The following is a 55635-nucleotide window of genomic DNA, read 5'->3' on the forward strand; positions in this document are numbered from 1 at the left end:
AACGGCCGTGAGCACCGAGAAGGCCGCACAGGCCAGGTATCCGGCGGTGATCCCGCCCGCGGCCGTGGCCAGCGCCGTGCCGACCAGGATGCCGCCGACCTGCGAGACCCCCAGCCAGCCGCCGACCAGGCCGCGCTGCCGGCGCGGGACCTGGTCGGGGACGGCCGCGGTGAGGGCGGCGAACGCCGCGTTGAGGGCGAGCTGCACCAGGCACCAGCCCGCGATCACGGCCGTGACGCTCGCCGCCCGGGACAGCAGGAGGAGCCCGGCCGCGCCGCCCGCCACCCCGGCCACCACCCACGGGACGCGGCGGCCGACGCGTGCCGTCGTACGGTCGGACAGGGCCCCGAAGACCGGGTTCGCCACCATCGAGACGGCCGCCCCCACCCCGGTCACCAGGGCGAGCGTGGACGTCTTGTGCTCCGGGGCGAGGTACTCGGCCTGGCGCGCCAGGAGCAGCTGGAGCGGGCCGAACCAGCCGACCCAGACCCCGAGGTTCGCCAGGGACAGGGCGCTCACCCAGCCCCCGCCCACCCCGGTTGCGGCGGGGGCGGCCGCCTCCCGGGCGCCCGTCACCGGTTGCTCTCGACCACGTCGCGGTACCAGGCGTACGAGTCCTTGGGGGTGCGCGCCAGCGTGTCGTAGTCGACGTGGACGAGCCCGAAGCGCTGCCGGTAGCCCTCCGCCCACTCGAAGTTGTCGAGGATCGACCAGATGAAGTAGCCCCGGACGTCGACCCCTTCGGCCATCGCCCGGTGCAGGGCGCGCAGATGGCCGTCGTGGTAGGCGATCCGGCGGGCGTCGGCGATCCGGCCGTCGGCGGGGTCGGGCGCGTCGCCGTACGAGCAGCCGTTCTCGGTGATGTACACGGGCGGCAGCCGGTCGCCGTAGCGCTCGCGCATGGTGACGAGCAGCTCGCGCAGCCCGTCGGGCACCACCGGCCAGCCGAAGTCGGTGTGTTCGTACCCCTCGATCGGGCGGATGGAGAACGGCAGGTCGGAGGGTATCTCGATGCCGCCGAAGCCGGAGGGGGCGGCGGTCTCCTCCGGTCGCGGGGCGCCGACGAGCATGGGGTTGTAGTAGTTGATCCCGTACCAGTCCAGCGGCGCGGAGATCGTCTTGAGGTCCTCCGCGACCGGCCCGGGAAGCAGCGCGGCCAGGTTCTCGTCCGGGTAGGCGCCGGTCAGGAGGGGATCGGCGAAGAGGCGGTTGGTGAGCGTGTCGTACAGCTCGGCGGCGGCCCGGTCCTCCTCGCCGTCCCCGGCGGCCCACACGGGGCTGTGCGAGGCGGCGATGCCGATCTCGCGGGCACCGGCGGCGCGCAGCGCCTGCACGGCCAGGCCGTGGGCGAGGAGCTGGTGGTGCGCCACCGGCAGCGCGTCGAAGACCAGGCGCTCGCCGGGGGCGTGCTCACCGAGCCCGTACCCGAGGAGGGTGACCTCGGCGGGCTCGTTGATGGTGATCCACATCGGGACGCGGTCGGCGAGCCGCTCCGCGACCACCGAGGCGTACGAGGCGAACCGCTCGGCGGTGTCGCGGCTGAGCCAGCCGCCCCGCTCCTCCAGGGCGAGCGGGGTGTCCCAGTGGAAGAGGGTGGGCGCCGGGGCGATGCCGGCGGCGCACAGCTCGTCGACGAGCCGGTCGTAGAAGTCCAGCCCCTTGCGGTTGACCCGGCCCGCGCCCTCCGGGAGCACGCGCGACCAGGAGACGGAGAACCGGTAGGCGCCGACGCCGAGGCTGGCCATCAGCGCCACGTCCTCGCGGTAGCGGCGGTAGTGGTCGGTGGCCACGTCCGCGTGCGAGCCGTCCTTGACGGCTCCCCGCCGCTTGGTGAAGGCGTCCCAGGAGGACGGGCCCCGGCCGTCGGCGGTGACCGAGCCCTCGATCTGGAAGGCGGAGGCGGAGACGCCCCACAGGAAGCCGGCGGGGAACGGGGGCAGGGGGGCTGTCATGCGGACTCGCTTCGTTCGGGGGATCCGGGCACGTCGGCATGGCCAACAGGGCTCCGCTGGCGCGGTGTTGGCGATGTCTTTGACGGCACTGTTGGGCCCCGCGGCCCGCCCTGTCAATGGAAAGTGAACAATTCTCAACTTTCATCGGGGCGTGGTGGGCCCGCACGGCGACCCGGCACGGGTGTCCCGGCTCAGCCGCAGTCGGCGGACCAGGTCCGGCCCCCGGGTGCCGGCGAGGCGTCCCCGGCGCGGTCCGCGGTCAGTTCGCTCTGGGGGTGGGCGGCGGGGCCCGCGTCGTGCCGGATGTACCACTCGGTGGACAGCAGCGACTGCCTGGCGGCCGCCGGGAGTCCGGCGAGATGGCCCGGCATGGCCCCGCGCGCCACCTCGGTGCGGTGGGCCAGCACGGCGGCCCACTTCCGCCCCAGCCAGGGCCCGACATTGACGGTCGCGGTCACCAGCTCGTCCGCGACGGTGTTCATCCCCTTCCCCGTCGGGGCCAGGTACCCACCCAGCGTCCGGACCGCCGAGTGCGGGTGCGTGGCGAAGTACAGGGCGCCCGGCTGCCAGGGCGCGCCGGCGTCCGGGTAGAGCCGCTCCAGCCCGGCCGCCTGCACGGCGAGCAGCGTCACCCGGTGCGTGTGCACGTGGTCGGGGTGGCCGGGCAGCCCGCCGTACGCGTCGTGCGTGACCACGACGTCCGGGCGGAACTCCCGGATGTGCGCGACCAGTCGCCGCACCGCCTCGTCCAGCGGGGCGTCGCAGAACCGGGCCGCGCCCGGCGCCGAATGCGGTGCGCGCGCGTCGGCGTACCCGAGCAGCCGCGGCTCACCGGCGCCGAGGATGCGCAGCGCCTCGGTCAGCTCGGCGGCGCGCGGGGTGCCGGGCGCCCACGTCGTGGTGACCACCGCCGTTCTCGCGCCCGCGGCGGCGTGCATGGCGAGCACCCCGCCCGACGACAGGGACTCGTCGTCCGGGTGTGCGTAGACCGCGAGCAGGCTCGGTGCGGGCATCGATGCGTGACCTTTCGCTGCGGGAAGCCGGATCACGAGCCGGCGCGCGCGCCGGTCCGTGTACCGGTTGTAGCGGGGGCCACAGAAAGAAGCCGATGACTCGTCTCGATCGAGGGCGGCGCACACCTGAATCCGGCCACCGGCCGGCGCTGGTCCTGTCCGGGCGGCAGCGCGCTGAACGGCAGGAACGATATTCAGCCTCGCCCCGTCCGCCGCGCTCCCGGCAGCCGGCACGACCGGCCCCTACGGCCTCTGACCCGCACCGTCGCGGCCGGGCCCGCACCCCGCGCCGCCGCCCCGCCGAATGGCGCGAAGCGGCGGTCGGGCGGCGCCTCAACGGCCCACGGTGACCACGGTCTTGCCCACCTGCGTGTGGGACTCCAGGTGCTGGTGCGCCCGTACGATCTCCTCCAGCGGGAACAGCCGGTCCACCACCGGCCGGAACGCCCCGCCGCGCAGACCCGAGGCGACGAGGGCGGCGGCGCGCCGCATCCGCTCCGGGTCCCGCTTCCGGTCGGCGGCGCGCCCGGTCAGGGGATGACGGGGGAGGCCGGGGACGGGGCCGGGACCGGGGCGCTGCGGCAGGGGTGCGCCTCCACGCGGTGGACCAGCGCGGCGATCCGCTCCGCGAGCGGGGGCCACAGGGCCTGCGGCAGGCTGTGGCCCATCCCGTCGATCACCATCAGTTCCGCGCCGTCGATGGCCGCCGCGGTCGCCTGGCCGCCGCTGACGTCGCACATCGAGTCGTTGGCGCCGTGGATCACCAGCGCGGGCACCCGCAGGGTCCGCAGCCGCTCCGTCCGGTCGCCCGAGGCGAGGGCGGCGACCGCCTGGCGGGTGATCCCGACGGGATCGTGGGCCCGGTCGTAGGAGCGGCCGGCGCGCTCGACGGCCGCGGCCTCGTCGAAGCCGAACCCGGGCGAGCCGAGCGCCCGCGCGATGCGGACCATCCGCTCGACGGCCTCCTCCCGGTTCGTGGGCGACGGCCCCGCGAACGCGCTGAGCACCTCGGGGCTGGCCCGGCCCACGGACGGGTCACCGGTCGTGGACATCACGGAGGTCAGCGAACGGACCCGGCCGGGGTGCTCGATCGCGACCGTCTGGGCGATCGCCCCGCCCAGCGAGGCGCCGACCAGGTGCGCGCTGTCCAGCCCGAGCGCGTCGAGCAGCCCGACCGAGTCGGCCGCCATGTCGGAGAGGGTGTACGAAGCCGAGGACGTGTCGCCGGCCAGGGCGGCCATGAAGTCCGGCTTCGGGGCGTCGGAGAAGTGCGACGACAAGCCGCTGTCGCGGTTGTCGAAGCGGATCGGCTGCACGCCGCGCGCCACGAGCTCGGCGCAGAAACCGTCCGGCCAGCCGATCAGCTGTGCCCCGATCCCCATCACCAGCAGGACGGGCGGCGCCTGCGGATCCCCGAGGCGCTCGTACACCACCTCGATCCCGGCCGGTCCGACGTTCACGGCCCGTTCCTCGCCCATGGCCACACCACACCCTCTCCTCGGGACACGCTGCGCCCGACAGCCTGCCGCAGGCCGGGGCCGATCCGGGCCAGGCGCGACGGCCGGCCCCGGGGCGGTGCGCGATCCGTTTACGGGCGTGGCTCCCCGACCCAGGCGGTCAGGGCCGACGAGCGCTCGGCGCGGCGGGCGGCGGCGTCGGTGGTCCGGCTCGCCCAGGCGACGTGGCCGTCGGGGCGTACGAGGACCTCCGCCACCCCGTCGAGGCCCGGGTGCCCGGCGCCGTCGGGGGTGGCGGCGACGGCGGTGACCCGGTCGGCCCACGCGCGGGCGCCGTCCGCGGCGCCGGCGTCCCCGCTGAGGTCGAGCAGTACGAAGCGGCCGTCGTGCAGCAGCTCGTAGACCCGGGAGGCTGCCGAACCGGCGACGCCCAGCGCGATGTCCGGCATCCGCCCGCCGACCAGCGGATCGGCCCCGGTGCCGGCGGGGGCCGGATAGGCGGTGTCGAGGGCGGAGACCAGCCCGGCCAGGTGCCGGTTGACCTCCGGCATCCCGAGCAGCCCGTCGACCAGGCTCCGCAGGGCCGCGGCCGGGCGCGCGTACCGCGGCACCAGCGTCAGCTCCAGCAGCAGCGTCTGGACCTCGGTGTTCTCCGTGACCGCCCGCCCGACCGGGTGGCGCTCGCCGTGGTAGCTGTCGAGCAGTCCCTCCGGCGCCCAGCCGTGGATCTCGGCCGCCAGCTTCCACCCCAGGTTCATCGCGTCCTGGAGCCCGGTGTTGAGGCCCTGTCCGGCCGCTGGGAAGTGGATGTGCGCCGCGTCCCCCGCCAGCAGTACCCGCCCGGAGCGGTACCGCTCGGCGAGCCGGGTGGCGTTCCCGAACCGGGACAGCCAGCGGGGCTCGGAGACCCCGCAGTCGCTCCCGCAGGCCCGTATCAGCGCGGCGCGGAACTCCTCTGCCGTGACCGGCTCGGCGCTCGGGATCCGCATCCGCTCCGGATCCACGACCACGAAGCGGGTCAGGCCGCCCTCCAGGGGAACGGCGAGCACCCCCTGGGCGCGGGCCCGCCCGAGGGCCTCGGGGTCGGCCTTCGCGAAGTCGCCGAGCATCCCGGTCAGGGTCTCGTCGGTGCCGGGGAACCCGATGCCGGCCGCCTGCCGTACGAAGCCGCGCCCGCCGTCGCAGCCGACGACGTACCGGGCGCGCAGGGTTTCGGTGCCGTCGGGGCCGCGTACGTCCACCTCCGCTCCCTCCGGGTCCTGGCGCAGGCCGACGCTCTCGCGCCCCCGGCTGATCTCCACGCCGAGCTCGTGCGCCCGCGCCTCCAGGAGCGCCTCGGTGTGCGCCTGGGCCAGGAACAGCGTGTACGGGTGCCGGGTGTCGAGCGCGCCGAAGTCCAGCGGGGTGTCCAGCGCGGCGAAGTGCCAGCCGGGCAGGGTCCGGCCGAGCGCGAGGAAGCGGCCGGCCAGCCCCCGCTGGTCCATCAGCTCGACGCTGCGCGGGTGCAGGGTGAGCGCCCTGGAATGCGGCTGGGGCTCCGCGCGCCGCTCCACCACCCGGGTCCGTACGCCGGCCAGCGCGAGCTCGCAGGCGAGCATCAGCCCGGTCGGACCCGCGCCCACGACGATCACATCGGTGTCCATCGCAACCTCTCCCTATTTAGTGAACGCTGTTCACGTGAACGATGTTCACTATAGTGGGGTTCATGAGCTCACCGTCCACCCCGCACTCCGCCGAAGGCCCCCGCGCGGCCCGCGGCCGGCCCCCGAGGCTCGACCAGGGCCGCACCGCCCGGGCCGCGCTCGACCTCCTGGACGAAGCCGGCCTGGACGCGCTCACCATGCGGCGGCTGGCCGACGCGGTCGGCGTCCAGGCCGGGGCCCTGTACCGGCACTTCGCCACCAAACAGGACCTGCTCACCGTCATGGCCGAACGGATGCTGGAGGGCTGCTCCGCCCCGCCGCCGGAAGGCGACTGGAGCGAGCGGCTGACCGTCCTCGCCCACCGGATGCGGACGGCGCTCCTCGCCCATCGCGACGGTGCGCGCGTCTACGCGGGCACCCACTCGACCGGCGCGAACACGCTCGGCTTCGCGGAAACCCTCGTCGGCGTCCTGCGCGAGGCGGGCTTCCGCGACGAGGACGCCGCCCGCGCCGTCCTGGCCGTCGTCAACTTCACCGTCGGGCACACCCTGGAAGAACAGGCCGCCCTCCAGCCGAGGGACTCGGCCGCGGCCGGAGCGGGCCCGGCGGAAGCGGGCCCGGCCGACCCCGACCGGCTGCGCCGGGCGGTGGCGGCGCAGGATTTCCCCCACCTCACCGCCGCGCTGCCCGTCCTCACGAGCACCGACTTCGCCGCGCACTTCGCCTTCGGCCTGAACCTGCTCGTCCAGGGCCTGCGCGCGACGGAGCGGAACGGGCCGGCCGGCGCCGCCGAGGCCCGGCCGTGACCCCGGGCGCCCCCTCGCGGGGGCGCCCGCACCCCTTCCCGCGGGCTCAGCGCCCGGCGGTCGGCCCGAACTCGGACCGCAGCCGCGCGGCCTCCTCCGCCGCCGCGCCGGCCTCCGTCGTACGGCCCATCAGGGCCAGCTGCTCCTCGTAGTGGACCAGCGAGGTGACGAGCAGCCAGGCCCAGCCGGGTTCGACCGCGTGCATTCGGCGCGCGGCGGCGACGGACTCGGCCCGCAGGGCCAGCTTTATCTCCGGCCGGTGGGCGAACTCGTGGGGGTCGTACTCCCACAACGCCTCGGCCAGCAGGGGCAGATAGGCCGGCGGGCTCACCTGGGCGAGCAGACGGTAGGCCGCGACCCGTTGCCGCAGCGGCAGCACCTCCGAACCGAGCAGGGCCACCCTCGCCCGCAGGACCGCTTCGTGACTGATGTTCGCCGAGTGATTCATGCCGGTGATTCTCAAAGCCGCACAGTCGCCCAAACAAGGGCAATCAGCTGTGCCCTTGGTCCTACGAAAACGCCCTCTGACCTGTCATGATGGATACGTCATCACCCCTGCGCCCCCCAAGTCCCCCCGGGAATCGGCGCAATAGGGCGGATACCCCATCGAAGGTCCCGGCCCCGGCGTCGTCCCCATGCCCCGCCCGGCGCCCTTTCTCTAACGGTCCGTCAGAACTCCGAGCGCCGCCAGCGCCGAGCGGGCCGCCTTCTCGCCCTCCTCGTACGCGTGCGCCCGCGCCTCCCGCAGGGCGTCACCGAGTTGGCGGACGGCCTCGCCCGTACGGCCCGTGGCCGCCAGCGCCCGCCCGTACAGCGTGCGCAGCGCCACCCGCCGCGGCGCGGCCAGCCGGGGCGCCAGGGCCAGGCCGCGGGCCGCGTGTGCGGCGGCCTCGGCGGGGGAGCCGTCGGCGAGCAGATGGTGCGCCAGGTGCTGGTGGGCGAGGGTCACGGTCTCGGTGTGCCCGGCCCGCTCGGCCAGGGCGAGCGCCCGCACCAGCAGGTCCCGGGCGCGCTCCCGGGCGCCGCCCTGCTCCGCGGCGCCGTCCCGGTCGTGCGCGCCGTCCCGCTCCCGGGATCCGTCCCGCTCCGCTGCGCCGGACCGCGTCAGCGCGACGGCCAGGTTGATCCGGGCGATGGCCTCCCCGGCCGTGTCCCCGGCCAGGGCGGCCAGTTCGGGCGCCCGCTCCAGCTGTACGAGGGCCTCCGCGGGCCGGCCCTCCTCGGACAGCACCCAGCCGAGCAGCGCCCGCGCCCGGGACTGGCCGCCGGGATCCCCGTCCAGCTCGGCCGAGGCCAGGCCCCGCTCCAGCAGCGGCACCCAGCCGTCACGCACCTGCCACACGATCAGCGGCCACTGGAGCAGCACCAGGCGCCAGGCGCGGTCGTGCAGTCCCGCCGCGGCGGCGGCCTCGACCGCGCCGCGCAGCGCGTCCCGCTCGGCGGAGTACCAGGCGAGCGCGCCCGCACGGTCGTCGAACGTCCTGATCCCGACGGCCGGCCGGGCCCCGGGCGGCAGGGCGCAGCACGGCTCGCCGCCGGGCTCGGCGGCGGCGCTCGCCGCGAGGAGCGTGTGCAGCCGGTGATCCAGCAGCCGCAGCAGCCCGTCCCGGTCGCACCCCGGGGTCAGGCTGCGCGCGTAGAGCCGTACGAGGTCGTGCAGTACGTACGCGTGCGGGCCCGCCTCCACGACCAGCTGGGCGGCGGCCAGCTGGTCCAGTGCGGCGGCCGCCTGGGCGGGCGCGCAGTCGGCGAGCGCCGCGGCGGTGCAGGTGTCGAGCGTGGCACCCGTGTGCGGACCGAGCCGGTGGAACATCAGCCGCGCGGGCTCGGGCAGTTGCCGGACGGTGAGGCCGAGGGCGGCGGCGACCCCGGTGTCCTCGACCCGCAGCAGGTCCAGCCGAGTGTGCTCGTCGGAGAGTTCGCCGGCGAAGGCGGCGAGCCCCCGGTGCGGGCCGGTGGCGAGCCGGGCGGCGGCGACCCGCAGGGCGAGCGGCAGGCCGTCGCACAGATCGGCCAGCCGCACCGCCGCCTCGGGCTCCGCCGCGACCAGGGCCGGGCCGAGGACGGCGGCGAGCAGCGCGGTGGACTGCGCGGCCGGGAGCGCGGCGAGCGGGACGGGCCGGGCGGCGTCCGAGGCCACCAGCCCCCCGAGCCGGTCGCGGCTCGTGATGAGGGTGACGCAGTCCTCCCCGCCGGGCAGCAGCGGCCGGACCTGCGCCGAGTCACGGGCGTTGTCGAGGACCACCAGCATCCGGCGGCGGCCGGTCAGCTCGCGATAGCGGGCGCCCAGGGACTCCGGTGTACCGGGCATTCCCTCGGCCGGGACCCCGAGCGCGAGCAGGAACTCGCGGAGCACGGCGGCGGTGTCGCGGGCCGGGGCGGGGCTGTAGCCGCGCAGGTCGACGAAGAGCCGGCCGTCGGGGAAGTCCGCGTGGCGCAGGTGCGCCCAGTGCAGGGACAACGCCGTCTTCCCGACCCCGGCGCTGCCCGTGATCATGGCGATCGGGCCGGGGGCGCCCGCCGTGGCCCGGTCGAGCGCCGCGAGTTCCCGCTCGCGCCCCGTGAAACCGCGCGGGCGGCGGGGCAGCAGCTGCGCCGCCGCGAGGGCCGGGGCCGGGCCGGCCGGCGGATCCGGGGGCACCGCCGCGCCGGGTGCGGCCACCGGCGCCGCACCGGTGCCCGCCACCACGGGCGCCGATGGAACGGACGCCTCCGCCGCGTCGGCCCGTAACAGAGCGGTGTACGCATCGGTGAGCACCGCTCCGGGACCGACTCCGAGCTGATCGGCGAGCAGCCGCCGCGTGCGGTGGAACCAGTCGAGCGCGTCCGACTGCCGCCCCGCCCTGCCCAGCGCCAGCATCAGCCCCGCGATCAACGGCTCCCGCAGCGGGTTCGCGGCGACCTCGGCCCGCAGGACGGCCGCCGCCGTGCCGTGCTCGCCGAGCCGCTCGTGCGCCGCCGCGAGCTCTTCCACGGCGGCCAGCCGCAGCTCCTCCAGCGCGTGCGCGGCGTTCTCCAGCAGCGGGCTGCGCACGGTCCCGGCCAGCGCGGGCCCCCGCCACAGCGCGAGCGCGTCCCGCAGCACCGACACGGCCTCGCCCGGCTCGCGCAGCGACCGGGCGGCGCCGAGCAACTCCTCGAAGCGGTGCGCGTCCACCACGGCACCGGGCAGCCGCAGGACGTACGCGGGGCCCTGCGTGACGAGTTCGATGCCCTGGGCGGCGGCTCCGTACTCGGTGAACAGCGCGCGCAGCCGTGAGACATGACCCTGGAGCACGGTCCGGGAGTGCCGGGGCGGCTCCTCCTCCCACAGCGCGCCGGTCAACCGGTCGACGGTGACGGCCGTGTCGGGGTGCAGCAGCAGTACGGCGAGCAGGCTGTGCCGCTTGGCGGGGCCGAGCGGCAGCGGATCCCCGTGGTCCGTCACCGCGGCGACCGTTCCCAACACGCGGAACTGCATGCAAGCCCACCCCTGTTCACTCGTCCGTCCACGGCCCCGGCTGAGGATACGTCGGGTGATTTCGGGAAATGAGTGCGTTCCCGGCCAATCGGAACCGGCTGCGTTAGCGGGGTGTTAGCGGGCCGTTGCCGGGGGCTGGCAGTCTCGGCGGTGTCGGTCGGCCGGCGGGGAACGGGCGGCTCCGTCGGCCGGCGCGCGTCAGTCGGCCTTCCGGTGTCCGAGGGCCGCTGCGGCGCAACCGAGGGCGACCATGACGGCGTAGCCGGGGACCTCGTGACCCTCGGGGACGAGGAAGCGCACGAAGCCCATGAACCGGATGAAGCCGAACCACTCGTGGAGCAGCCCACTGGCGCCGCCCACGACGAGGACGAAGGCGAGCAGGCCCAGGAGGCCCTTCAGCGAATCGGGTAAGCGGGAAGAGGAGGACATGCCCCCGACCGTACGGGCCGGGGCGCGGCCCCCACGTCCTCCTTTCGGTGTGACCGGCGACGACGAAAGAGAACGGCCGCCGACCCCTTCGGCTCAGCCGCCCACCACGGGGACGCCTTCGGGGCGGCCACCGAGCAGCGCCGCGATGTGGTCCGCGCACGCCAGGGCCGCCGTTGCCATGGCGCCCCGTGTCATCCCGGCGACGTGTGGGGTGAGCAGCGCGTTCGGCAGCCCGAACAGGGGCGAGGCGAAGGCGGCGTGCTCGTGGGCGAAGGTATCGACGGCGGCCGCAGCGAGCGGCTGCGCCGGATCGCGCAGGGCCTCGGCCAGCGCCTGTTCGTCCACGATCCCGCCCCGGGCGGTGTTCAGCAGGACAGACCCCGGCCGCATCAGGGCCAGTTCCGCCCGGCCGATCAACCCCCTGGTCCGCGGGGTGAGCGGGAGGTGCAGGGAGACCACGTCGCTCGTGGCCAGCAGCGCGGCGAGGGACGCGGCCCGGGGCACCGGGGCCGCGGCCGGACGGGGGCGCGGGTCCCGTGAGCAGGCCTGGACGGCGATGCCCAGCGCGGTGGCCCGCTCGGCCAGCGCCACACCGATCCGGCCCAGCCCGACGATGCCGAGGGTCAGCTCCGCCAGCCCCACGGCGGGAGCGGCCGGTGTGCTCCAACGGCCTTGGTGCGCGGCCTCGTTGTACGCGGGCAGGTCGCGGGTCAGGGCGAGCAGCTGGGCCAGGGCGAACTCGGCGACCGCGGTCGCGTTGGAGCCCGGGGTGTGGGTGACGGCCACGCCGTGGCGGGCGGCCGCGGCCCGGTCGACGTGGTCGGTGCCCGCCCCGGCCCGGCCGATCACGCGGAGCGGGTGGGCCAGCGCCGGATCGGCCGCCGCCGCGAGGAAGGCCTCGCGCATCGGGACGCCGCCGCGGGACTTCACCGCGTGGTGGCCGATGCCGTCCCGGACGGTCTCGGCGATGAGCGCCGCCTCGTCGAAGGCGTCGAAGTCGGTGAAGTCCACCCGGCCCGCCCACGCGGCCCGGGCCGCCGCCTGGTCGGCCACCCGCCGGAGGTTCAGCGTGACGGCCAGCCCGTGGCCGAGCAGCCGCTCCAGCTCCCGGTCCAGCAGCGCGCCGGGCGCCGCGTCCAACAACAGAACCCGCGCTGGTGCCACGGGATCCCCCTCCCCGGCCGAACGGCCCACGACGGGCTCCGACCGTGGTGGAGCCCTGGTGCGAACGGGAAGGGTATTCCAGAAAACGGCTTCCGGGGGCTCCGCGCGGTGGCCGCGGGCGGCCCGGCGCGAGGCCTTCGCCGCCGGGACCCGGGCCGCGCCGTGAAGATCACGGCGGACTGGGCCGGAGCGGGCCGGAGCGGGCCGGAGCGGGCCACGGCGGGCCCGCGGCGGGCTCGCCGGGCGGCCGGTCCCGACGGGAGGGCGGGCGGCGGGGGACCATGGTGGGGTGGACAACCTTCCGGGGCGCGATCAGAACGCCGGCCGGCGCGAGCTGGGTGAGGCGCTGGTCGAGTCCTGCGGTACCGCCGGCGCGTCCATCGGCATGCTCTACCTGCCCGACCCCGACCCCGCCCGGCGCGTACTGCACCTGACGCTGACCACCGGGCTCTCCCGAGAGTTCGCGGCCCCCTGGTCCCGGGTGGGGCTCGACGACCCCATTCCGGTGGCCGACGCGGTCCGCGAGGGCCGGCTCGTCTGGCTCGGGGGCCAGGAGGACACGGCCCGGCGCTACCCGCGCCTCGGGCTCGTCCTCCCGTACGACTTCGCCCTCGCGGCGGCCCCGCTGACCGCGGCGGGCGACTCGGCCGACCCGACGGGGGCCGGCCTGGTGTTCCTGTGGCCGGGCTCGCACGAACCCCACCTCAGCGAGCGCGAGCACCAGACCCTCCAATCGGCCCGCGACCACCTGACCGGCATCCTGCTCCGGGCCGCCGGGGAAGGCCGGCCCGCCCGCCCGGCCGCGTATCCGGTCGTACTGAAACCCCTGCCGCCGCCCACCCCCGGACCGGCCGAGGCGGCCGCCGCCATGGCCTTCATCCGGCGCCTCCCCGGCGGGAACTGCGCCCTCGACCTGAACGGCACCATCACCTTCCTCACCCGGGAGGCGGCCGACCTGCTCGGCGCACCCGTCTCCGGCCTGCTCGGAAACCTGCCCTGGGAAGCCCTTCCCTGGATGGACACCCCCGTCATCGAGGACCACTACCGGGCCGCCGCGATCAGCCGGCTGCCCCGCACCTTCACCACCCCGCACCCCACCGGCCGCCAGCTGCGCTTCGACCTCTACCCGGACGACACCGGCATCAGCGTCCGCATCACCCCCGGAAGCGACGAGCCCGAGGAGCCCACCGCCTCCGCCGTCCCTCGGCCGGGCCTGCCCAAGGAGCCCGCGCCCAGCCGGGCCACCGCCCTCTACCCGCTGATGCTGCTGGCCGCCACCCTCACCGAGGCCGCCCACGCGCAGGACGTCGTGGAGAAGGCCGCCGACCAGCTCGTACCCTCATTGGGCGCGCAGGCCATGGCCCTGCTGGTCGAGGAGGACGGCCGGCTGCGCGTCGTCGGACACCGCGGCTACCCCGCCGCGCTCATGGCCCGCTACGACGGCACGCCCGTCCGCGCCGCCACCACCCACGTCCTCAGCACCACGACCCCGCTGTTCTTCGGCGACGCGGACGAGCTCCTGGCCGCCCACCCGAAGGTGCTGATCGAGGACGGGATGGCCGCCTGGGCCTTCCTGCCCCTGATCGCCTCCAACCGCCCCGTCGGCTGCCTCGTCCTCGCCTACTCCCACCCCCACACCTTCGCGCCCGGCGAACGCGCCGTCCTGACCTCCATCGCCGGGCTCATCGCCCAGGCCCTGGACCGGGCCCGCCTCTACGACACCACCCACCAGCTCGCCCACAGCCTGCAGACCGGGCTGCTGCCCCGCGTCCTGCCCCGGATCCCGCGCTTCGAGGTCACCGCCCGCTACCTCCCCGCCGCGCGCGGCCTCGACATCGGCGGAGACTTCTACGACCTCATCCGGATCGACGACACCACCGTCGCGGCCGCCATCGGAGACGTCCAGGGCCACAACGTGAGCGCCGCCGCACTCATGGGCCAGGTCCGCACCGCCGTCCACGCCAGCGCCGGAGCGCCCCCGGCGGAGGTGCTCGCCCGCACGAACCGGCTGCTGACCGACCTCGAACCGGGACTCTTCACCAGCTGCCTGTACGTCCACATCGACCTCGCCGCCCGGCGCGCCCAGCTGGCCTCCGCCGGTCACCCGCCGCCCCTGCTGCGCCACGCCCGCGGGACGGCCGAGATCCTCGGCCTGCCGCCCGGACTCCTCCTGGGCATCGACCCCGAGGCCACCTACACGGCGGTCGACGTACCGTTCGCCCCCGGTACCCTCCTCGCCCTCTACACCGACGGCCTCGTCGAAGTCCCCGGCGGGGACATCGAGGAGGCCATCGGCGAGGTCGGCGCCCTGATCACCGCGGCTCCCGAGCGCCAGCCGCTCGACGACCTGGCGGACGAGCTCATCACCCACTCCTGCCGCGGTGCGCCCCGCACCGACGACATCGCGCTCCTGCTGCTGCGCTCCGAGGACCCCGAGTACTCGTAGGACCCCGAGCCCTCCGGGCCGTCTAGCGGTAGTCGTCCTCGTCGAGCATGACCACGCGCGCCTGCTCGGCCGCGTCGCCGTCCGCCACCTCGGGGGCGTCCGCGTCGCGGACCTCCCGGAAGTGGTCCTCGAAGGTGTCCGGGTCGGTCGGGTCAACAGGCATGGGGGCACTCCCTCGGGCTCAAGGCGTTCCGGCGGTGGCGCAGCGCGTCCGCCGGTCCAACGAGCACCGGCCGGGACCGGGCACGCGGCCGTTCGGGTCACGGGGGGTCACCGCCCGGCGGGCCGGCCTACGGACACCGGCCCGGCTCCGCTCGTCGCGGGGCCGGGCCGGGCCGGAGGGCCGGGGATCCTAGCGGCCGCCGTCCGAGAGCAGCGACGGCGGCGCGTCGCGCTGGTGGGGGACCGGCGCGGACGGCGCCGTCTGGAACTCGTCCCGGTGAACGGCGACCGTCCGGGTCGGGGCGGGGATGGAGATGCCCTCCGCCCGGAAGCGCTGGTGCAGCCGCTTGATGAACTCGTGCTTGATCCGGTACTGGTCGCTGAACTCGCCGACGCCCAGGATCACCGTGAAGTTGATCCGGGAATCCGCGAACGTGTGGAAGCGGACCGCGCCTTCGTGATCGGGGACCGCGCCGTTGATGTCGGCCATCACGCTGTCGACCACGTCGAGGGTGACCCGCTCCACGTGCTCCAGGTCGCTCTCGTAGCCCACCCCGACCTGCACCGAGATCGACAACTGCTGCTCGGGCTGGGTGAAGTTGGTCATGTTCGTCCGCGCGAGACGCCCGTTGGGGATGATCACGAGGTTGTTCGACAGGTTGCGCACCACGGTGTTGCGCCAGTTGATGTCGACGACATAGCCCTCCTCGCCGCTGCTGAGCCGGATGTAGTCGCCGGGCTGCACGGTCTTCGAGGCGAGGATGTGCACGCCCGCGAAGAGGTTGGCGAGGGTGTCCTGCAGGGCGAGGGCGACCGCGAGACCGCCGACCCCGAGCGCGGTCACCAGCGGCGCGATGGACACGCCCACCGTCTCCAGCGCGACGAGCACGCCCATCACCAGGACCACGACACGGGTGATGTTGACGAAGATGGACGCCGACCCGGCCACCCCGGTCCGCGCCCCCGCCACGGACTGGACGAGGCCCGCGATGACGCGCGCCGCGCTGAGCGTGGCGATGAGGATGAGCACCGCGGTCAGCGACTGGTTGACGAACCCCTCGACCCGCGCGGTGAGCGGCAGGGTCGTCGCCGCGACCGCGGCGCCGGCGATGAGGGCGGCGCCGGGCGCGATGGTGCGCAGCGCGTCGACGATGATGTCGTCGCCCCGCCACCGGGTGCGCTCGGCGTGCCGCCCCAGCCACCGCATCAGGGCGCGCAGCAACAGCCCGGCGGCGGCTCCCGCGGCCAGCGCGATGCCGGCCACCAGCCAGTCGTGCAGGAGGAGCTCCCGGTTCAACGGACGCCCTCCGCTCCGCGCCGGCCCGGGGGAGTGGCGGCGGGCGGTGCCGGCCGTCGTATGAGGTGTGTCGTCACCTTGTCACCTGTCAGTTCGTCGTGCCTGGAGCTCCGTTCGGGCGTACGCACACATCCGGAACGGGCTGCCATCCTGCCCCATGGCATCCGACGGCACCGCAGGTGGGCCGGTGTGACACCCCGCCACCCCCGCGCCGGCCCGGCCGCTACGGACGGGCGGCGGCGTGTTCCAGGATCGCGCGGACCTCGGCGGTGATCGCGCTTTCGTTGCGCTCGAACTCGGGTCCGGTCAGCAGCTGCTGGTCGGCGGGCAGGCCGGTGAGCACCGGGGTGTGCAGATGGCCGCCCGGCAGTCGCGGGGTGAGCTCGGCGCGCAGCCGGTTGGAGCGGTACGCCACCTCGTTGGACAGGTAGCCGCCCCCACCGCCCTCCACGGCCCGCGAGCCGGGGGTGGGACCGTCGGCCCGGTCGACGGGCGCCGTGCCACCAGCCGGTATCTCGGTGACCTCGGTGTTGAGGAGGACCGGGTACGGGCCCCGCACCGCGGCGGTGACCGCGGCGGCGGGCAGCGTGGTCCGGATGAACTCCGGTCCGGGGCCCAGGCCGGGCGCGGTGACGGGGTGCTCGCGGGTGCCGCCGGAGAGGGCGCGGTTGTTGTCGGGGTACGGGTCCGCCGAGCGGGCCCGCCCGGCCCAGTCCTCCAGGGTGAAGATGCCGGGGTAGCCCTGGCTGACGCTGGTGATGACGTCCGCCGCGCCGGGGCCGCCCGCCAGCCGGGGGGTGAACGCCCGCTCCACGATGCCGGCGTCGAAGTCGGCGTACCGCACGGGCAGGACCACGGCGCGGATCTCGGCGCTGCTGCCGTCGGCGAGGGTGACGCGGCGGCCGCTCAGCTGGAGCGCGGCCGAGCCGGAGGGGTTGGCCCGGCGGATCTCGGCGTCGAGCCCGAAGGGGTCGAACCCGCTGATGAACACGCGCCGGACGCCGGGCGCGGCCCGGAAGGCGTTGTTCGTCAGACCGCGGGAGGCGTCCTCGAAGCGGGTGCGCAGCGCGGCCCGGTCCAGGGCGAACCCCGGTTCCCAGCGGGCGAGTCCGGCGGTCATGGCCACGCGCGCCCAGTAGAGCGGCCGGTCGTCCCCGGCCGTGAGGTCGCCGCCGGGTCGCTGCCCCTGGGCCCGGCGCACGGCGGCCTGCCAGAGGGCCTCGCCCCAGGAGTCGACCAGGCGGCCCGCCTCGTCCTCGCTCCGTACGCTGCACAGCGCGGCGGGGAAGCGCCGTACGAAGTCCGTGAAGCCGGCGCGCTCGACGAGAGCGGTGGTCCGCGCGTCCGCGAGCCGCGCCTGTTCGGCGTCGAGCGGGACGGAGACCGGGGTGCGGCAGGGGGAGGAGCCGCCGTCCGCGTGCGCGGGGGAGGTGACGGCCAGGGGGAGGACCGTGGCGAGAAGGGCCGCGGCGGACGCGGCGCGGCGTAAGGGCATGATGCGAGAGGTCATGCGATGTGACATTACATAGCCCTCGCCGCCCCCACCAGACGTCCGGGCGCGGTGACGCGCGGGGGCGGCCGGCGGCGCCCGGGTGAACTCCGCCCACCACCCCCGCCGGACGCGCACCACCCCCGCCGGACGGCCGCCGGTCCGTCGCCGGTCCGTCGCCGGACCGCCGCCGGTCCGCTCAGGAACGGATCCCGTCGCAGGTCACGTACAGGTGGCGCGGTCCGCGCAGGACCGCGTTCTGCCGGTAGGGCGGCGGGTCCTCGATCAGCTGCGGGTTCTCCAGGCGCCGGGCCAGCTCGCTCAGCGCGAGCTGCGCCTCCAGCCGGGCCAGCGGGGCGCCGAAGCAGCTGTGGATGCCGCTGCCGAGCCCCAGGTGCTGGATGTCCTTGCGGTACGGGTCGAAGCGGTCCGGGTCCTCGAACCGGTGCGGGTCCCGGTTGCCGGAGGCGAGGATCAGCCACATCGAGGAGCCCTTGGGGATCGTGACCCCCCGGACCTCGATGTCGACGAGCGGCGTGCGCTGCGGCAGCAGCTGCACGGGCGGCTCGAACCGCAGCAGCTCCTCCACCAGGGGCACCGCCAGCCCCGGGGTCTCGCGTAGCTGCCGCAGCACGTCCGGATGGCGCAGCAGCGTCAGCATCCCGTTGGTGATCAGGTTGACGGTGGTCTCGTGGCCCGCGATGAGCAGCAGGGCGGCGGTGCTGAGCAGCTCCATGGTGCTCATCGAGCCGTCCTCGCCGTGCGCGACGGCCAGTTGGGACAGCATGTCGTCCTTGGGGTCCTTGCGCCGCTCCTCGATCAGCCCGGCCAGGTACATGCCGAGCTCCATGCGGGCGTCGTGCGTGGTCTTGTCACGCTCCGTCGGATCGGAGTCCGGGTCGGGGTCCAGGCTCGCGGCGAGGGTGTCGGCCCAGACGTGGAAGCGGGCCTCGTCCTCGCGCGGCACACCGAGCAGCCGACAGATCATGGTGACCGGGAACGGGTACGAGAACTGGTCCACCAGGTCGATCCGCCCCGGATCGCCGAGGTTGTCGATCAGACCGGTGACGATGCCGCGGAGGTCGTCGCGCATCCCGTCGATCCGGTGCGGGGAATGCGGGGGGCCGAACGGCCGGTTGGTCATCCGGCGCAGCCGGTCGTGCTCCGGCGGGTCCAGCTTCAGGAAGCTCGGCGGCAGCGCCGCCGCGCCCTCCTCCCCGCTCTCGGCCAGCGGATCCCCGGCCGTCGCCGCCAGGTTGCGGGCGTCCGAGCTGAGCCGCGGGTCGTGCAGCAGGCTCTGGATGTCGAAGTAGGTGCTGATGACGTACGGGCCGTCCCCGTCGTGGAACACCGGGGTCTTGCGCAGCTCCTCGTACAGCGGGTACGGGTTCGCGCGGTTGGAGTAGTCCAGGATGTCGGTCAGGATGCCGTGCTTCATGCCGGGTCCTCCGGAGGGCGGTCGGGTCAGTGCCCGGCGGGGGTGAAGGTCATCCGCCGGTCGGCCGGCGAATATCCGCTGAGGGTGATGGTCGGCCCGTGCGTGGGCAGGGACGGGTCGGGGAAGTCCGCGGGCAGCGCCTTCTGCCCCTCCGGGCGCCGGTCCACGGTGGGGAACGGCGGCGGGAAGGGGGCGGTGGCCTCGATCTGCTGCTGGTAGAACTGCAGCCAGCGGCAGTTGTCGAAGGTGACCGCCCCGATGACCCGGCCCTGGTAGCCGTAGACACCGGTGAAGCGGCGCTCGGCCCGTGAGCCCTGGGTGATCATGATCTCCGTGCCCATCGGGGGCACGCCGACGGATTTGATGTTCACCCCGAACTGGGTGGACCAGAACGCCGGCACCCAGATGTGGGGGCGCCGGTCGGTGCTCTCGCTGAGCATGTTGTGGGCCGCGGTCTCCGCCTGGGAGACGGCGTTGCCCCAGTGCTCCAGGGACAGGAACTGGTACCCGAACAGCGGGTGCGGGGAGCGCGCGACGTCGCCCGCGACGAAGATGTCGTCGGTGACGATGCCGCGGATGTCGAAGGCCCGGCAGCCCGCGTCGCAGGCGATGCCGCGCGGACCGGCGCCGAGCCCGGATCCGGACAGCCACTCGGTGTTGCGCTGGGCGCCGAGCGAGACGACGACGACGTCGCACTCCAGGGTGGTGCCGTCGGAGAAGTGCGCGGCGCGGACCCGCCCGGTGGCATCGCCCTCCAGGGCCGTGACCATGATGCCGGTGCGCAGATCGACCCCGTTCTCCCGCTGGAGTTCGGCGGCGACGGCCCCGACGACCCCGCCCAGCGCGCCGACCAGGGGAGCATCCCCGCGTTCGGCGACGGTCACCTCCAGCCCGCGCTCGCGGCAGGCGGAGGCGATCTCGGAGCCGGTGAACCCGGCGCCCACGACCAGCACCCGGCGCGGTCCGGCGTCGAGGCGCCGGGCCAGCGCCGCGCCGTCGTCCCGGGTGCGCAGCACGAAGACGCCTTCGAGCTCCGCCTCGGCCTCGTTCGGCCAGGGCCGGGCCCGTACGCCCGTGGCGATGAGCAGCCGGTCGTACGGGACCTCGTCGCCGTCGGCCAGCTTGACCCGCCGGGCCGCCATGTCGAGGCCGGCGGCCGGTACGCCGAGGCGCCACTCGGCGTCGATCTCGCGGCGCCGCGGCAGCGCGGTCCGCTCGGCTCCGGCCCGGCCGAGCAGCACCTGCTTGGACAGCGGCGGGCGGTCGTACGGCTCGTACGGCTCGTCGCCGATCATGGTGAGCGAACCGGCGAAGCCCTTGTCGCGCAGGGTCTCGGCGGCCCGCAGGCCGGCGAGGGACGCCCCGACGACGACGATCCGGCCCTCGCGCTTGAGGTGTTCCAGGGCCCCGTCAGGCATGGGAGGCCTCCCCGGCGCCCTGCGCGGCCGCCATGTCCAGCTCGTCCACGAGGATCGCCTGGACGGGGCAGGCCGCGACGGCCTGGGCCACCCGCGCCCGCTGGGCGTCCTCGGCCTCCGGGTCGTAGAGCAGCCCCTCGTCCCCGTGCATCGCGAAGACATCGGGCGCCAGGAAGGCGCACTGCGCGTATCCCTGGCATCGGTTGAGATCGACGACAAGCCTCAGCAAGGTGCGGTCCTTTCGACGGCCCCCGGGTCCTTGGCCCCGTGGTTCCCCGGCCCAGCGTGCGCCGCGCGGCCGCCTCCGGCCCGTCCGGCCGGTCCGTTGGAGTGACCGCCGCGCGCGTGAATCACCCTGAGGCCCCTGAGGCCCCTGAGGCCCCGGAGCGCCCGGAGCGCCCGGAGAGGATGCACAGGCTGACGATCAGCGCCCAGGCGGGGAAGACCATCTCGCTCCACGGGAAGGAGGAGCCGGCCACCAGCAGGACCAGGCCGACCGCGTACCCGAACAGGGCGACCGGGAGGGGGAGGACGCCGAGTTTGCGTCCGATGGTGGAGGTGGCGAACACGAAGACGGCAGCCATCCGCATCGCGTACGTGGTCAGCAGCGTGTACGCGAAATGGCGGCCGAACTGCGAGCCCTGATCGCTGTCCAGCACGGTGCCGGCGGCCGCCACGGAGGCGAACAGGGCGCCGACGAAGATCAGGCCGCTGCCCAGGAAGACGGTGGTGATGAACCGGTCCTCGGCGTCCCCGGCGTTCTCGCGCAGCGCGCCCATGAACCACAGGAAGGCGATGCCGGCGAACGGTACGAGTTCCAGTGCCGTGGCCAGCGCGCCCCGCCGTCCGGGGGCGATCGTCACGTCCGCGCCGCTGGCCCCGTCGGGCAGCGCGATTCTTACGAGCGCGATCGCCGCCGCCAGCAGGACGGCGAAGACGATCCCGGCGAGAGCGGCGGCCCGGGGGGTACTCAGGCTCCCGGCGGCGGACGCGGGCGGTGCGGGGTGTCTCATTCGTCCAGCAAGCCGGGTGCCCGCCGCCCGTGCCAGCGGAGCCGGGCGCACGGGTGAAGCGGCGGGAGTCCTCGGAGGGGACCGGGCGTGTCACGCGGACGAAGAACCGGTTCGCCCGCCGCGCCCCTCCTAGGGTGCTCTGTGGCCCGTCACGGCCATCTGTCCCCCGGGAAGGACGTCCCCGCATGCACACCGACAACCCCGGCCTGCTCGCGCCCAGCGAGGCGACGCTGGTCATGTTCGCGACCGACATGGACCCCGAGACGCGCAAACTCGTCCACGTGACGTACGGGGCCCAGGGCAACGGCAAACGCAGGATCATCTCCATCGGCACCGACGCGGCCCACACCGACGCCGTCGTGGCCGCGGACGAGCCCTGGGCGGACTCGCCGGGGCTCAAGGGGGTCACCTCGCCCCTCATGACGATCCCGGTGCCGGGCCGCGACCTGGTGGACGGCGGCAGCGAGCACTACCTGTTCTGGCACGACGAGGGCACCAAGCAGCTCAAGTACCGGACGGTCCGGACCGTCCACGGCGCCCCCTACACGATCACACCGGTGACCGACGACCGCGCCGTCTCCGCACACTGGGAGGCGCTGAAGGACGTGGTCTGGCCGGTCACGAGCATGCCCGTGCCCGGCCGGCAGGGGGTCGACGGCCGTAACGAGAGCTACCTCTTCCACTACGACACCGAGGGCCGGCTCTGGTACTCGACGATCTCGATCGGCCACCACGCTGACCACACTGACCGCGCCGACCACGCCGACCACACGGGCGTCCTCGTGACCGAGGCCCGGCCGGTCGCGGACTGGTGGCAGGCGTCGCTGAAGGGCATCGGGCAGCTGATGGAGATCCATCCGGTCCCGGGCCGGCAGAACGCGGGCGGCGCGAGCGAGTTCTACGTCTTCCACCAGGACGGCCGGCCCGGCACCGCGCGGAAGCTGACGTACCGGAGGATCGCCGTCGGCACCGACGCGGAGCACGCCGACACCCTGGTGACGGAGGACCGCCCCGTCGCCGACTGGTGGTCCACGTCGCTGAAGGGCGTCGCGTAGCGGGCACCCGGCCAGGCGGGGACCCGGGCTCCCCCTCGGCGGCGGCAGCGCCGAAACCCGGACGGCGCGTGTCGGGTCGGCCCGGCGAAAGCGGGCGGGGAGGCGTATCTTCACTGCGGGGTCTGATGTCCGCCGGAGACGGAAACGGAAACGGAAGCGGGGCACCGGGTGGCAGTGGATGGGTACGGGACGGTCGGCGGCGACGGTCCGCGATTCACCGTGGACGTGCGCTGGAGCGGTCGTACGGCCGTGGTGGCCGTCGCCGGGGAGCTGGACCACGACCACGCGGAACCGCTGCGCGAGGCGATCTCCGGGGCGCTGGAGCAGGGGGCCGAGCGGATCGTGGTCGACTGCGAGCGCCTGGCGTTCTGCGACTCGACCGGGCTCAACATCCTGCTCAGAGGGCGTCTGGAAGCCCGCGAGACGGGCAGCTCCGTGGAACTCGCCGCGCTGGGGCCCACCGTGGCCCGCATGTTCGACATCACCGGCGCGAAGGCCGTGTTCACCGTGTACCCGGAGCTGCCCGAGGACCTGGCCGACCGGAACCGTCCCTGAAGCCGGTTTGCTGACGTCGGTTTCTTGGCCGGCCCGGCGTCAGGCGGGGTGGCCCGGTGTGAGCCCCTCCACGTCGCGCAGGGCCAGCAGTCGGGGCGCGGGCCCGGCATCCCGGTCGGGCGACTGCTCGACGGGGGCCAGCAGGAAGCCCACGTGGTCGCCGGTGTCCTCCATGCGCTGCTCGATCCGGCCGACGAACCAGGCACGGGCCTCGCTGAGCACCGGAGCCCCGTCCGCGCTCGGCCGCCACGGGACCCGGGCGAACTTGTCGACGCGGGCGCCGCACTCGGTGCCGAAGAGTTCCGCGAGCTCCCGCTGGTCGCCGCCGAGCACGTGTACGGCGAGGAAGGATGCCTCGCGGGCGACCCGGAGCGTGTGGTTCGCCGTGGACAGCCACACGACGAAGCGCGGCGGATGGATCGAGCACTGCGAGGCGAAGCCCACCAGGCACCCCGCCCGCGCGCCGTCGGCCGCCGCCGCCGTGACCACGTACATCGTGCCGTCCGGTGGCTCCGCGAACGCGACCAGCTCGGGATCACTGCCGGTCATGGCCGGCTCCCTCCGGATCGGCGCAGTCGGGGAAGTACGGCCGGGTGCCGGTCAGATCGAGCAGTCGGGCCACTTGCCCGCTCATGCCGTGGATCCGGAACCGCCGGACGCCGTCGGCCCCCGACTCCATCGCCTCCAGGCGGGCCCGCAGCAGGGCGTTCAGCCCCGCGCAGTCGCAGAACGTGACGGCCGCCAGATCGACCGTCACCCGGGGGCTGGAGCGCAGCGCCGAGAACAGGACGTCGCGCACGTCCGTCGCGCGGTCGAGATCCACTTCTCCGGCGAGGACGACGACCGCGCCCCCCGTGCCGTCCGGCTCCACGCGGACGGTCAGCTGCGAGTCGCCGGGCGGTGTCGTCGCCGTACCTTCCCGAGCGAGGGACATCTCCGACTCCCTTGGCCCCAGTGGATCGCTGACAAGGCGATCGTGCGCCGAGGCTCTGTCTTACGTCAAGAATTACGGGAAATGTATTTCGCGTGTTGTCTCACGCGAATGAGACGACGCATGATGGAGGCATGGAGAACCATGAGACGCGGCGTCCGGCGTGGACGTTCCTGACCAACCACGCCCGGGTGCTCGTGGCGATCTCAAGGGACCCGGGCGTCCGGCTCCGCGATGTGGCGGCCGCTTGCGAGCTCACCGAGCGGACGGTCCAGTCGATCGTCGCCGACCTCGAAGCCGACGGCTACCTCACCCGCTCGCGCGACGGCAGGCGCAATCGGTACGAGATCGCGGAAGGCGCTATGTTCCGGCACCCGGCGGAGGCGGGGCACGAGATCGCGGGCCTCCTCGACCTGCTGGCGGACGACACCCGCTCCGTACGGATGCCGTGACGCCGCTCGGGGTGTGGTTCCCCGGTGAGGGGGCACACGAAGGGGAGAGAGCACCAGCAGCAACACCAGCCACAACGGGACGTGAATGGCGTGACTCCTGGGGAGCATGCGTCACACCGGACGGGAATCAGGACTCCCTCCGGCGCCGGTGAGGCCCGCGCACTCATGGCCGAACTCCTCGGGGACGCCCCGGGGGCGGCCGGGCCGCCGCTCAGCGAGGAGGCCCGCGCGGACGCCTTCCTGGTCACCTCGGAACTGGTGACCAACGCCGTCCGGCACGGCGGCGGCCTCACCGGATTCGCCGCCGAGATCAACGGGGAACTGCTGAAGATCACCGTCACGGACGCCAGCGACAAGTCCCCGCGAACCGCCGAGAGCCACAGCGCGATGTCGGAGGGCGGCTTCGGCTGGCCCCTGATCTGCCTCCTCGCCGAGCAGGTCTCCATCGCCCCGCTCCCCGGCGGCGGCAAGACCATCCAAGTGACCATGCCGCTGCGCTGACCAGGCGTTCCGGTGCACCGGCGCGCGCGGCCGGCGGGCGCCGGTGCGTTCAGGGACCATCAGGGACCACCCCCGCGAGCTGCGGGGCGCGCGGCGCCCCGCAGCGCCTCCGGTTAAGCTCGGAATGGCCGGAAGGGGATGATCGCGATGTGCCGCTGGCTCGCGTACTACGGTTCGCCGATGATGCTCGACGCGGTTCTCTACCGCCCCGAGCACTCGCTGATCAACCAGAGCCTGCACGCGCGCATGGGCGTGGAATCCACCAACGGCGACGGGTTCGGCGTGGGCTGGTACAGCGAGTACGGCGACGGCACTCCGGCGGTGTTCCGCGACATCGGCCCGGCCTGGAGCGATCGCAACCTGCTGGAACTGTCCGGCCACGTCCGTTCGAGCCTGTTCTTCGCCCATGTCCGCGCGTCCACCGGATCGGCCATCCAGCAGACCAACTGCCACCCCTTCCGGCACGGCCGCTGGCTGTGGATGCACAACGGCGCGATCACCGACTTCCACCGGCTTCGGCGGGACCTGTGCATGGCCGTGGACCCGGCCCTGTTCTCGTCCATCGAGGGCTCGACCGACTCCGAGGTCATGTTCTACCTGGCGGTCACCTTCGGTCTCGACCAGGACGTCCCGGGCGCCGTGGCCCGTATGGCGGGCCTGGTGGAACAGGTCGGCAAGGAGCACGGGGTCGAGGACCCCATGCAGATGACGGTCGCGGTCAGCGACGGCGTCCGCCTGTGGGCGTTCCGCTATTCCAGCCAGGGCAAGACCCGGTCGCTCTTCTACAGCAGCAAGGCCGAGACGGTACGACACCTCCACCCCGAGATCGACTTCCTGCGGGAGGTCTCCGACGACACCCGGCTGGTCGTGTCCGAGCCGCTGGGCGATCTGCACGGGGTGTGGAACGAACTCCCCGAGGGCAGCTACACGGTCGTCCCGTCCGGAGCGTCGGGCGACTACTTCCCGTTCGTACCCGAATTCCCGCTGGACCGGCCCCTCGTGCCCCCGGGCGAATGGAGCTGAACCACGGCGGCGCCGTTTGACGGGCCCCGGCCTGCGGAAGACAACCCTGTCGGCCGACGGATCCGAACGGCCGGCGTCGAGGGGGAACGCGGGTGTGGGAACGTGTCGTACAGGATGGACGCTGGGCGCTGTGGCTGGTCTGCGCCTGCTACCTCGTGGTGGTGTACATCACCAGCCGCGGGCTGATCGGCGCACCCCGCTACCGCCTGTTCCAGGCGCGCGTACACGACTGCCGGGCGCGCGCCGCGATCCTCGCCGCGACGATATCCACCGCATCCGTTGATTCCGCCGATACCACCGATTCCGTCGCGAAGTCCGCCGTCCTCAAGGCGATCAACGAGCGGCTCGACGGGTTCGGGGTCGGCGGACAGGTCGTCTGGCGCCTGCTGCCGCAACGCGCGGTCATCGCCATCCCCCTGTCCAAACTGGCGGCCGCCTGGCGGGCCTTGCACCACGCCGAGACCCAACTCCTGCGCCTGGAGGGCCCGGAGGAGATCGCGCTGCGCGGCCTCACCCTCCGGCTGCGCCTCGCCTGCGACCCCGACCCGGTCAACAACTCCCTCGGGACGCAACTCGCCGCGCACGCCGGTGACGCCCCGGCCGAACGCGCCCTGCTCATCGCCGCCACGGAAGAACTCCACCGGCAGGAGGACGACGACTTCGAGCGCGAGTACGAGCACCAGCGCATCGCGCTCTGGCTGGCGCTCACCGGTGTCGCCGCCGTGCTGCTCCTCGGGCTCGCGCTCGACCACCGGCTCTCCATGCTCCTCGGCGGCCTGGGCGGGTTCCTGTCGCCGCTCATCGGTGTGATGCGCTCGCAGCGGCCCACGTCCTGGGGCGTCCTCGTGCTCGCGCCGGTCGGCGGCGCGCTGGCCGCCCCCGGCGGGCTGCTCCTCGTACGGATGCTCGCCGATCCGGAGCTGAACCTCCTCGGCCAGGTGTTCCTGCACAACTCGTGGGGCGCGCCCGCGCAGCCGATCTCCCTCGCCGTCGCCCTGCTCTTCGGGTTCTCCGGCACCCTCTTCTCCCGGCTCGCGCTCGCCGCCACCGGCCAGCTCGTCCCCACCTCCGGGCGGACGGCGCGACCGGGGCCACCGAGCCGTCCCTGACCGGCCTCCGGGTGGAAGCGGGCGGGGCCCACCGCCGTACGGGTGGTGGTGCTGATCCCCTCGAAACCAGCCGGCGGCGGACGCGCCGGCGGCCGTGACCAGCCAGGCCGCGGCCCCGATGGCGCCGTCATCCCTGGAATGGCGCATGCCGCTCGGAACGCTGCGATTTCAAACCGCCCTGAAGCGCTGCGCGTTGAGTTTGAGCGGAAGTGGAGTCCATTGAAAATGCGGCCAATTGGCCCCGGCTTCGCGCGGTCGCGGAACTTGTCGCTTCTCGCGTACGGGAGTTGGCGGGCCGGGCGGCAGGGAGCATCCGAATGAGGGCCGCCGCCGCGCGGGGTCTCGACGGGCTGTGGGGCGTGACCGTCGGGAATGACCCAAACGGCGGTCTCCGGGCTGAATTCAGGAATGGCGGTCCTAACTATTAGTTAGCACTTGGTGTAAAAACGGGACAAAGTTCCTCGTGTCCGATGGCGTTGGGTGCAGTAGATCGGAGAAGACTGGACGGCCATTGGGAGCCACGACACAAGCCGACACGAAACCGGATCTCCTCAGCGATCTGACTGTTGCCTGTAAGCGATTACGGAGGTAGCACGATGCCCAGCTCCAGGACGGAATTCCGCAAGGCCCGGAGGGACGCGTTTCCCCTCGGCGTTCCCCCCAGGACTCTCGCTTCCCTTTCCCTTGTCACGCTCATGGCGGCCGGTACGCTGACCGGCCCGGCCGCCCCGGCCCAAGCGGCCGGCCGCTATGGGGCCAAAGCCGTCATGGTGGCCGCTTCCAAACAGGGCTCCCCGTACGCGTACGGGGCGACGGGACCCAACCGGTTCGACTGCTCGGGCCTGATCCTCTACGCCTTCCGCAAGGCGGGCAGACCGCTTCCACGGACCGCCAACCAGCAGTACCAGCACACCAGACACATTCGGCAGGCCGACCGCGTACCCGGTGACCTGGTCTTCTTTCCGCGTGGCGCCACCATGACCCACGTGGGCATCTACGCGGGCCACGACAGGATCTGGCACGCCCCCCGGCCCGGCACCCGCGTCCGGCTGGAGCGGATCTGGAGCGAGCGGGTCCGATACGGCCGCGCCACCTGATGACCCAAGCGGAGCCATTCGGGAGCGTGTTACCGTCGCGCCATGTCCAAGGGCGAGATCGACGCGGTGACCGCCGAATTCTTCGGTGCCTTCGACAACCGGGGCGGCAGGGCCGCCGACCTGGACCGGATCCGGAGGCTGCTCCTACCGGGTGGTGTGATCGTCAAGACCGGCCCGGAGTTCGCGGCGTACACCGTGGACGAGTTCATCGAGCCGCGCCGGCGGTTGCTGTGCGGGGGCCGGATGGTCGAATTCTCCGAGTGGGAGACCTCCGAACGGACCGATATCGCGGGAGACATCGCGTCGCGCTTCGGCGAATACCGTAAGTCGGGGATTCTGGACGGTGAGGCCTTCGAGGGCGGTGGAACCAAGACCATCCAGTTCGTCCGTACCCCCGAGGGCTGGCGGATCGCGGCATTCGCCTGGTACGACCAGCCCTGATTCCGGCGACGAATGCCGCCCGAAGCCACCGGCTCCGCCCGCGGTGGCGACGGCCGTCGCGTCACCCGTACGGCCCGATTCGGTCCCTACGGCCCGGTCAGGGGATGGCCCGTCCTTCCCCCCCACCAATCCGGAGGCATCCGTGCCCGACATGAACGGCCCCTACAAGCCCGGCACCCCCTGCTGGATCGATCTGATGGTTCCCGACCAGCAGGCGGCGCTCGACTTCTACAGCGACCTGTTCGGCTGGCAGGGCGAGGTCGGCCCGCCGGAGACCGGCGGGTACTCGGTCTGTCAGCTCAAGGGCAAGCCGGTCGCCGGGATCATGAAGGCGATGAACCCCGACGGGACCGTGCCGGACCCGATGCCGCCGACCGTGTGGACGACGTACCTGTCCACCGACGGGATCGAAGCCACCCTCAAGGCGGTCACCGATGCGGGCGGCAGCGTCATGGTGGGCCCGATGGACGTCATGGAACTCGGGCGGATGGCCGTCATCACCGACCCGACCGGCGCCGTCGTCGGCCTCTGGCAGGCCGGCTCCTTCGACGGCGCCGGCATCGTCAACGAGCACGGCGCGCTGATCTGGAACGAGCTGAGCACCTCGGACACCGACGCCGCCGCCGCGTTCTACTCGGCCGTACTCCCCATCAGCCCGGCCCCGTCCCAGATGCCGGGCGCCCAGGGGTACACCGAATTCAAGGTGGGGGGACGCGCGATCGGCGGAATGATGGACCTCTCCTCGATGCCGCCCGGCGTCCCGCCGCACTGGCTTCCCTACTTCCACGTCGATGACGTCGACAGCATCCAGGCCGCAGCGGTGCGGTCCGGCGGCAGCGTCAAGGCCCCGGCCTTCGACATGGCCGCCGGCCGGATGGCCGTCCTCTCCGACCCGCAGGGCGGAACCTTCGCGGTGATCACCGCATCGGAGCCGGATCAGTCGGCTTAAGCCGTCCGCCGCCCGGTCTGAGCGGTGAGGCCGCCGTACGCGTCGTCGAAGGCGGTCACTCTCTCGGGCCGGGCGCCGCGGTCCCGCTCGCCGACCACCCGCAGGGTGCGGGGCAGGCCGTCGCGGCCAGCAGGGCCGTCTTCCGCCGTAGCTCTCCAGAGCTACCCGAGGCGGGCCGCGCGCAGTTGGAGGTAGCGCCGCTCCGGGACGCTGAGCGTCCGCGCCGCCGCCTCGGCGTACGCGGCGCGGGCCGCGACCGGGTCGCCCGCCCTCTCCAACAGGTGGGCGCGCACCGCGTACAGGCGGTGGTGCCCGGCCAGCCGGTCGTCCTCGCCCAGTACGGCCAGGAGCGCGAGGGCCCGCTCCGGCCCGTGCACCATGGCCACCGCGACGGCGTGGTTGAGGAGCTCCACCGGCCCCGGGACCAGCCGGATCAGCAGCTCGTACAGGGCGAGGATCTCCGCCCAGTCGGTCTCCCGCGCGCTCGGCGCCTCGTCGTGCACGGCGGCGATCGCGGCCCGCAGCTGGTACGGGCCCAGCCGGGTGTGGGTGAGAGCCTCGCTGATCAGCGCGACCCCCTCGGCGATGGCGGCGCGGTCCCAGAGGGCGCGGTCCTGGTCGGCGAGCGGGACCAGGCTGCCGTCGGCCCCGGTGCGGGCACCGCGCCGGGCGTCGGTGAGCAGCAGCAGTGCGAGCAGCCCGGCCACCTCACCGTCCTGCGGCAGCAGGGCGTGCACCGCGCGGGTGAGGCGGATCGCCTCGGCGGACAGTTCCACCCGCGTCAGGTCCGGCCCGGACGTCGCCGTGTACCCCTCGTTGAAGATCAGGTACAGCACCTGGAGCACATCCGCCAGGCGCCGGGCGCGTTCGCTGTCGGGCGGCAGCGCGAACGGCGCCCCGGAGGCCCTGATGTGCCGTTTCGCCCGGCTGATGCGCTGGGCGACGGTCGCCTCCGGCACCAGGAGCGCGCGGGCGATCTCCGCCGTGGTCAGGCCGCCGACCGCGCGGAGGGTCAGCGCGATCCGCGCGGGCGGCGAGAGCTCGGCCCGGCAGCAGAGGAACAGCAGCTTGAGCGTGTCGTCCTCGGCGGGGCCGCGGTCCTCGCCGGGCGGCGGCACCGTGAACGCGTCGCGGGGCGTCAGGCTGTGCTCGCGCGACTCCCGCCGCCTGCGCGCCTCGTCGGCCCGCAGCTGGTCCACGAGCCGCCGGGATGCGACCCGGATCAGCCATCCGCGCGGGTTCCGCGGCCGGCCCTGCCCGGGCCACTGCCCGGCGGCGGCGAGCAGCGCTTCCTGTACGGCGTCCTCGGCCGCGTCGAAGTGCCCGTAGCGGCGTACGACCGCGCCGAGGACCTGCGGCGTCAGCGCGCGCAGCAGGTCCTCGACGGGTACGGCCGGATCTCCGGCCCCGTCCGTCACGCCTCGACCGTCGGGCCCTCGTCGATCGGCTGGACGACGACGGGATACGCCGGGGAGCCTTCCGGGACGGGGCACAGATAGGCCCGCGCGGCGATCTCGGCCGCTCGGGCGAAGTCCGCGACATCGACGATCCAGTAACCGGCGAGCACCTCCTTGGCCTCGCCGTAGGGGCCGTCGGACACCACCGGGGTCCCGTCGGCGTCCGCCGTCACCAGCCGTGCCAGCCGGGGCGAGGCCAGGCCCGCGGCGTCGACCAGCTCGCCCGCCTCGGCGAGGTCGTTGTTGATCGCCTCCATGTGCGCGTACATCGCCTTGAGGTCCGCCTCGGACCACGCGGTCCCGCCCTCGACGGCGGCCCCGCCCATGGCGGCGTAGTCCTCCTGCTTGCCGAGCACCATCAGCATGTACTTCATGGTGTGCCACTCCTTCTGCCCGTGGCCCTTCGGGGCCGTTCACACGAGACGTCGGAGGCCTCCCCCCATTCTCGACACGCCCCGGAGGGAAATCCCGCCGGGCGCGCCCGGCGCGCCCGGCGGCGGGGGTCAGGCGGTGGCGTCCGGGATCCAGGAGCCGTGGATCATGGCGGGGACGCGGCGCGGCAGGTGGATGGTGGCGACCGGCGGCACGGCCAGGTCGGTGGCGTCCAGGACCAGCAGCTTCGAGGCGTTCGCGTTCAGGTCGCTGACGACGGTCAGCAGGTACCCGGCGTCCTCGTCCGAGGCTCCCGCTCCCTCGGCGGGGACGAAGACGGCCTCGCTGGGCAGCTGTCCCGTACCGAAGGGGCGCAGCTGCCGGCCGCCGGTGGTGCGGTCGTACTTGACGAGCGCGTGGTTGCCGATGCCCAGGTCGTCGGGGAAGGAGAGCGCGTACTGGTAGCGGTGTTCGCGCCCGAGGAACTCCTCGTTGATGGTCGGGAACTCCACGGTGAGGTCGTCGGTCTGCTCCTCCTTGACGGACCCTGCCGCCAGGTCCACCGTCCAGCGGCGGCCGCGCGAACCGGAGTTGGGCTCGGCGCCGCGGTCCGGGGCCCCGACCCACCAGTTCCAGGAGCGCTGCCAGCCCTCGCGGCCCACGGAGGGGCCTTCGATGACGATCCGCCCGTACCGGTCCTCGTAGGCGTTGGCGAAGTGCATCCCGTAGCCCTGTCCGATCTCGAACCAGCGGATCTCGCGCGCCGCGCCGGCGCCGCGCGACATCACCCCGATCCGCGCCACCTGGTCCTCGCTCCAGCCGTACGGGATGCCCGAGTGCTCGGCGGGGTCGAAGGTCACCGAGCCCTCCAGGAACACGACGCAGTGCTCGGTGAGGGCGAAGTCGTGCTTGAGGGCGGCGCTCGCCCCGGGGACCTCCTGGCTCTCCAGTACCCGTCCGTCCGCGGAGGCCACGTGGTGGATCAGGAACGGCGGGAAGGGGGAGGAGGAGAAGAAGTGCAGTTCGCCGGTGACCGGGTCCTCCTTGGGGTGGGCGGTCATCGCCGAGGTCAGCTTCCCGTCGAAGTCGTACGCCCCCACGGTCTCCAGATCGGCCGTCAGCTCGAACGGCAGGGCGGCCTCGCTGAGGGCGAGCAGCCGGCCGCCGTGCTCGATGACGTGGGTGCCGGCGGTGCTGGCGGTCAGATCGGGCCCCTTCTCCGTCATGTACGGGGCGCCGTCGAGGGCGGGGGTGTGGACCCAGCGGTTGCGGTACCACTCGGCACGGCCCTCCCGGAGCCGGATCCCGTGGACCATGCCGCTGCCCTTGAACCAGTGGGTGGGGGTGATGCCGGGCTTCGGGTTGTGGCTGTTGCGCAGGAGCCGGCCGGTCAGCTCGGGCGGCAGGGTGCCCTCGACGGTGAGGCCGGTGGCGGTGATCTCGTCGGCGACGGGGGCGTAGTGACCGGTCAGGTAGGGCTCGTTCATGATGGGACGCTCCTTCTGCGGTGTGATCAAAGGGACTTGGTGGGGGAGGTGGGGGAGTGCGGCAGGGGGTCCGAGCCGGCGGTGTCCCGCTCGGGCCGCGGCGCGCCGCGGACCAGGAGGCGGCTGAGGGCCGCCGCGGCCGCCAGGACGGCGGCGGAGGCGAGGAAGACGGTGCGGTATCCCTCGGTGAGGGCCGCGGTGTGCGGCAGTGCGGTGGCTCCGGCGGTACGGGCGGCGGCGAGCGTCCCCAGGACGGCGAGGCCGACCGAGCCGCCGATCTGGCGGGTGGTGTTGACCAGGCCGCTGGCCAGCCCCGCGTCCGCCGTCCGAACCCCGCTGACGGCGGCGCCCGTGAGCTGGACGAACGCCATGCCGAGGCCGAGGCCGATCAGGAGGATGGGGCCGAGCGCATCGGTGAGGAAGGTGCCGTCGGCGGAGATCCGGGCGAGCCAGAGGAGTCCGGCGGCCTGGATCAGCAGGCCGGCGACGAGGGTGCGGTACGCACCGATGCGGCGGGTGAGGGCGGGCGCCAGCGACGATCCGATCATGTTGGCCGCCGCCAGCGGGAGTTGGGCGAGCCCGGCCTCCAGGGGGCTCGCCCCGAGCACCTGTTGCTGGTAGAGCGGCAGGAAGAAGAACAGGCCGACCCAGACCGAACCGAGCAGCGTCATGACGAGGTTGGCGGGGCCGACCGTGCCCTGCGAGAAGATCCCGAGCGGCAGCAGCGGGTCGGGGTGGCGCCGCTCGACGAACACGAACAGGGTGAGCAGGACGGCGGCGGCGCCGAAGGCGCCGAGGATCAGCGGGTCCGTCCAGCCGGAGCGGCCGGCGGCCGTGAGCCCGTACACGAGGGCCACGAGTGCGGTGGTGACGGTCAGCGCGCCGGCCAGGTCGAGCCGTGCCGGAGCCCGCTCGGCTTCCTCCAGACTGCCCGGGACGAGGCGCAGCGTAGCGAGGAGCACCACGGCCGCGCCGATGGCGGAGGCGTGGAACACCCAGGGCCAGCCCAGGGTTTGGGTCAGGATCCCGCCGAGCAGGACCCCCGCCGCGCCGCCCGCACCGGACACGGCGCCCCAGACGCCGAGGGCCCTGCCGCGGCCGGGCCCCGGCGGATGGAGCCGCATGACCAGGGAGAGGGCGGCGGGGGCGATGGCGGCGGCGCCGACCCCTTGGGCGGTACGGGCGGCGATGAGAGCCCAGGGGGTGCTCGCCAGCCCGGCGGCGAGCGCCGACACGGCGAAGAGGAGGAGACCGGCCAGCAGGACGCGCCGGCGGCCGAGGAGGTCGGCCGCCCGGCCGCCGAGCAGCAGGAGGGCTCCGAAGGCGAGCCCGTAGGAGTTGACGACCCAGGACATGCCCGCGTCGGACAGTCCGACCCCGTCGCGTACGGAGGGAAGGGCGACGTTCACGATCGAGGTGCTGAGCGCGACGGCGAACTGCGCGGAGGCGAGCACCGCGAGGACCGCCGCGGGCCGGGCGACCGCTCGGGGGCGGGTGGCCTGCTCGTGGGCGGGCTGCTCGTGAGCGGCCTGCTCGTGGGCGGGCGGTGTGCTGGACATCGGTGCTCCTCTGTGTGTGGTTGACCACTCACTCTTTTGCCCAAAAGGAAGGCGGTCCGCGGTCCGGGGTGCCCGGCCGACGTCCGCCGTCCCCGTCAGTCGTCAGTAGTGCCGGACCCCTGCCGAGAGGGTCCGTGACCAGGGTGCGTCCACGTCCTGCACGTCGAGCGAGACCAGCAGGTGGCAGAGCATGCCGGTCGCGAAGAACCGCTGGATCTCGCTCTCCGCGGCGCCCGACGCGCCGCGCACGTACTCCACCATGCGGGCGTATCCGGTCCGTACGGCCTCGCGCACGGCGGCCTCGGACACGGCCGCCGCCTGGGCGTGGGTCAGGACGAGGAGCAGGTCCTTGTCCGCGATCAGGCGGGCGTACGTGTCGCCCATGGCGTACAGCACGGCCTCCGGGGCGCTGCCCCGCGACTGGGCGGCGCCCTCTTCGAGGCTGGCCCGGACCCGGGAGAAGCAGTGCTCCACCACCGCGGTGAAGAGCGCCTCCTTGTTCGGGAACAGCCGGTAGACGTACGACTGGGAGATGCCGGCGGCCTTGGCCACCTCCGTGGTCGTCGTGCCGAAGTAGCCGCGAGCCGCGAAGGCGCCGATGGCCGTCCGCAGGACGGTCTCGCGGCGCTCCTCGGCCGAGGAGAGTTGTCGTCGTCGTTCCGTGTTCATGTGAGTAATAAACCACTCACACTTCTCGGTGTCAACGCACGCCGCTGCCCGTCAAGGGCTCGCTCAGGGGAAGAGCTTGAACGTCACGTCCTTGGGCACGGGGGCCGGCGCCGCGTCGGTGTAGAGGAGCCGGATCGTCGTGAACCGCTGGACGTCGGGGTGGTCGGGCCAGGGCTTCGGGTTGCTGAGGGTCACGGTGACCGGGTACGGGTGGAAGCGGCCGGCCGCGCAGTACGGGCGGCAGTCGTTCACCAGGTTGGTCCCGGTGGCCGTCGCGTTCTTCGATCCCCACTTCTCCCACTGGAGCCGGACGAGACGGCTGTTGCCGTCACCGCAGGCCAGCAGGTACTCCTCGGGCTGTATGTGGGCCTTGGAGAAGCAGTCGAGTACCACGACCGGATCCGGCTCCGGGGCGACCCGGGTCTGCGCGGAGGCGGGTATGGTGCCCGCCGCCAAGGCCGCGGCCGCGCAGAGCAGGAACGCAGTGCGGGCCCTGGGCCGGGATCGGAGTGGGGGAGCGAATGCGCCGTCTCCTGCAGCGTCCATGAGACCTCCTCGTGCGGTCCGTCCCGCCGTCGGGGCGGCGATCATGCCCAGCTTCCCCCATCCGGCCGTACCCCGCACCCGCTGAGCCGACGGAGCCCGTGTGGCACGGGCCGCGGCCGGTCTTCGCCCTGCCCTCGTCCGGCCCTTGCCCGAGGGCGGATCGGCCGCTTTAATAAATGAACAGGCAGTTATTAATTGATGAGGGAGTGATGGCCGTGGTCGGACGTCCGCGAGGGGTCGAGGACGCGGTGATCCTGCGGGCGGCGACCGAGGTGCTCGGGCGGGTCGGCCCCTCGGGTCTGACCCTCGCTGCGGTCGCCCGGGAGGTCGGCCTGGTACCCGGCACCCTCGTACAGCGCTTCGGTTCCAAGCGGGGCCTGATCCTGGCCCTCGCCGACCAGTCCGTGAAGGACGCGGACGCGCTGCCCGATCGGGTGCGCGGGGAAGACGAAGCCGCGCTCGGGGCGCTCGCGGCCCTGTTGACCGAGTGGACGGCCCCGCTCGACGCACCGGAGACCTTCGCCAACCACCTGGCCGCCCTGTGCGCGGACCTCACGGACCCGGAGCTCCACGCGCGGGCCCTCGACGTCCACCGGGCCCAGCGCCGGGCGATCGAGCGGCTGCTCGCGGAGGCCGCCGCCGGGGGTGAACTGCGCGCCGGGGCGGACGTCGCCTCGCTCGCCGCGACGGTGCAGGCCGTCGCCGCCGGGGCGGGCCTGAACTGGGCCCTGGACCGCCGGGGCACCCTCGCCGAGCGGGTCCGGCAGGAGCTCGACGCCGTACTGGGCCCCCACACCGCGGCCGGTGACCGAAACGCGTGACCGCCCGAAGGCGGCCGCGAACGAGAACGCGAACCAGAACGAGGACGAGGGCACGCACATGACGATCGGCACACCCCCACTCGCCGGCAAGGTCGCGCTGGTCGCCGGCGGTACCCGGGGCGGCGGCCGCGGCATCGCCGTCCAGCTCGGCGCCGCCGGCGCGACCGTGTACGTCACCGGCCGCAGCAGCGCGGCCGGGCGCTCCGACCTGGACCGCCCGGAGACCATCGAGGAGACCGCCGCGCGGGTGACCGAGGCCGGCGGGCTCGGCATCCCCGTCCGCACCGACCACGGCGACCCGGCGGACGTCCGGGCCCTGACCGAGCGGATCGCGGCCGAGCAGGACGGGCGGCTCGACGTCCTCGTCAACTCCGTGTGGGGCGGCGACCCGCTCACCGACTGGGAACACCCGCTGTGGGAACAGGACCTGGAACAGGGCCTGCGCCTGCTGCGGCAGGCCGTGGAGACCCACGTCATCACCAGCCGGTACGCGCTCCCGCTGATGGTCGCCCGGGGGAGCGGTCTGGTGGTCGAGGTCACCGACGGGAACACGGCCCGCTACCGGGGCTCGTTCTTCTACGACCTGGCGAAGTCCGCGGTGATCCGGCTCGCCGTCGCCCAGGCCGCCGAGCTGAAGCCGCACGGCGTCACCGCCGTGGCCCTCACCCCGGGGTTCCTGCGCTCCGAGGCCGTGCTGGAGCACTTCGGCGTCACCGAGGCCACCTGGCGTGACGGCGCGGCCAAGGACCCCGACTTCGCCCACTCCGAAAGCCCCGCCTACCTGGGCCGCGCCGTCGCCGCGCTGGCCGCTGACCCGGACGTCATCGCCAAAACCGGCCGCGCGCTGGCGACGTGGGACCTCTACGAGGAGTACGGATTCACCGACACCGACGGGAGCCGGCCCGATTTCGCCGCCCACTGGGCCGAGCACCTCGTGGAGCGGTACGGGCCGCTGGGCGATCCGCTGTAAGCGCTCCATCGAGCGGGAGTGGGAGAATGGCGCCATGTGCGGCCGATATGCCTCTTCCCGAGCCCCGGGCGACCTCGCGGACCTGTTCCGGGCCCAGTGGGACAGCAGCGAGACCCTGGCCGCGAGCTGGAACGTCGCCCCGACGGACCCGGTGTGGGCCGTCACCGAGCGCCCCGACCACGACAGCGGCGAGGTGGAGCGCCGACTGCGCCCGGTGCGGTGGGGTCTGGTGCCGTCGTGGGCGAAGGATCCGGGCGTCGGCTCCCGCATGATCAACGCCCGCGTGGAGACGGTGCACGAGAAGCCGGCGTACCGCCGGGCGTTCGCCAAACGCCGCTGCCTGCTGCCGGCGGACGGCTTCTACGAGTGGGTGCCGGTCCCCGCCACCGACACGGCCAAGGCCTACAAGCAGCCGTACTTCATCACCCCCGAGGACGGCGCGGTGATGGCGATGGCAGGCCTGTACGAGTTCTGGCGCGACCCGGCCGTACCGGAGGCGGACGCCCCCGAGGCATGGCTGGTCACGGCCACGATCATCACCACCGAGGCCACCGACGAGGCCGGCCGGATCCACCCCCGGATGCCCCTCGCCCTGCACCCGGACGACTTCGAGGCCTGGCTCGACCCCGCCCACCAGGACACCCACGACCTGCGCGCGCTGCTGCACACCCCCGCGGACGGCCGCCTGCGGGCGACCGCGGTGTCGACGGCGGTCAACAGCGTCCGCAACAACGGCCCCCAACTCCTGGACCCCGCCGCCTAGGACGTGTCCGGCCGATCATGAGACCGCTTCATGTCCGGGTTGTTGCTGTGGACATGGGGCGGGGCGGTCTGAGTGATGCCGAGTGGGAGCGGCTGCGGCCGTTCCCGCCGGTCAGTAACGGGAGTTGTGGCCGGTGGCGGGATCACCGGCAGGTGATCGACGGGATTCTTCACAGGGTTCGGACCGGGGTGCAGTGGCGTGCCCCTCAGGAACGGTTCGGGCCGTGGAAGACGGTCTACGAACGGCACCCTCACAACAGCGATCGAACCGCCGCTACGCGGGGCGGAGAACGGGATCGATCTCTGCCAGGCTCTCGTGCAGCCGACGGGCCCCCAGGGCAACACGGCCGTCGGTGTCGCCCGACATCTCGTCGCAGATCCGTAGCGCCTCGTCCAGATCGCCCGAGAAGATGCTGAAGACATCGACGATCGCGGTGTGGATGTAATCGGCGTGGTTGTCGTTGGCGACTGCCAGTGCGGACGCGACTATCGTCAGTCCGGCCCTGTCCTTTCGCCGAAGCAAGCCCTCCGCGGTCCGCCGGGTGACGAAGGTGTCACCACGGTCGAGCACAAGGCCCAGCAGTAGCTCTACGGCCTCCGGCATCTCGGCGAACCCTGCCAGGCTGTGACCGGCATCCGCCCGGTCACGCCAGTCATCGCTTCGCCCGAGTTCGCCAAGCGTCACGACCACCGCACGCCGCAGGTCACTGTCCACGGATTAGCCCGCCCCTCACCACGATTCCGGCCAAAATATCACCGAGGTGCCTTACCGGATGATCGCCAGGACAGGTCCTAGACCGGCCGGGCCGATGCCTTGGGGGCCCCGACTAGAGTGCCGGGCATGGCGGTTGACGCGGGCGCGGGCGCAGACGTGGATGCGGGCCGGGGCGCGGGCCTGGACTTGGACGTCGTGGTGGTGGGGGCCGGGCCGGTCGGGCTGAGCGCCGCCCTGCTGCTCGCCCGGGCGGGACTCGGCGTGGTGGTGCTGGAGCGCCGACCCGGCCCCGTCACCGAGTCCCGCGCGACGGACCTGCACGCCCGCACGCTGGAAGCGCTGGCCCCGAGCGGGCTGGCCGAGTCGCTGCACCCGCTGGGCCGGCGCGTGGACACGGTGGAGATGTGGTCGCGGGGACGCCGGCTCGGCGGCTTCGACCTGAGCCGGCTGCGCTCCCCGTACCCGTACATCCTCACCGTCCCGCAATGCGCGACCGAGGGCCTGCTGGCGGCGGAGGCCGAGCGCGCCGGGGTGCGCGTACACCGCTCCGCGGCCGTGAGCTCGGTCCACGAGGACGCCGAGGGGGTCACCGTACGCTCCGACGCCCTCGAACCGCTGCGCGCCCGCTGGGTGGTGGCGGCCGACGGCGCGGCGAGCACACTGCGCGCCCTGTCCGGTACGCCGTTCCGCGGCCGTACCTACGCCGGTACGTGGCAGCTCGCCGACCTCCGGGTCGAAGACCCCTCGCTCGACCCGGCGCGCGTGCACATGGTCGGCGGCCCGCGCGGCCTCCTGGTGGTGCTGCCGATGCACCTCGACGGCTGGGCCCGGGTGGTGCTCCACCTGCCGGACGGCCCCGCACCCGGTGCTTCGGACACCCCGGCGGCGCTCGCCGCCGAAGCGGCGGCCCGGGGGTGGACGGCGGCCGTCCGCGAATGCCGCTGGACGAGTACCTTCCGCACCCAGCGGCGCCTCGCCGCGGACCACGGGAGCCGACGGGTGCTGCTGATCGGCGACGCCGCGCACGTGTGCAGCCCGGTCGGCGGCCAGGGGCTCAACCTTGGCCTGCGGGACGCCGTTTCCCTCGCGGCCGCGCTGCCCCGCGCGGCCGACGCCGAGGGACTCGCGGCCTGGCGCCGCGCCCGCCGCGCCGACGCCCTGGGCGTACTCGCCCGCACCGACCTCGCCACCCGCGCCTGGACCCTGCGCTCGGCCCCCGCCCGGGCCGTACGGGACACCGCCCTGCGCGGCGTCCTCACCACCCCGGCCGGGCGCCGGCTCCTCGCCGAGTCGGTCGCCGGCCCCCGGCGGAAGCCGCGGGACGGGGACCGGCGGACGCTCGGGTGAGCGGCCGGCCCGGTCCCCGCCCCGTGCGTCAGCGGCCGGCTGCGTTCGGACGTACCAGCAAGACGTTGCTCAGCGACCGCTGGCCCGTGGTGTCCGAGGGGCGGTTGACGATGCCCGAGCCGGTGGTGACCATCACGCTCGATCCGCCGCCGTCGAGGTTCAGCGCCTCCCGGGCGCCCAGCGACTTCATCAGCTCCGCGCCACCCGTGATGCTCAGGCCCGAACTCCAGCCGACCTGGCGGCCGTCCACGACGACCAGCAGGAGGCGGCCCTGGTCGTCGACGCCGACCATGGAGCGCGGGTTGCCGCGGACCACCCAGTTGTAGGTGTGCGTCTGGTCGATCCCCTCGCGGATGATCCCGTCGCCGACGGCGTTCACCGAGACGAGGCCGTCCCGGACCAGGGTCGGGCCGACCTGGAGGATCGTGGTGTCGGGGGTGAGCGGGACGTCGTGTCCGGCGCCGTCCAGGACGCGCTGCGTGATGCCCAGCCGGGCGCCGGTGCGCGCGTGCCCGATCAGCCATTGGGCGCCCTCGCCGATGCCCTGGATGGTGGAGCCGCCCGCGGGCGGCTTCGCCCCGCGGGTGCGGTTCACCGCGGTCACGCGGTCGTCGCGGTCCAGGACCACCTCGGCGCCCGCTCCGGTCGGCGGGGTGGTCCAGTCGGAGGTGAAGCGGACGAGCTCGCTGTCGTCGGTGCACTTGAAGTCCTGCTGGGGGTGCTCGGTCGGCTGGTCACCGCCGACGCCCCCGCAGTTCCAGATCTCGCCCGGAATCCGGTTGATGCCGTCGATCTCCCGGGTGGCGCCACCCGCGCTGACCGTGATCCGCGTCGTGTACGTGTCGACGTCCAGCTCCCGCCCGCCGCGCGCCATCCGGACCCCGCCGCGGCCCTGGGTGGCGGTGCTCAGCAGCCGGCCGTCCTTGACGTAGAGGCCGAGCGGCGCGCCGCTGTCCGCGGACCACTGGGCGTTGATGCCTGCCAGCGCGCGGGTGCTGGTCACCAGGTCGGTCAGGTGCTCGGGGGCGTCGACGCTCGGCCCGAAGTCGCTGTCGACCCGGCCGGTGAACTGCTTGAAGTCCACGCGCAGGACGAAGACCCGCTGGAGGGCCTCGGGGTCCGTGCCGTCCTGGGCCGTGTACCGGTTCTCCCCGGCGAACCCGGCCCTGGTGAGCCCGGCGAGCACGGTCGCCGCGGCGGGCCGGTCGGCGTACCGGCCGACCCGCACCGTCCAGCCGAGCGTGCCGGCCGGGCGGTCGGCGTAAGCGGGGGTACGGATTTCCTCCACTCGGGGGGCGTAGCCCTTGGCCCGCAGGGCCGCGGCCAGCCGGTCGGCGCGCGCCTTGGGCCCGAGGGCGGCGGTGGCCCGGTCGTAGGGGCCGCCGTCGGTCAGGGGCTGGTTGACCTGGACGGTCCAGGCGTCGGCCGTGTTGGTCCGGCCGACGACGAGGGAGGTCTCGGTCACCCCGGGGGCGATCTCGGTGGAGGTGGCCGACCGGGTGAGCGGGAGCGTGGGGGAATCGGGTCCGGCGGCCGCCGCCGCACGCCCGGCCGCGGCCGGCCGTGCGGTGGCCCCGGTGGTCGGTACGGTGCCCAGCGCGGTGAACGCGCAGAAGGCGAGGACGGCGGCGGCGGACGAGACGGTGAGGTGCGTCGACTTGCGCATACGGCTCTCCCTGGGGGTGAGGAGGTGCGTCCCCCCAGTGCAGGCGCGGTATGTGGCGCGTGCAGCAACGCAGCTTGCTGCGCGCGTGAATTCCCCGGGTACCCGACGGCGCGCTCGACGGCGCCGCCGGGCACTGCGGCGTTCTACGCCCCGGTCACCGTCCACTTCTGGTTGGCGGCCCCGGTGCAGGTCCAGATCTGCAGGCGGGTGCCGTTGGCGGTGCCGTTGCCGACGGCGTCCAGGCACTTGTTCGCCTGGGGGTTGACGATGTCGCGAGCCCCGCTCACGACCCACCGCTGGGCGGCGGTGCCGTTGCAGTCCCACAAGCGCACCTGGACGCCGTCGGCCGTTCCCCCGGAGGCCACGTCGAGGCACTTGCCGAGCGCCCTGACGGTGCCGTCACCGGCGACCGTCCACCGTTGCGCGGCGGTGCCGTTGCAGTCGTAGAGCTGGACGGGGGTGCCGTTGGCCGTGGCCGCCCCGGCGACGTCCACGCACTTGCCGCCGACTCCGGTGATCGCAGCGCCGGTCGTGGGGGCGTCGGCCGTCGAGACGCGCACGTGGTCGACGACGAGCTGCCGTGGGAACGGGGTGCTGCCGTCGGGGTCGCCGGGCCAGTAGCCGCCGACGGCGAGGTTGAGGATGAGGAAGAACGGCTTGTTGAAGGCCCACGCGCGGCCGCCGAGGTCGGCGGGCGTACGCGTCTGGTAGACGGTGCCGTCTACCGACCAGGTCACCTTGTTCGGGGACCAGTCGACGGCGAAGGTGTGGAAGGCGTCGGCGAAGGCCTGCCCGCCCGGCAGCGAGTATCCGGCGCCGATGCCGCCGGAACCGGAGTAGCCCGGCCCGTGCAGGGTGCCGTGGACGGTCCCCGGTTCGAAGCCGACGTTCTCCATGACGTCGATCTCGCCCGAGGCGGGCCAGCCGACCTGGCCGATGTCGTTGCCGAGCATCCAGAACGCGGGCCACATGCCCTGCCCCCGCGGCACCTTCATCCGGGCCTCGACGTGTCCGTACTGGGTGGTGAACTTGCCGGCGGTGTTCAGCCGCGCCGAGGTGTACTCGCACCGGCCGTACCAGCACGCGTAGTTCGCCGGGTTCTCGCGGCGGGCGGTGATGACCAGGTGCCCCTGGCCGTCGAGGGCGGCGTTGCGGTTGCCCGCCGTGTAGTACTGCCGCTCGTGGTTGTTGACGTTGTCGCCGGTCTCGATCTGCCATTTGGTGCCGTCGACGGCGGAGCCCGCGGGGCCGTCGAACTCGTCGGAGAAGGTGATGGCGGCGGCCGGGGCCGCGGCCGCGTCCGCGGCCGGGGGCTGGACGGCTCCGGCGATGCCGGAGGTTAAGGAGACGAGGGCGAGGGCCGAAACGGCGAACGCGGACACGAGCCGTGGGAGACGGGAGCGGTTCACGACTCTCCCTTCCTGGTGTGGGGGACGAGGAGTGGTCCAGTCATGCGCATGACATATCAAATCCTGCGCCGGGCCGGGAGCGAGCATGCCGACCGCTTTGTTTCACCCATGATTTAAGAGCTGAGTTAAGTGACCGTCAAGGCTCCGGTCTGGACCAGTGTGACGCGAGGGACCGGAGCGACACCGGGGCAGCGCCGCGGCGCCGGCATCCGGGCCGCGGCGCCGTCCCGGCGCGATCGGGTCGCGATCGGTCAGGAGTTACTGTGCCCGCCGGCGGGCTCCGCCTCCGGACGTTCGGCGGCGGCGAGCGACGCGATGCGCCGATTGACGACGACGGTCGCCGCGGCCGCGCTGAGCGCGAAGGCCAGCACCACGAGGCCCGGCCGGTCCAGCGCGTGTCCCGTGGCGTGGTCGAGCGAGTAGCGCCCCGGCCCCGACACGCCCAGGGCGGCCGCGACGAAGCCGAGGAAGGCGGGGTACTCGAAGCCGCCGCCCTGGGCGAAGAACCCGGCGGGCGCGTGCACCGACACGGCCCCGGCCATGGCCCCCGCCGCGGCGGCGCCCGCGGCCGGGGTCGCCAGCCCGAGGATGAGCAGGGCGCCCCCGCCCGCCTCGCCGAGCCCGGCGGCGATCGCGCTCTCCCGGGGCGGCGTGAAGCCCATGTGCTCCATCATCTTGGCCGTGCCCTCGATGCCGCCTCCGCCGAACCAGCCGAAGAGCTTCTGCGCACCGTGCGCGACGAGCACGCCGCCGGCTCCGAGGCGCAGGGCGAGCAGCCCGAGGTCCTTGCGCTGGGTGAAGGACATGAGGTCAGGCCTTTCCAGGAGAGCGGGTAGCGAGATCCGCTCCCCAGCCTCACGCGAGAGGGCCGGACGCGCACGCGGGACGCCGCCGCCGGAAGTGCCTGGCCCGGGCGCCGGGTGTACGGACGGCGGCGGACGGCCCCGGTGAGCGGCACCCGGCGGGCGGTCAGGCGCCGAGATCGCCGACGGTGGGGGCGATGGGGCCGAACAGGTCGCCGATGGTGGTCAGGGCCGCCGTCTGGAGGGCGGCGGCGGTGACGACCGTGCCGTCGGGGGAGGTCAGCGGGCGGGTGGCGGTGGCCTCGGCCACGACGGTGGGCCGGTACCCGAGGGAGAAGGCGCCCTGGGCGGTGAAGGTCACGCACATGTGGGTCATGAAGCCGGCCAGGACCAGCTCGGTTCCGGATCCCAGCTCCCGCAGGGTCTTCTCCAGGTCCGTGCCGTGGAAGGCGTTGGGGAGTTCCTTGACCACGACGGGCTCTCCGCCGACGGGGGCGACCTCCGGGCTGATGGCACCGATCTCGGCGCGGATGTCGTACGGGGTGTTCTCGCCGCCGTCGTTGACGACGTGGACCACCGGGGCGCCGGCGGCCCGGGCGGCGGCCAGCAGCCGCGCGCCGGCCGCGAGGGCCGCCTCGGCGCCTTCGAGGGCCATGACACCGGTCCGGTAGGTGTTCTGGAAGTCGATCATGATCAGGGTGCTGTCGGCGAGCCGGGGCAGCTGGTTGCCGAGGCCGATCACGTCACGCAGGGTCGTGGAAGCGGTGGTCATGGGAGGTGTTCCTTTCAACGGGGGAAGGGCATGGCGAAGCAGGGAAAGGGCATGGCGGAGCCGCACGGCGGGCGCGCGTGCCCGGGGCGAGATCAGTGGGCGGTGCGGAAGCGGCGGCGGTAGGCCGCCGGGCTGGTGCCGATCTGCTTGCGCAGCGCCCGGTGCAGGGTTTCCACGGACCCGAAGCCGCAGCCGGCCGCGACCTCGTCCAGGGCCTGGTCGGTGCTCTCCAGCAGGCGCCGGGCCGCCTCCACCCGGGCGGCTTCGACGTACGAGGCCGGGCTGGTGCCCGTCTCCTGGCGGAAGACCCGCGCGAAGTGCCGCTCGCTCAGGCACATCCGCCCGGCCAGCGCGGCGGCCGACAGATCGCCGTCGAGGTGGTCGGCGATGAACATCCGCAGCTCGTCGATGTCCCGGCGGGAGGCGGGCGGCCGGCTCAGCGGCACCGAGAACTGGCTCTGGCCGCCTTGCCGCTTGAGGTACATCACCAGTTGCCGGGCGACCGCGAGCGCGACCTCCTCGCCGAGGTCCTCGGCCACCAGCGCCAGCGCCAGGTCCATGCAGGCGCTGATCCCGGCCCCGGTCCAGACCTTCCCGGACCGGACGAAGATCGGGTCCGGGTCCACCGTCACCGCCGGATGGTCGGCGGCCAGCTGGGCGGCGGTCGACCAGTGGGTGGTGGCCGTCCTGCCGTCGAGGAGCCCGGCCGCGGCGAGCAGGTGCGCGCCCGCGCAGACCGAGGCCACCCGGCGGGCCTGCGGCGCGGCCCGCTTGACCCACTCCACGACGTCCCGGTCGATCCGGGCGACCGGGCCGCCGGGGTGCATGTCCACCGCGCCGGGCACGAGCAGCGTGTCGAGCACCCCGCCGACCTCCGCGAAGGAGAGGTCGGCGACGAGCCGTACCCCGGCCGAGGTGGCGACCGCGCCGCCCGTGCGGCCGGCGAGCTGCACCCGGTAGCCCGCCGTGCCGCCGGTCTCCCGGTTGGCCAGCGCGAAGACCTCGGCGGGGCCGGTGACATCGAGGAGGTCGACGTCGGGGAAGACCGCGATGACGACGCGGCGGGTAGCGGGCATGGGTCCATCCTCACCGTCACCGGTGATGGCCGCAATGACGGCGTTCTGTCAGATCCGGACACGGGGCCCCGGCCCGGCCGTGTATGGAATTCTTGACATCGTGTTCGATCGCTTTTACATTTCCCATGTCAAAGTTGTTTTACATGGGAGTGGGTGTGGACGTGGCCTTCCAGGAGAAGCGTGCGTGGATCATGGGGGCGGTGGCCATCCTCGGATACGCCGTCTACCTGGCCGTCGTACTGGCCAGGTCCGGCGGTGGCGTGCCCCTCGCGGAGGTCGCCTACATCGCGCCGCTGCTGTGGACGGTCGGGGGAGCGATCGCCGTCTCCATCGCGCTGAACATCGCGGTCGCGATCGCCTCGCCCGGCGAAGCCGATGCCAAGGACCAGCGCGACAAGGAGATCGCCCGCCTCGGTGACTACACCGGGCAGTCCTTCCTCGTCATCGCCGCCGTGGCCGCGCTGGCCCTCGCCATGGCCGAGGCGGACTACTTCTGGATCTCCAACGCCATCTACCTGGGCTTCGTGCTCTCGGCGGTGCTCGGCTCCGCCGTCAAACTCGCCGCCTACCGGCGGGGGTTCCAGTCGTGGTGAAGCCGACCGGCATCACGAACCGGATCCGCGTGCTGCGCTTCGAGCGCGCGGAGATGACCCAGGCCGACCTGGCCGAACGCATCGGCGTGACCCGTCAGACCGTGATCGCCATCGAGAAGGGCCGCTACTCACCCTCCCTCGAAACGGCGTTCAGGATCGCCCGCGTCTTCGCAGTGCCGCTTGAGCAGGTCTTCCAGTACTCCGACGAAGAGGGGACGGCGCCGTGAAGGCGATCGTGCAGGACAGATACGGCTCCAGCGAGGTCCTGGAGCTGCGGGACATCGAGACGCCGAAGCCCGGCCCGGGGGAGGTGCTGATAGCCGTACGGGCGGCCGCCCTGGACGCCGGCGTCTGGCACCTGATGAGTGGTCAGCCCCCGCTGCTGCGGCTGATGGGGTACGGGCTGCGCGCGCCCAAGGTCCGCGTGCGCGGCCGGGAGGTCGCCGGGCGCGTGGAGGCCGTCGGCGCCGGCGTGAGCGGACTGCGCCCGGGGGACGAGGTGTTCGGGATCTGCGAGGGCTCCTTCGCCGAGTACGCGATCGCCTCGCAGGACAAGCTCGCCCTCAAGCCCGCCGGCCTGCCCCTGGAACAGGCCGCCGCGCTGTCCATCTCCGGGCTGACCGCGCTCCAGGCCCTGCGCGATGCGGGCCGCGTCGAACCGGGCCGGCGCGTCCTGGTCATCGGCGCCGCCGGCGGGGTCGGCACCTTCGCGGTCCAGCTGGCCAAGGCCCACGGCGCGCACGTCACCGGCGTGTGCAGCACTACGAAGACGGAACTGGTGCGCTCCCTGGGCGCGGACGAGGTCATCGACTACACCCGTGAGGACTTCGCCGACGGGGACCAGCCGTACGACCTGATCCTCGACACCGCCGGCAACCGCACCCTCACCCACCTCCGGCGGGCCCTGACCCCGCGCGGGACCCTCGTCCTCATCGGCGGCGAGAACGGCGGCCGCTGGCTCGGCGGCATGGACCGGGTGCTCCGCGCCGTCCTGCTCAACCCCTTCGTGCGCCACACCCTCAAGCCGTTCATGGCCTCGGAGTCGAAGGCGGACCTCGACGTACTCAAGCAGCACGTCGAGGCCGGCACGGTGACCCCGGCGATCCAGCGGACCTGCCCCCTCGCCGAAACGGCCCAGGCCATCGACCAACTCCACCGCGGCGAGGCCCGCGGAAAGATCCTGATCGTGCCCTGAGCCCGGCGTGCGTCGGGCCCGCGCCGGGCGGGCGCACCCCGGGCGCCCTACGGTCCGGTCGGGGCGGGGGTTCGGGGCGGTTGGCCGGACGTGAAGTATTCCGCGAGAGCCGGGTCCAGTGGGGGGACCCGGCGCGGGGTGCCGCCGCCGCGGAGCGAGGCGGTGGCCTCGCAGCCGGCCGCGACCGCCATCCGGGCGGCGACGGGGGAGGTGTCCGTGGGCCCTCCGTCCCGTACGAACCGCAGGAACTCGTCGATCAGCAGCGGGTCGGCGCCGCCGTGGCCGCCCTCGTCGGTGGCCGAGGGGACGGGGTGGGTCTCGTCCGGCTCGGCCCGGTAGCCGGAGCGGCGGGCGTTCCAGACCCGGATCTCGCCGCCGGGCCCGTCGCCGAAGTTCTCCAGCCGGCCCGCGTCACCGATGACGGTGTAGTTGCGCCAGTAGTCCGGGGTGAAGTGGCACTGCTGGTAGGCGGCGAGCACCCCGTTGCCGAGCCGCATGTTCAGCAGGGACACGTCCTCGACGTCGATGACCGGGTTGAGGGCGCGCTGCGTCCCGGCCGGCCAGTGCCCGTCGGCCGTGTACCAGTCGTCGGTCTTGGGCTCGCCGGGAGCGCGGCGGTGCGGGATGTCCCCGTAGACCATCAGGTCGCCCATCGCCTGGACGTCCTGCGCGTAGGAGCCGGCCAGCCAGTGCAGCACGTCGATGTCGTGGGCTGCCTTCTGTAGCAGCAGGCCGTTGGAGCAGCGGCGTTCGGCGTGCCAGTCCTTGAAGTACCAGTCGCCGCCGTAGCCCACGAAGTGGCGGATCCAGACCGTCCTGACCCGGCCGATCGCGCCACGGCCGATCAGGTCGCGCATCAGGCGGACCACCGGCATGTGCCGCATGTTGTGGCCCACGTAGAGCCGGGTCCCCGTCTCGTGGGCCGTGCGCAGGACCTCGTCGCAGCGCTCCACGGAGATGTCGAGGGGCTTCTCGACGAAGACGGGCCTGCCCGCGCGGAGGGCCTGGCAGGCGAGGTCGGCGTGGGTGTGGTCGGGGGTGAGCACGAGGACGGCGTCGACGTCCCCGGCCCCGATGACCTCCCGGTGCCCGGCGACGACCCGCGCGCCGGGAAAGTCCGCCGCGGCCCGCGCGCGGGCCCGGGGGTCGGGGTCGGCGAGGGCGGCGACGACCGCCCCGCGGCCCGGCCGGTGGGCGGTACGCGCCAGACTGCCGCGCAGCCCGTACCCGAGAACGCCGATGCGGATGTCGGTCATGAGCGGCTCCTGCTCGTGTACGGACCTGCCACCCGCCTCACGCTATCTCGCGGGGCCCCGCCGGACGCGCCGCTTCGTACGGGCTTCACCGGGGGCCCGCCGCGCTGCCCAACTGCCGCGGAGGGCACCGCACCTCATTCCGAAACGGCCTGTTAGTGATTCTGGTCTCGCCCCCGCCGTTTCGCCTCTGAGGCAAATCCCGGCGCTCTTCGCCGAATAACTCTGCTGTTCAGTGCAGCAGTTGCTCTTTCCGCCCCTCCGGACGGCCGATCGATTTCGGTCGGACAGGCCGAAACTCGGCTGTGTCTGGCCGGAGGCGGGCGTGTTCGATTTGGCAGTGCGTTGCATTTGTCTCATCATGTGAACAGGCGTCAGCCCGGGATCAGTCGCGCCAACTCTGCACGAGGAATGCATTGTTGACCGATCAACCGGCAGGGGAAGTGTGAGTACCGCCACACCCCTGGTTCGTCGCCTGCACCCGACTAATTCGACTCTCACCGTTCTAGGTAAAGGCAGCATGCCCGTCCAGCGTTTTTCAGATCTCGTGCGCTTCGCCCGTGACTGTTCCCCTTTCTATGCCGACCTCTACGCCGACCTGCCGCCCCAGGTGGACCGGCTCACCGATCTGCCCGTGGTGGATCAGGACGCGTTCTGGGCAGCCAACACCCTGCACGACAACCGGGTGCTGACCGCCCCGCTCGCGGAGGCCGTCGCGTTCAAGACGGGCGGAACCACGGGGACACCGCGTTTCTCGTACTACACCCGCGAGGAATGGCAGGAGTTCGTCACCACCTTCGGCGCCGGACTCGTCGACGCGGGACTGCGGCCCGGCCACCGGGTCGCCGACCTCTTCTACGCCGGTGAGCTCTACGCCAGCTTCCTCTTCATCCTGGACTCGCTCGCCAACGCCCCCGTCGCCAACGTCCGGCTGCCCATCGGCGGCGGCGCACCGATCGATTCGACGCTCTCCACGATCGAAGACTTCGCCGCGCACGTCGTCGCCGGTACGCCGACCACCCTCTGCCGCCTCGCCGAACACCTGACCTCCCTGGGCCGTCAACTGCCCGGCGTCGAGCTCCTGTTCTTCGGCGGCGAAGCCCTCTTCGCCGACCAGCGCCGCCTCCTCACGGCCGCCTTCCCCAACGCCGAAGCGCGCTCGCTCGGATACGCCAGCGTCGACGGCGGGCTCCTCGGCCGGCCGGTACCCGGCCCCGATACCCGCACGCACCGGGCGTTCACCCCGCAGACCATCGTCGAGATCCTCGACGAGACGATCGGCGAACCGATCCACGAACCGGGCCGCCCCGGGCGGGTCGTCGTCACACAGCTCTTCCGCCGCCTCATGCCGGTCATCCGCTACCCCGCGGGCGACCGCGCGGAGTGGACCGGCACCGGCGCGGAAGGCGGCACCTTCCGGATCCTGGGCCGCGCCGAGGAAGGCGTCCGCGTCGGACCCGTCTCGCTGTACTGGCAGGACGCCACCGACGCCGTCGCCAAGGCCGACTTCGAGGGCCGCGTCACGGGCATGCAGCTCGTCGTACGCCGCTGGGACGGCCGCGACGGCCTGGTGCTGCGCCTGGCCACCGCCCCCGGCCAGGACCCGGCCGGCCTGGAGGGCTGCGCCGAGGAGGTCGTCACCGGGCTGAACACCGCCCGGCCGCTCTACCCCGACAGCATCGCCGCCGGGTACGTCCACCCGCTGCGCGTCGAGTGGGTCCGCCACCGCGACCTGGTGGTCAACTCCCGCTCCGGCAAGCTCGTCCGCGTCATCGACGAGAGGCCCACGGCATGACCACCCCGACGCCGGCCGCCCGTCGCCGGCTCCCCCTCGTCCTGCGCAACCGCGCCTTCGGAACCGTATGGCTGGGCCAGGTGCTCACCCAGGCCGGAGTGCGCATGTTCCAGGTGGGCACCTCCTGGTGGCTCATCGGCTACGCCGTCTCCGGCGACGGCGGCCTCGCGGCCGGGCTGTTCATGGCCGTCAGCACACTGCCCGCCGTGGCCCTGGCCCCGCTCGTCGCCCGCGCCATCGCCCGTACCGCCCACCGCTCGCTGCTGCGCACCGCCGCCGGCGGCGCGGGAGCCGCCGCCGCGGCGCTGGCCTGCTGGGCCGGTCTGGGCGACCTGCCGGTCGCCGCCGCCTACGCGGCCGCACTGGCCCTGGCGACCTGTCAGGCCTTCTTCGACCCCTGCCTGACCACCTCCGTACCCGAACTCGTGGACGACGCGGACATCGAGGCCGCGACCGGCTTCGAGCTGTCCACCCAGTCGCTGGCGAGCCTCGGCGGAGCCCTGCTCGGCGCCCTCGTCGTGGACGAGGCCGGGATGGCCGGCCTCGCCGTCGGCTGCGCCATCGCCTACACCTCGGCCGCGCTGCTGATCGCGACCGTACGCTTCCGCACCCCGGCCGGCGCCCTCCCCGGCGCCGAAGGCACGGAGGAGGCCAGCCCGGAGGAGGACGGCGCCGACGCCGCGCGGGCACCGCGCCGCACGCTGCGGCAGATCCTGGGCGCGATGCCGTACGTCCGCGCCATCCTGCTCTGCTTCACCGCGGCCAACCTCTTCACCACGGCCGTCTTCGTCGTCATCCCCCTCTACACCGCCTCGGTGCTGCGCGGGGACGGCGGCACCGTCGCCCTCCTGGAGGCCTCGCTCGGCGTGGGCACGCTCCTCGGCTCCGTCACGGGAGCCCGGGTGCCCGGCCGGCCCACCACGGTCGGCGCCGCGCTGCTCGGCGCGATGGCCGTCGCCCTCGCCGTCCCCGGCCTGATCGCCGCCCGGCCCGTCATCGCGGGCGCCCTGCTCGTGGCCGGCTGGTGCGTCGGAGTGATCGGCGTCCGCTTCGTGGCCCTGTTCCAGCGGCTGGTCCCGGCCGCCGACAAGCCCGCCTTCTTCGCCGTCATGCAGGCCGTCCTCGGCTCGACCTTCCCCGTCGCCTCGCTGCTCTTCGGCATGCTCGGAGACCACCTCTCCGCCCAGACCCTGTGTCTGATCCAGGCGGCCGGGCTGGTGCCCGCCGCCCTCGCCCTGGCCTTGCTGCCCGGGCCCGCGAGCTCCCGCACGCCGGACGGCTCACAGCGAACCCAGCCTGAGACCGAGACCGAGACCGAGACCGAGACCGAGACCGAACCCCGGCCCGAGGCCGAGACCGCCGCCCGGGGAGGCGCGCGATGACCGCCACCATCGAGCAGGCCACCCCGGCCGACATCGCCGACCTCCGCCAGCTCTACTACGCCGTCTACGGGCCGCACTACCCCACAGCCCTCGGCACCGACCCCGCAGAGATGTCCCGTCTCATCCAGGACGCGCACACCCTCTGGTTCGTCGCCCGCTGCCCCCGCACCGGAGCCCTCGCCGGATCCGCCGCCATCCACAGCGAGGCCGGCAGCCGCGTCGGCCGTCTCGAAGGGCTCGCCGTCCACCCCGACCAGCGCGGAACCGGGCTCGCCGGGCAGCTGACCGAGGCCCTGTGCGCCGGCACCCTCGACGCAGGCGTCCTCGACTCGGTCTACGCCACCGTACGGACCGTCAGCGCCGGCCCCCAGCGCGTCGTGACCCGCAACGGCTTCCGCCCGCTGGGCATCCTGCCCAACGCCGTGGAGCTCAGCAGCCGCGAAAGCCTCGCACTCTACGCGCGTCACTCGCCCGGAGTGCTGGACCGCCGGGTCCCGGTCGCCGAGGTCCCCGCCTCCCTGCTGCCGCTGCTGCGGACCGCCGAGGCGAGCCTGGACATCAGCTACGCGGACACCCGGCCCACACCGTCGCCGCCGACGCCCACCGGCTCCGCACCGGCGCCGCTGGAGATCATCGATGCCCCGGCCTTCGTCCGCCGCCGCTTCCGGGCGCAGTTCCCCGACACCGGGCGCTGGTTCTACCCGCTGCACACCCCGAACATCCTCCTCACCCCCGAGGACGGCTCCTTCGAGGTGTACGCGTACCTCAACCGCACCGGCGGGTACTGCGCCCTGGTCACCGCCCACCCCGACCCGGCGGCCGCCGTCGGCTGGCTGGAGCCGGTGACCCGTACGCTCACCCGCGCCGGAGCCGGCTACGTCGAGGCGCTCGTCCCCCTGGAACAGCACGCCGCGCTCTCGGCCTTCGCCGCCCAGGGCTTCATCGCCGGAGCCCTCTACCCGGCCATGCGCCGCGACGGGGACGGCTTCCACGACTACGTGGTGATGTCCCGCACCACCGAGCACATCGACTTCCGCGGCGTGGTCGTCGACCCGCCGCTCCAGCCCTTCCTCGATTCCTATGTGTCGGCCTGGGCGTCGACGCATCTGCCCGTACGTGAGGTTGCTTCATGACCCCCTCGAAACCCCATCTCGCCCCCGTCGACGTCCCCGACGCCGCGGCCCTCGGCCGGGTACAGGAACTCTGCGACCTGGCGCAGCCCTACACCAGCGGCCCCGCCGAGGAGGAGCTGTTCACCGCCGCCATGGCGGAGATCAACGCCTGGCACCACGAGCGCTCCCCGTTCTTCCGCGCCCTCCACGACGCCGAGCGCCAGGACGTCCCGTACCGGGCGCCCCTGGTGCACGCGAACTTCTTCAAGCGCCACGAGGTCCTGTCCATACCCGAGGACGAGGTCCACCTCCACCTGACCTCCTCCGGCACCACCGGACAGAAGTCGCAGATGTTCTTCGACGAGTGGACCATCCGCTCCGCGCAGCGCATGGTCGCCCGCATCTTCGACCACAACGGCTGGATCACCCCCGACCAGCCGGTCAACTACCTGCTCTACAGCTACGAGCCCGCCCGGGACCTCAACCTCGGCACCTCGTTCACCGACAACTACCTGTGCGACTTCGCCCCGGCCCGGCAGGTCGAGTACGCGCTGCGCAACACCGGCAACGGGCACGAGTTCGACCCCTTCGGCTGCGTCGCCGCACTGCGCCGCTTCGCCGAGGACGACGTCCCCGTCCGCATCCTCGGCTTCCCCGCCTTCCTCTGGTTCACCCTGGAGCGGATGCGCGCCCTCGGCATGGCGCCGCTGGAGCTGCCCGAAGGCTCCCTGATCATCCTCGGCGGCGGCTGGAAGGGCCACACCGACCGGCAGATCGGCAAGCACGAGCTGTACGCCCGGGTCACCGAGCAACTGGGCGTCCCCTCCGAGCGGATCCGGGACACCTTCGGCTCGGTCGAGCACTGCATCCCGTACATCGAGTGCTCGCACCACAACCTCCACGCGCCCGTCTGGTCCCGCGTGTTCATCCGCTCCACCCGCACCCTGGAGCCCCTCCCGTACGGCGAGCGCGGCTACCTGCACCTGGTGTCCCCGTACATCACCTCCGTACCGGCGCAGAGCGTCGTCATGGGCGACCTGGCCTCGCTCCACCCGGGGGAGGAGTGCGGCTGCGAGCTGACCACCCCGTGGTTCACCATCCACGGCCGCGCCGGCGTCAGCCGCAACCGCAGTTGTGCCGTGGCCGCCGCCGAACTGATGAAGGGAATGTCATGACCGACACCACCACCCAGCACCACTACTGGCAGGGCACCTTCATCGGCGACGAGGAGGCCGCCCGCCGCCTCGCCACCCTGCCCGCCGCCGTCGAGGCCGCGCTCGCCGCGCCCCTGGACACCGAGACCGTCCTGGCCGCCTGCGACGCGCTCTCCCGCGCCCTCGCCGACCCCGCCCACCCCGTACGGGACCGGCTGGCCCCGCACCTGCCCGCCGGCGGCGAGGCGGACACCGAGGAACTCCTCGGCGAACTCGCCGCGTTCCTCGGCCGCGGCGCGCTCACCCGCAAACTCCGCCGCGAACTGGGCGGCACCGCCCCGCAGCGGCTGAACCGCCCCGACGCCAAGGAGACCGTCTACGAGGCCTGGGCGCCCGTCGGCCTGGTCGCCCACATCGCCCCCGGCAACGCCGCCACCGTCGCCCCGCTCAGCCTCGTCGAGGGACTCCTCGCCGGCAACGTCAACGTCCTCAAGACCAGCGGCGCCGACACCCTCCTCGCCCAGTACCTGCTCGCCGAACTCGCCGCGCTCGACCCGACCGGCGCCCTCGCCGAGCGCGTCATCGTGCTCCGCTTCCCCTCCTCCCGCGAGGACTGGCTGCGGCTGATGTGCGCGCCCGCCGACGCCGTCGCGGTCTGGGGCGGCGAGGCCGCCGTCGAGGGCGTCGCCGCCCACGTCCCGGCCGGCTGCCGCCTGGTGGAGTGGGGGCACAAGATCTCCTTCGGCTACCTCACGGCCGACGCCTGGGCGGACGAGAGGGCCCTGACCGGCCTGGCCGAGGACATCTGCCTCTTCGAGCAGCAGGCCTGCTCCAGCCCCCAGGTCGTCTACCTCGACACCGAGGACACCGGCGAACTCCACGCGTTCGCCGACCGCCTCGCCGCGGCCCTCGCCGCGCGGCCGGCGCCCGCCGAAGAGGAGCTCGACCCGGCCGAGTACGCCGAGCTCACCACCACCGAGCACCTCGCCCGGCTGGAGGAACACCTCGGCTTCACCCGCGTCCTCGCCGCCCCCGACGGCACCTGGCGCGTCATCGCCGACACCCGCCCGGCGCTGACCGCCTCACCGCTGCACCGCACCGTCTGGGTCAAGCCGCTGCCCCGCAAGAACCTCATCGCCACGCTGCGCCCCATGCGCCGCTACCTCCAGACGGCGGGCATCGCGGGCAGCCGCACCGACATCGCCGAGCTCTCCGCGCTGGTCCTGGCCGCCGGCGCCACCCGTGTCACCCCCCTCGGCGCCATGACCGCCGGATACGCCGGGGAACCGCACGACGGCGTCTACGCCCTCCAGCGCTACAGCCGCCGCGTCGCCGTCCAGGCCGACGCGCGCTTCGCCGCCACCGCCTGCCTCGACGACCTCGCCCGCCCGGTGGCCTTCCCGCGCCCCGCGGGGCCGCT

General features: G+C 73.6%; 55 protein-coding genes and 1 pseudogene (2 of these 56 only partly in view). 24 read left to right on the plus strand and 32 right to left on the minus strand.

Annotation, left to right across the window (positions count from 1 at the left end; translation table 11 throughout):
* From IE248_RS26105 to IE248_RS26130, 6 genes are all read right to left on the minus strand, one after another.
* Positions 1–576 carry the start of an MFS transporter gene (locus IE248_RS26105; protein WP_190031876.1) on the minus strand. 666 nt of this gene lie to the left of the window's left edge, so the window shows 576 of its 1242 coding nt (coding positions 1–576); its start codon is at positions 574–576; its stop codon lies beyond the left edge, outside the window.
* Positions 573–1952 carry a GH1 family beta-glucosidase gene (locus IE248_RS26110; protein ID WP_190031877.1) on the minus strand — a complete coding sequence of 460 codons (1380 nt, stop codon included), beginning with the start codon at positions 1950–1952 and terminating at the stop codon, positions 573–575. The genes IE248_RS26105 and IE248_RS26110 overlap by 4 nt, the downstream gene beginning before the upstream one ends.
* 191 nt (positions 1953–2143) lie before the next feature.
* Positions 2144–2965 (minus strand): PIG-L family deacetylase, encoded by an 822-nt coding sequence (locus IE248_RS26115; RefSeq protein WP_190031878.1) that lies wholly within the window; start codon positions 2963–2965, stop codon positions 2144–2146.
* Between the two features lie 333 nt (positions 2966–3298).
* Positions 3299–3457 (minus strand): zinc-binding dehydrogenase, encoded by a 159-nt coding sequence (locus IE248_RS38600; protein ID WP_229895528.1) that lies wholly within the window; start codon positions 3455–3457, stop codon positions 3299–3301.
* Positions 3458–3495: 38 nt separating this feature from the next.
* Complete coding sequence (locus IE248_RS26125; RefSeq protein ID WP_308438183.1) at positions 3496–4425, minus strand: alpha/beta fold hydrolase; 930 nt, start codon at positions 4423–4425, stop codon at positions 3496–3498.
* Positions 4426–4553: 128 nt separating this feature from the next.
* The gene (locus IE248_RS26130; RefSeq protein ID WP_190031880.1) at positions 4554–6065 is read right to left on the minus strand and encodes a monooxygenase; all 1512 of its coding nucleotides are present in this window, start codon (positions 6063–6065) and stop codon (positions 4554–4556) included.
* A 62-nt stretch (positions 6066–6127) separates the two neighbouring features.
* On the opposite strand from IE248_RS26130, the gene IE248_RS26135 reads away from it, so the two are divergent.
* Positions 6128–6871, plus strand: coding sequence for a TetR/AcrR family transcriptional regulator (locus IE248_RS26135; protein WP_190031881.1), 744 nt, complete (start codon positions 6128–6130; stop codon positions 6869–6871).
* 46 nt (positions 6872–6917) lie between these two features.
* Here IE248_RS26135 and IE248_RS26140 read toward each other — a convergent pair whose 3' ends face one another.
* The 4 genes from IE248_RS26140 to IE248_RS26155 form a co-directional block, all read right to left on the minus strand.
* Complete coding sequence (locus IE248_RS26140) at positions 6918–7319, minus strand: hypothetical protein (protein WP_190031882.1); 402 nt, start codon at positions 7317–7319, stop codon at positions 6918–6920.
* A 210-nt stretch (positions 7320–7529) separates the two neighbouring features.
* Positions 7530–10331 carry an AfsR/SARP family transcriptional regulator gene (locus IE248_RS26145; protein WP_190031883.1) on the minus strand — a complete coding sequence of 934 codons (2802 nt, stop codon included), beginning with the start codon at positions 10329–10331 and terminating at the stop codon, positions 7530–7532.
* A 198-nt stretch (positions 10332–10529) separates the two neighbouring features.
* A complete protein-coding gene (locus IE248_RS26150; RefSeq protein ID WP_190031884.1) occupies positions 10530–10760 on the minus strand; it encodes a hypothetical protein in 231 nt (76 codons plus the stop codon).
* A gap of 93 nt (positions 10761–10853) precedes the next feature.
* On the minus strand, positions 10854–11924 hold the full coding sequence (locus IE248_RS26155; RefSeq protein ID WP_037796902.1) for an NAD(P)-dependent oxidoreductase: 1071 nt from the start codon (positions 11922–11924) through the stop codon (positions 10854–10856).
* A 289-nt stretch (positions 11925–12213) separates the two neighbouring features.
* On the opposite strand from IE248_RS26155, the gene IE248_RS26160 reads away from it, so the two are divergent.
* On the plus strand, positions 12214–14370 hold the full coding sequence (locus IE248_RS26160) for a SpoIIE family protein phosphatase (protein ID WP_229895529.1): 2157 nt from the start codon (positions 12214–12216) through the stop codon (positions 14368–14370).
* A gap of 22 nt (positions 14371–14392) precedes the next feature.
* Here the strand turns inward: IE248_RS26160 and IE248_RS26165 are convergent, their stop codons facing one another.
* The 7 genes from IE248_RS26165 to IE248_RS26195 all read right to left on the minus strand — a co-directional run bounded on the left by IE248_RS26165 (position 14393) and on the right by IE248_RS26195 (position 21187).
* The gene (locus IE248_RS26165) at positions 14393–14533 is read right to left on the minus strand and encodes a hypothetical protein (RefSeq protein ID WP_164495736.1); all 141 of its coding nucleotides are present in this window, start codon (positions 14531–14533) and stop codon (positions 14393–14395) included.
* 189 nt (positions 14534–14722) lie between these two features.
* Positions 14723–15829: a mechanosensitive ion channel family protein gene (locus IE248_RS26170; protein WP_037796900.1), complete on the minus strand. Its 1107-nt coding sequence runs from the start codon at positions 15827–15829 to the stop codon at positions 14723–14725.
* A 223-nt stretch (positions 15830–16052) separates the two neighbouring features.
* Complete coding sequence (locus IE248_RS26175) at positions 16053–17339, minus strand: PA0049 family protein (RefSeq protein ID WP_229895530.1); 1287 nt, start codon at positions 17337–17339, stop codon at positions 16053–16055.
* A 178-nt stretch (positions 17340–17517) separates the two neighbouring features.
* Positions 17518–18756: a cytochrome P450 gene (locus tag IE248_RS26180; protein ID WP_037792580.1), complete on the minus strand. Its 1239-nt coding sequence runs from the start codon at positions 18754–18756 to the stop codon at positions 17518–17520.
* Between the two features lie 26 nt (positions 18757–18782).
* Positions 18783–20174 (minus strand): NAD(P)/FAD-dependent oxidoreductase, encoded by a 1392-nt coding sequence (locus tag IE248_RS26185; RefSeq protein ID WP_073794232.1) that lies wholly within the window; start codon positions 20172–20174, stop codon positions 18783–18785.
* Positions 20167–20400, minus strand: a complete 234-nt coding sequence (locus IE248_RS26190) for a ferredoxin (RefSeq protein ID WP_037792611.1) — start codon at positions 20398–20400, stop codon at positions 20167–20169. The genes IE248_RS26185 and IE248_RS26190 overlap by 8 nt, the downstream gene beginning before the upstream one ends.
* Positions 20401–20524: 124 nt before the next feature.
* Positions 20525–21187: a hypothetical protein gene (locus IE248_RS26195; RefSeq protein WP_100581743.1), complete on the minus strand. Its 663-nt coding sequence runs from the start codon at positions 21185–21187 to the stop codon at positions 20525–20527.
* Positions 21188–21372: 185 nt separating this feature from the next.
* Here IE248_RS26195 and IE248_RS26200 point away from each other — a divergent pair, with 185 nt between their 5' ends.
* Together IE248_RS26200 and IE248_RS26205 are read left to right on the plus strand one after the other, a co-directional pair.
* Entirely contained in the window at positions 21373–22242 is an 870-nt protein-coding gene (locus tag IE248_RS26200; RefSeq protein ID WP_190031885.1) for a hypothetical protein, read from the plus strand.
* A 174-nt stretch (positions 22243–22416) separates the two neighbouring features.
* Positions 22417–22797, plus strand: coding sequence for an STAS domain-containing protein (locus IE248_RS26205; protein WP_100581741.1), 381 nt, complete (start codon positions 22417–22419; stop codon positions 22795–22797).
* 39 nt (positions 22798–22836) lie between these two features.
* On the opposite strand, the gene IE248_RS26210 is transcribed toward IE248_RS26205, so the two are convergent.
* Both IE248_RS26210 and IE248_RS26215 read right to left on the minus strand, forming a co-directional pair.
* Entirely contained in the window at positions 22837–23346 is a 510-nt protein-coding gene (locus IE248_RS26210) for a flavin reductase family protein (RefSeq protein ID WP_190031886.1), read from the minus strand.
* A complete protein-coding gene (locus IE248_RS26215; protein ID WP_008740832.1) occupies positions 23333–23731 on the minus strand; it encodes an STAS domain-containing protein in 399 nt (132 codons plus the stop codon). Before IE248_RS26215 ends, IE248_RS26210 begins: the two co-directional genes overlap by 14 nt.
* 131 nt (positions 23732–23862) lie before the next feature.
* On the opposite strand from IE248_RS26215, the gene IE248_RS26220 reads away from it, so the two are divergent.
* The 7 genes from IE248_RS26220 (at position 23863) to IE248_RS26250 (ending at position 29300) form a co-directional block, all read left to right on the plus strand.
* The gene (locus tag IE248_RS26220; protein ID WP_037792573.1) at positions 23863–24180 is read left to right on the plus strand and encodes a helix-turn-helix transcriptional regulator; all 318 of its coding nucleotides are present in this window, start codon (positions 23863–23865) and stop codon (positions 24178–24180) included.
* Positions 24181–24345: 165 nt separating this feature from the next.
* A complete protein-coding gene (locus tag IE248_RS26225; protein WP_050779331.1) occupies positions 24346–24681 on the plus strand; it encodes an ATP-binding protein in 336 nt (111 codons plus the stop codon).
* Between the two features lie 147 nt (positions 24682–24828).
* A complete protein-coding gene (locus tag IE248_RS26230) occupies positions 24829–25704 on the plus strand; it encodes a class II glutamine amidotransferase (protein WP_008740829.1) in 876 nt (291 codons plus the stop codon).
* A gap of 92 nt (positions 25705–25796) precedes the next feature.
* Complete coding sequence (locus IE248_RS26235) at positions 25797–26813, plus strand: hypothetical protein (RefSeq protein WP_190031887.1); 1017 nt, start codon at positions 25797–25799, stop codon at positions 26811–26813.
* A 695-nt stretch (positions 26814–27508) separates the two neighbouring features.
* Positions 27509–27910 carry a C40 family peptidase gene (locus IE248_RS26240; protein ID WP_229895531.1) on the plus strand — a complete coding sequence of 134 codons (402 nt, stop codon included), beginning with the start codon at positions 27509–27511 and terminating at the stop codon, positions 27908–27910.
* 42 nt (positions 27911–27952) lie between these two features.
* Positions 27953–28351: a nuclear transport factor 2 family protein gene (locus IE248_RS26245; RefSeq protein ID WP_008740825.1), complete on the plus strand. Its 399-nt coding sequence runs from the start codon at positions 27953–27955 to the stop codon at positions 28349–28351.
* Between the two features lie 151 nt (positions 28352–28502).
* The gene (locus IE248_RS26250) at positions 28503–29300 is read left to right on the plus strand and encodes a VOC family protein (RefSeq protein WP_190031944.1); all 798 of its coding nucleotides are present in this window, start codon (positions 28503–28505) and stop codon (positions 29298–29300) included.
* A 161-nt stretch (positions 29301–29461) separates the two neighbouring features.
* Here IE248_RS26250 and IE248_RS26255 read toward each other — a convergent pair whose 3' ends face one another.
* From IE248_RS26255 to IE248_RS26280, 6 genes are all read right to left on the minus strand, one after another.
* Positions 29462–30718, minus strand: a complete 1257-nt coding sequence (locus IE248_RS26255; protein WP_190031888.1) for an RNA polymerase sigma factor — start codon at positions 30716–30718, stop codon at positions 29462–29464.
* A complete protein-coding gene (locus tag IE248_RS26260) occupies positions 30715–31131 on the minus strand; it encodes a YciI family protein (RefSeq protein WP_190031889.1) in 417 nt (138 codons plus the stop codon). Before IE248_RS26260 ends, IE248_RS26255 begins: the two co-directional genes overlap by 4 nt.
* 129 nt (positions 31132–31260) lie before the next feature.
* Positions 31261–32616 carry a carotenoid oxygenase family protein gene (locus IE248_RS26265; RefSeq protein ID WP_008740820.1) on the minus strand — a complete coding sequence of 452 codons (1356 nt, stop codon included), beginning with the start codon at positions 32614–32616 and terminating at the stop codon, positions 31261–31263.
* Positions 32617–32642: 26 nt separating this feature from the next.
* Positions 32643–34175 (minus strand): DHA2 family efflux MFS transporter permease subunit, encoded by a 1533-nt coding sequence (locus IE248_RS26270; RefSeq protein WP_190031890.1) that lies wholly within the window; start codon positions 34173–34175, stop codon positions 32643–32645.
* Positions 34176–34277: 102 nt separating this feature from the next.
* Entirely contained in the window at positions 34278–34844 is a 567-nt protein-coding gene (locus IE248_RS26275; protein ID WP_123075563.1) for a TetR/AcrR family transcriptional regulator, read from the minus strand.
* 63 nt (positions 34845–34907) lie between these two features.
* A complete protein-coding gene (locus IE248_RS26280; protein ID WP_190031891.1) occupies positions 34908–35390 on the minus strand; it encodes a hypothetical protein in 483 nt (160 codons plus the stop codon).
* Between the two features lie 209 nt (positions 35391–35599).
* Here IE248_RS26280 and IE248_RS26285 point away from each other — a divergent pair, with 209 nt between their 5' ends.
* From IE248_RS26285 to IE248_RS37660, 4 genes and pseudogenes are all read left to right on the plus strand, one after another.
* Positions 35600–36211, plus strand: coding sequence for a TetR/AcrR family transcriptional regulator (locus IE248_RS26285; protein WP_190031892.1), 612 nt, complete (start codon positions 35600–35602; stop codon positions 36209–36211).
* Between the two features lie 58 nt (positions 36212–36269).
* Positions 36270–37181 carry an SDR family oxidoreductase gene (locus tag IE248_RS26290; RefSeq protein ID WP_190031945.1) on the plus strand — a complete coding sequence of 304 codons (912 nt, stop codon included), beginning with the start codon at positions 36270–36272 and terminating at the stop codon, positions 37179–37181.
* A gap of 34 nt (positions 37182–37215) precedes the next feature.
* Complete coding sequence (locus IE248_RS26295; protein ID WP_190031893.1) at positions 37216–37944, plus strand: SOS response-associated peptidase; 729 nt, start codon at positions 37216–37218, stop codon at positions 37942–37944.
* A gap of 53 nt (positions 37945–37997) precedes the next feature.
* Positions 37998–38180 (plus strand): annotated as a pseudogene (locus IE248_RS37660) (transposase); the annotation flags it as partial.
* Between the two features lie 37 nt (positions 38181–38217).
* Here the strand turns inward: IE248_RS37660 and IE248_RS26300 are convergent.
* Positions 38218–38658, minus strand: coding sequence for a hypothetical protein (locus IE248_RS26300; RefSeq protein WP_229895532.1), 441 nt, complete (start codon positions 38656–38658; stop codon positions 38218–38220).
* Between the two features lie 126 nt (positions 38659–38784).
* On the opposite strand from IE248_RS26300, the gene IE248_RS26305 reads away from it, so the two are divergent.
* Positions 38785–40005, plus strand: a complete 1221-nt coding sequence (locus IE248_RS26305) for an FAD-dependent oxidoreductase (RefSeq protein ID WP_190031894.1) — start codon at positions 38785–38787, stop codon at positions 40003–40005.
* Positions 40006–40033: 28 nt separating this feature from the next.
* On the opposite strand, the gene IE248_RS26310 is transcribed toward IE248_RS26305, so the two are convergent.
* From IE248_RS26310 to IE248_RS26330, 5 genes are all read right to left on the minus strand, one after another.
* Positions 40034–41671 (minus strand): phosphodiester glycosidase family protein, encoded by a 1638-nt coding sequence (locus IE248_RS26310; protein ID WP_190031895.1) that lies wholly within the window; start codon positions 41669–41671, stop codon positions 40034–40036.
* A 143-nt stretch (positions 41672–41814) separates the two neighbouring features.
* A complete protein-coding gene (locus IE248_RS26315) occupies positions 41815–43080 on the minus strand; it encodes a glycoside hydrolase family 16 protein (protein WP_229895533.1) in 1266 nt (421 codons plus the stop codon).
* Positions 43081–43331: 251 nt separating this feature from the next.
* A complete protein-coding gene (locus IE248_RS26320) occupies positions 43332–43886 on the minus strand; it encodes a DoxX family protein (RefSeq protein ID WP_190031897.1) in 555 nt (184 codons plus the stop codon).
* A gap of 163 nt (positions 43887–44049) precedes the next feature.
* Positions 44050–44655, minus strand: coding sequence for an isochorismatase family protein (locus IE248_RS26325; protein WP_100581727.1), 606 nt, complete (start codon positions 44653–44655; stop codon positions 44050–44052).
* 92 nt (positions 44656–44747) lie between these two features.
* Positions 44748–45731, minus strand: coding sequence for a GlxA family transcriptional regulator (locus IE248_RS26330; RefSeq protein WP_008740808.1), 984 nt, complete (start codon positions 45729–45731; stop codon positions 44748–44750).
* Positions 45732–45856: 125 nt separating this feature from the next.
* Here IE248_RS26330 and IE248_RS26335 point away from each other — a divergent pair, with 125 nt between their 5' ends.
* The 3 genes from IE248_RS26335 to IE248_RS26345 are packed head-to-tail and all read left to right on the plus strand — an operon-like array spanning position 45857 to position 47519.
* Positions 45857–46324: a hypothetical protein gene (locus tag IE248_RS26335; protein WP_229895534.1), complete on the plus strand. Its 468-nt coding sequence runs from the start codon at positions 45857–45859 to the stop codon at positions 46322–46324.
* The gene (locus IE248_RS26340; RefSeq protein WP_190031898.1) at positions 46318–46551 is read left to right on the plus strand and encodes a helix-turn-helix transcriptional regulator; all 234 of its coding nucleotides are present in this window, start codon (positions 46318–46320) and stop codon (positions 46549–46551) included. Before IE248_RS26335 ends, IE248_RS26340 begins: the two co-directional genes overlap by 7 nt.
* A complete protein-coding gene (locus tag IE248_RS26345; protein WP_073794266.1) occupies positions 46548–47519 on the plus strand; it encodes an NAD(P)-dependent alcohol dehydrogenase in 972 nt (323 codons plus the stop codon). Before IE248_RS26340 ends, IE248_RS26345 begins: the two co-directional genes overlap by 4 nt.
* Before the next feature lie 47 nt (positions 47520–47566).
* On the opposite strand, the gene IE248_RS26350 is transcribed toward IE248_RS26345, so the two are convergent.
* Positions 47567–48775, minus strand: a complete 1209-nt coding sequence (locus tag IE248_RS26350) for a Gfo/Idh/MocA family protein (RefSeq protein ID WP_073794268.1) — start codon at positions 48773–48775, stop codon at positions 47567–47569.
* 517 nt (positions 48776–49292) lie between these two features.
* On the opposite strand from IE248_RS26350, the gene IE248_RS26355 reads away from it, so the two are divergent.
* The 5 genes in view from IE248_RS26355 to IE248_RS26375 are tightly spaced (each overlapping or abutting the next) and all read left to right on the plus strand, a layout consistent with a single transcriptional unit that may run on beyond the window.
* Complete coding sequence (locus IE248_RS26355) at positions 49293–50567, plus strand: phenylacetate--CoA ligase family protein (RefSeq protein ID WP_190031899.1); 1275 nt, start codon at positions 49293–49295, stop codon at positions 50565–50567.
* Entirely contained in the window at positions 50564–51949 is a 1386-nt protein-coding gene (locus tag IE248_RS26360) for an MFS transporter (RefSeq protein ID WP_190031900.1), read from the plus strand. The genes IE248_RS26355 and IE248_RS26360 overlap by 4 nt, the downstream gene beginning before the upstream one ends.
* The gene (locus IE248_RS26365; RefSeq protein WP_073794272.1) at positions 51946–53082 is read left to right on the plus strand and encodes a GNAT family N-acetyltransferase; all 1137 of its coding nucleotides are present in this window, start codon (positions 51946–51948) and stop codon (positions 53080–53082) included. Before IE248_RS26360 ends, IE248_RS26365 begins: the two co-directional genes overlap by 4 nt.
* Positions 53079–54236 carry a LuxE/PaaK family acyltransferase gene (locus IE248_RS26370; protein WP_190031901.1) on the plus strand — a complete coding sequence of 386 codons (1158 nt, stop codon included), beginning with the start codon at positions 53079–53081 and terminating at the stop codon, positions 54234–54236. The genes IE248_RS26365 and IE248_RS26370 overlap by 4 nt, the downstream gene beginning before the upstream one ends.
* Positions 54233–55635, plus strand: partial view of an acyl-CoA reductase gene (locus IE248_RS26375; protein ID WP_190031902.1) — the 5' portion only. Its footprint extends 1111 nt past the window's final position; only the first 1403 of its 2514 coding nucleotides appear in the window; its start codon is at positions 54233–54235; its stop codon lies off the right edge, out of view. The genes IE248_RS26370 and IE248_RS26375 overlap by 4 nt, the downstream gene beginning before the upstream one ends.

This window comes from Streptomyces goshikiensis (assembly GCF_014650555.1).
In the GTDB taxonomy this organism is placed as follows: domain Bacteria; phylum Actinomycetota; class Actinomycetes; order Streptomycetales; family Streptomycetaceae; genus Streptomyces; species Streptomyces goshikiensis.

Bases quoted from the DNA above. Each gene is read 5' to 3' on its own strand.
- IE248_RS26110 (WP_190031877.1), bottom strand. From the start codon at position 1,952: ATGACAGCCCCCCTGCCCCCGTTCCCCGCCGGCTTCCTGTGGGGCGTC.
- IE248_RS26115 (WP_190031878.1), bottom strand. From the start codon at position 2,965: ATGCCCGCACCGAGCCTGCTCGCGGTCTACGCACACCCGGACGACGAG.
- IE248_RS38600 (WP_229895528.1), bottom strand. From the start codon at position 3,457: ATGCGGCGCGCCGCCGCCCTCGTCGCCTCGGGTCTGCGCGGCGGGGCG.
- IE248_RS26130 (WP_190031880.1), bottom strand. From the start codon at position 6,065: ATGGACACCGATGTGATCGTCGTGGGCGCGGGTCCGACCGGGCTGATG.
- IE248_RS26135 (WP_190031881.1), top strand. From the start codon at position 6,128: ATGAGCTCACCGTCCACCCCGCACTCCGCCGAAGGCCCCCGCGCGGCC.
- IE248_RS26140 (WP_190031882.1), bottom strand. From the start codon at position 7,319: ATGAATCACTCGGCGAACATCAGTCACGAAGCGGTCCTGCGGGCGAGG.
- IE248_RS26145 (WP_190031883.1), bottom strand. From the start codon at position 10,331: ATGCAGTTCCGCGTGTTGGGAACGGTCGCCGCGGTGACGGACCACGGG.
- IE248_RS26150 (WP_190031884.1), bottom strand. From the start codon at position 10,760: ATGTCCTCCTCTTCCCGCTTACCCGATTCGCTGAAGGGCCTCCTGGGC.
- IE248_RS26165 (WP_164495736.1), bottom strand. From the start codon at position 14,533: ATGCCTGTTGACCCGACCGACCCGGACACCTTCGAGGACCACTTCCGG.
- IE248_RS26175 (WP_229895530.1), bottom strand. From the start codon at position 17,339: ATGACCTCTCGCATCATGCCCTTACGCCGCGCCGCGTCCGCCGCGGCC.
- IE248_RS26180 (WP_037792580.1), bottom strand. From the start codon at position 18,756: ATGAAGCACGGCATCCTGACCGACATCCTGGACTACTCCAACCGCGCG.
- IE248_RS26185 (WP_073794232.1), bottom strand. From the start codon at position 20,174: ATGCCTGACGGGGCCCTGGAACACCTCAAGCGCGAGGGCCGGATCGTC.
- IE248_RS26195 (WP_100581743.1), bottom strand. From the start codon at position 21,187: ATGAGACACCCCGCACCGCCCGCGTCCGCCGCCGGGAGCCTGAGTACC.
- IE248_RS26200 (WP_190031885.1), top strand. From the start codon at position 21,373: ATGCACACCGACAACCCCGGCCTGCTCGCGCCCAGCGAGGCGACGCTG.
- IE248_RS26210 (WP_190031886.1), bottom strand. From the start codon at position 23,346: ATGACCGGCAGTGATCCCGAGCTGGTCGCGTTCGCGGAGCCACCGGAC.
- IE248_RS26215 (WP_008740832.1), bottom strand. From the start codon at position 23,731: ATGTCCCTCGCTCGGGAAGGTACGGCGACGACACCGCCCGGCGACTCG.
- IE248_RS26220 (WP_037792573.1), top strand. From the start codon at position 23,863: ATGGAGAACCATGAGACGCGGCGTCCGGCGTGGACGTTCCTGACCAAC.
- IE248_RS26225 (WP_050779331.1), top strand. From the start codon at position 24,346: ATGGCCGAACTCCTCGGGGACGCCCCGGGGGCGGCCGGGCCGCCGCTC.
- IE248_RS26230 (WP_008740829.1), top strand. From the start codon at position 24,829: ATGTGCCGCTGGCTCGCGTACTACGGTTCGCCGATGATGCTCGACGCG.
- IE248_RS26240 (WP_229895531.1), top strand. From the start codon at position 27,509: ATGGCGGCCGGTACGCTGACCGGCCCGGCCGCCCCGGCCCAAGCGGCC.
- IE248_RS26245 (WP_008740825.1), top strand. From the start codon at position 27,953: ATGTCCAAGGGCGAGATCGACGCGGTGACCGCCGAATTCTTCGGTGCC.
- IE248_RS26250 (WP_190031944.1), top strand. From the start codon at position 28,503: ATGAACGGCCCCTACAAGCCCGGCACCCCCTGCTGGATCGATCTGATG.
- IE248_RS26260 (WP_190031889.1), bottom strand. From the start codon at position 31,131: ATGAAGTACATGCTGATGGTGCTCGGCAAGCAGGAGGACTACGCCGCC.
- IE248_RS26265 (WP_008740820.1), bottom strand. From the start codon at position 32,616: ATGAACGAGCCCTACCTGACCGGTCACTACGCCCCCGTCGCCGACGAG.
- IE248_RS26270 (WP_190031890.1), bottom strand. From the start codon at position 34,175: ATGTCCAGCACACCGCCCGCCCACGAGCAGGCCGCTCACGAGCAGCCC.
- IE248_RS26275 (WP_123075563.1), bottom strand. From the start codon at position 34,844: ATGAACACGGAACGACGACGACAACTCTCCTCGGCCGAGGAGCGCCGC.
- IE248_RS26280 (WP_190031891.1), bottom strand. From the start codon at position 35,390: ATGGACGCTGCAGGAGACGGCGCATTCGCTCCCCCACTCCGATCCCGG.
- IE248_RS26285 (WP_190031892.1), top strand. From the start codon at position 35,600: ATGGCCGTGGTCGGACGTCCGCGAGGGGTCGAGGACGCGGTGATCCTG.
- IE248_RS26290 (WP_190031945.1), top strand. From the start codon at position 36,270: ATGACGATCGGCACACCCCCACTCGCCGGCAAGGTCGCGCTGGTCGCC.
- IE248_RS26295 (WP_190031893.1), top strand. From the start codon at position 37,216: ATGTGCGGCCGATATGCCTCTTCCCGAGCCCCGGGCGACCTCGCGGAC.
- IE248_RS26305 (WP_190031894.1), top strand. From the start codon at position 38,785: ATGGCGGTTGACGCGGGCGCGGGCGCAGACGTGGATGCGGGCCGGGGC.
- IE248_RS26310 (WP_190031895.1), bottom strand. From the start codon at position 41,671: ATGCGCAAGTCGACGCACCTCACCGTCTCGTCCGCCGCCGCCGTCCTC.
- IE248_RS26320 (WP_190031897.1), bottom strand. From the start codon at position 43,886: ATGTCCTTCACCCAGCGCAAGGACCTCGGGCTGCTCGCCCTGCGCCTC.
- IE248_RS26325 (WP_100581727.1), bottom strand. From the start codon at position 44,655: ATGACCACCGCTTCCACGACCCTGCGTGACGTGATCGGCCTCGGCAAC.
- IE248_RS26330 (WP_008740808.1), bottom strand. From the start codon at position 45,731: ATGCCCGCTACCCGCCGCGTCGTCATCGCGGTCTTCCCCGACGTCGAC.
- IE248_RS26335 (WP_229895534.1), top strand. From the start codon at position 45,857: ATGTCAAAGTTGTTTTACATGGGAGTGGGTGTGGACGTGGCCTTCCAG.
- IE248_RS26350 (WP_073794268.1), bottom strand. From the start codon at position 48,775: ATGACCGACATCCGCATCGGCGTTCTCGGGTACGGGCTGCGCGGCAGT.
- IE248_RS26355 (WP_190031899.1), top strand. From the start codon at position 49,293: ATGCCCGTCCAGCGTTTTTCAGATCTCGTGCGCTTCGCCCGTGACTGT.
- IE248_RS26360 (WP_190031900.1), top strand. From the start codon at position 50,564: ATGACCACCCCGACGCCGGCCGCCCGTCGCCGGCTCCCCCTCGTCCTG.
- IE248_RS26365 (WP_073794272.1), top strand. From the start codon at position 51,946: ATGACCGCCACCATCGAGCAGGCCACCCCGGCCGACATCGCCGACCTC.
- IE248_RS26370 (WP_190031901.1), top strand. From the start codon at position 53,079: ATGACCCCCTCGAAACCCCATCTCGCCCCCGTCGACGTCCCCGACGCC.